This is a genomic window from Streptomyces sp. NPDC017529 (genome assembly GCF_044329785.1).
Taxonomy (GTDB): domain Bacteria; phylum Actinomycetota; class Actinomycetes; order Streptomycetales; family Streptomycetaceae; genus Streptomyces.
On the sequence record NZ_JBIRJY010000006.1, the window covers coordinates 232,076 to 289,746 of the forward strand.

42 protein-coding genes and 1 pseudogene (1 of these 43 cut by a window edge) are annotated in these 57,671 nt (G+C 73.7%); 16 read left to right on the forward strand and 27 right to left on the reverse strand.

The features are described from left to right. Positions 1–275, forward strand: a pseudogene (locus ACH4K4_RS18020) (hypothetical protein); the annotation flags it as partial. Between the two features lie 18 nt (positions 276–293). On the opposite strand, the gene ACH4K4_RS18025 reads toward ACH4K4_RS18020, so the two are convergent. The 3 genes from ACH4K4_RS18025 to ACH4K4_RS18035 are packed head-to-tail and all read right to left on the reverse strand — an operon-like array spanning position 294 to position 12,984. After that, entirely contained in the window at positions 294–1,289 is a 996-nt protein-coding gene (locus ACH4K4_RS18025; RefSeq protein WP_398168301.1) for a hypothetical protein, read from the reverse strand. Positions 1,290–1,324: 35 nt separating this feature from the next. Further along, positions 1,325–4,129 carry a right-handed parallel beta-helix repeat-containing protein gene (locus tag ACH4K4_RS18030; RefSeq protein ID WP_398168302.1) on the reverse strand — a complete coding sequence of 935 codons (2,805 nt, stop codon included), beginning with the start codon at positions 4,127–4,129 and terminating at the stop codon, positions 1,325–1,327. Next, a complete protein-coding gene (locus tag ACH4K4_RS18035) occupies positions 4,126–12,984 on the reverse strand; it encodes a putative T7SS-secreted protein (RefSeq protein ID WP_398168304.1) in 8,859 nt (2,952 codons plus the stop codon). Before ACH4K4_RS18035 ends, ACH4K4_RS18030 begins: the two co-directional genes overlap by 4 nt. Before the next feature lie 234 nt (positions 12,985–13,218). Here ACH4K4_RS18035 and ACH4K4_RS18040 point away from each other — a divergent pair, with 234 nt between their 5' ends. Both ACH4K4_RS18040 and ACH4K4_RS18045 read left to right on the forward strand, forming a co-directional pair. Continuing rightward, positions 13,219–14,226 carry a hypothetical protein gene (locus tag ACH4K4_RS18040; protein WP_398168305.1) on the forward strand — a complete coding sequence of 336 codons (1,008 nt, stop codon included), beginning with the start codon at positions 13,219–13,221 and terminating at the stop codon, positions 14,224–14,226. 82 nt (positions 14,227–14,308) lie between these two features. Continuing rightward, positions 14,309–14,617, forward strand: coding sequence for a hypothetical protein (locus ACH4K4_RS18045; RefSeq protein WP_360134435.1), 309 nt, complete (start codon positions 14,309–14,311; stop codon positions 14,615–14,617). Between the two features lie 80 nt (positions 14,618–14,697). Here ACH4K4_RS18045 and ACH4K4_RS18050 read toward each other — a convergent pair whose 3' ends face one another. From ACH4K4_RS18050 to ACH4K4_RS18080, 7 genes are all read right to left on the reverse strand, one after another. Next, the gene (locus ACH4K4_RS18050) at positions 14,698–19,329 is read right to left on the reverse strand and encodes an FtsK/SpoIIIE domain-containing protein (RefSeq protein WP_398168698.1); all 4,632 of its coding nucleotides are present in this window, start codon (positions 19,327–19,329) and stop codon (positions 14,698–14,700) included. 89 nt (positions 19,330–19,418) lie between these two features. Continuing rightward, a complete protein-coding gene (locus ACH4K4_RS18055) occupies positions 19,419–21,071 on the reverse strand; it encodes a hypothetical protein (protein ID WP_398168306.1) in 1,653 nt (550 codons plus the stop codon). Next, positions 21,068–21,685, reverse strand: a complete 618-nt coding sequence (locus tag ACH4K4_RS18060) for a sigma-70 family RNA polymerase sigma factor (RefSeq protein ID WP_398168307.1) — start codon at positions 21,683–21,685, stop codon at positions 21,068–21,070. The genes ACH4K4_RS18055 and ACH4K4_RS18060 overlap by 4 nt, the downstream gene beginning before the upstream one ends. 242 nt (positions 21,686–21,927) lie before the next feature. Then, a complete protein-coding gene (locus ACH4K4_RS18065) occupies positions 21,928–22,623 on the reverse strand; it encodes an alpha/beta fold hydrolase (RefSeq protein ID WP_398168308.1) in 696 nt (231 codons plus the stop codon). A 96-nt stretch (positions 22,624–22,719) separates the two neighbouring features. Continuing rightward, positions 22,720–23,481, reverse strand: coding sequence for an MBL fold metallo-hydrolase (locus ACH4K4_RS18070; protein WP_398168310.1), 762 nt, complete (start codon positions 23,479–23,481; stop codon positions 22,720–22,722). A 91-nt stretch (positions 23,482–23,572) separates the two neighbouring features. Next, a complete protein-coding gene (locus ACH4K4_RS18075) occupies positions 23,573–24,694 on the reverse strand; it encodes a hypothetical protein (RefSeq protein ID WP_398168311.1) in 1,122 nt (373 codons plus the stop codon). 7 nt (positions 24,695–24,701) lie between these two features. Continuing rightward, positions 24,702–24,962 carry a hypothetical protein gene (locus tag ACH4K4_RS18080; protein WP_398168313.1) on the reverse strand — a complete coding sequence of 87 codons (261 nt, stop codon included), beginning with the start codon at positions 24,960–24,962 and terminating at the stop codon, positions 24,702–24,704. A 143-nt stretch (positions 24,963–25,105) separates the two neighbouring features. Here ACH4K4_RS18080 and ACH4K4_RS18085 point away from each other — a divergent pair, with 143 nt between their 5' ends. Beyond that, positions 25,106–25,573 (forward strand): PPOX class F420-dependent oxidoreductase, encoded by a 468-nt coding sequence (locus ACH4K4_RS18085; protein ID WP_398168314.1) that lies wholly within the window; start codon positions 25,106–25,108, stop codon positions 25,571–25,573. Between the two features lie 22 nt (positions 25,574–25,595). On the opposite strand, the gene ACH4K4_RS18090 is transcribed toward ACH4K4_RS18085, so the two are convergent. Beyond that, entirely contained in the window at positions 25,596–26,324 is a 729-nt protein-coding gene (locus tag ACH4K4_RS18090) for an SDR family NAD(P)-dependent oxidoreductase (protein WP_398168315.1), read from the reverse strand. A gap of 69 nt (positions 26,325–26,393) precedes the next feature. Between ACH4K4_RS18090 and ACH4K4_RS18095 the strand changes: the two genes are divergently transcribed. Both ACH4K4_RS18095 and ACH4K4_RS18100 read left to right on the forward strand, forming a co-directional pair. Then, entirely contained in the window at positions 26,394–26,933 is a 540-nt protein-coding gene (locus ACH4K4_RS18095; RefSeq protein ID WP_398168317.1) for a MarR family winged helix-turn-helix transcriptional regulator, read from the forward strand. Between the two features lie 126 nt (positions 26,934–27,059). Further along, entirely contained in the window at positions 27,060–27,974 is a 915-nt protein-coding gene (locus ACH4K4_RS18100) for a serine hydrolase (RefSeq protein WP_398168319.1), read from the forward strand. Between the two features lie 104 nt (positions 27,975–28,078). Here the strand turns inward: ACH4K4_RS18100 and ACH4K4_RS18105 are convergent, their stop codons facing one another. The 3 genes from ACH4K4_RS18105 to ACH4K4_RS18115 all read right to left on the reverse strand — a co-directional run bounded on the left by ACH4K4_RS18105 (position 28,079) and on the right by ACH4K4_RS18115 (position 35,206). After that, positions 28,079–29,539 carry a glutamate synthase subunit beta gene (locus tag ACH4K4_RS18105; RefSeq protein ID WP_398168321.1) on the reverse strand — a complete coding sequence of 487 codons (1,461 nt, stop codon included), beginning with the start codon at positions 29,537–29,539 and terminating at the stop codon, positions 28,079–28,081. After that, a complete protein-coding gene (gene gltB, locus ACH4K4_RS18110; RefSeq protein ID WP_398168322.1) occupies positions 29,532–34,163 on the reverse strand; it encodes a glutamate synthase large subunit in 4,632 nt (1,543 codons plus the stop codon). The genes ACH4K4_RS18105 and gltB overlap by 8 nt, the downstream gene beginning before the upstream one ends. 311 nt (positions 34,164–34,474) lie before the next feature. Further along, positions 34,475–35,206, reverse strand: coding sequence for a VIT1/CCC1 transporter family protein (locus ACH4K4_RS18115; RefSeq protein WP_398168699.1), 732 nt, complete (start codon positions 35,204–35,206; stop codon positions 34,475–34,477). 296 nt (positions 35,207–35,502) lie between these two features. Here ACH4K4_RS18115 and ACH4K4_RS18120 point away from each other — a divergent pair, with 296 nt between their 5' ends. Genes ACH4K4_RS18120 through ACH4K4_RS18145 form a run of 6 tightly spaced genes read left to right on the forward strand, consistent with a single transcriptional unit; the run spans position 35,503 to position 42,573 of the window. Next, the gene (locus ACH4K4_RS18120) at positions 35,503–36,591 is read left to right on the forward strand and encodes an ADP-ribosylglycohydrolase family protein (RefSeq protein WP_398168323.1); all 1,089 of its coding nucleotides are present in this window, start codon (positions 35,503–35,505) and stop codon (positions 36,589–36,591) included. Beyond that, positions 36,588–37,748, forward strand: a complete 1,161-nt coding sequence (locus ACH4K4_RS18125; RefSeq protein ID WP_398168325.1) for an ADP-ribosylglycohydrolase family protein — start codon at positions 36,588–36,590, stop codon at positions 37,746–37,748. The genes ACH4K4_RS18120 and ACH4K4_RS18125 overlap by 4 nt, the downstream gene beginning before the upstream one ends. A gap of 7 nt (positions 37,749–37,755) precedes the next feature. Beyond that, a complete protein-coding gene (locus ACH4K4_RS18130; protein ID WP_398168327.1) occupies positions 37,756–38,967 on the forward strand; it encodes an ADP-ribosylglycohydrolase family protein in 1,212 nt (403 codons plus the stop codon). Next, positions 38,967–40,409, forward strand: a complete 1,443-nt coding sequence (locus tag ACH4K4_RS18135; RefSeq protein ID WP_398168328.1) for an ADP-ribosylglycohydrolase family protein — start codon at positions 38,967–38,969, stop codon at positions 40,407–40,409. Before ACH4K4_RS18130 ends, ACH4K4_RS18135 begins: the two co-directional genes overlap by 1 nt. After that, positions 40,406–41,695 carry a CaiB/BaiF CoA transferase family protein gene (locus ACH4K4_RS18140; RefSeq protein ID WP_398168329.1) on the forward strand — a complete coding sequence of 430 codons (1,290 nt, stop codon included), beginning with the start codon at positions 40,406–40,408 and terminating at the stop codon, positions 41,693–41,695. Before ACH4K4_RS18135 ends, ACH4K4_RS18140 begins: the two co-directional genes overlap by 4 nt. Continuing rightward, positions 41,692–42,573, forward strand: a complete 882-nt coding sequence (locus ACH4K4_RS18145) for an HpcH/HpaI aldolase/citrate lyase family protein (protein WP_398168330.1) — start codon at positions 41,692–41,694, stop codon at positions 42,571–42,573. Before ACH4K4_RS18140 ends, ACH4K4_RS18145 begins: the two co-directional genes overlap by 4 nt. 78 nt (positions 42,574–42,651) lie before the next feature. On the opposite strand, the gene lgt is transcribed toward ACH4K4_RS18145, so the two are convergent. From lgt to hisI, 11 genes are all read right to left on the reverse strand, one after another. After that, positions 42,652–43,620 (reverse strand): prolipoprotein diacylglyceryl transferase, encoded by a 969-nt coding sequence (lgt, locus tag ACH4K4_RS18150; RefSeq protein ID WP_398168331.1) that lies wholly within the window; start codon positions 43,618–43,620, stop codon positions 42,652–42,654. Positions 43,621–43,690: 70 nt separating this feature from the next. Then, positions 43,691–44,599 carry a thioredoxin domain-containing protein gene (locus ACH4K4_RS18155; RefSeq protein ID WP_398168333.1) on the reverse strand — a complete coding sequence of 303 codons (909 nt, stop codon included), beginning with the start codon at positions 44,597–44,599 and terminating at the stop codon, positions 43,691–43,693. An 80-nt stretch (positions 44,600–44,679) separates the two neighbouring features. After that, positions 44,680–45,498, reverse strand: coding sequence for a tryptophan synthase subunit alpha (gene trpA / locus ACH4K4_RS18160; RefSeq protein WP_398168334.1), 819 nt, complete (start codon positions 45,496–45,498; stop codon positions 44,680–44,682). Further along, positions 45,498–46,802 carry a tryptophan synthase subunit beta gene (trpB, locus tag ACH4K4_RS18165; RefSeq protein ID WP_398168335.1) on the reverse strand — a complete coding sequence of 435 codons (1,305 nt, stop codon included), beginning with the start codon at positions 46,800–46,802 and terminating at the stop codon, positions 45,498–45,500. The genes trpA and trpB overlap by 1 nt, the downstream gene beginning before the upstream one ends. Positions 46,803–46,998: 196 nt before the next feature. Then, a complete protein-coding gene (trpM, locus tag ACH4K4_RS18170; protein ID WP_398168336.1) occupies positions 46,999–47,226 on the reverse strand; it encodes a tryptophan biosynthesis modulator TrpM in 228 nt (75 codons plus the stop codon). Between the two features lie 8 nt (positions 47,227–47,234). Then, entirely contained in the window at positions 47,235–48,044 is an 810-nt protein-coding gene (gene trpC, locus ACH4K4_RS18175; protein ID WP_398168338.1) for an indole-3-glycerol phosphate synthase TrpC, read from the reverse strand. Between the two features lie 162 nt (positions 48,045–48,206). Next, entirely contained in the window at positions 48,207–48,650 is a 444-nt protein-coding gene (locus tag ACH4K4_RS18180; protein ID WP_398168340.1) for a DUF2752 domain-containing protein, read from the reverse strand. Positions 48,651–48,791: 141 nt separating this feature from the next. Continuing rightward, positions 48,792–49,037, reverse strand: a complete 246-nt coding sequence (locus tag ACH4K4_RS18185) for an HGxxPAAW family protein (RefSeq protein ID WP_360134515.1) — start codon at positions 49,035–49,037, stop codon at positions 48,792–48,794. Positions 49,038–49,122: 85 nt separating this feature from the next. Beyond that, positions 49,123–49,767, reverse strand: a complete 645-nt coding sequence (locus ACH4K4_RS18190; RefSeq protein ID WP_398168342.1) for a TIGR02234 family membrane protein — start codon at positions 49,765–49,767, stop codon at positions 49,123–49,125. A 69-nt stretch (positions 49,768–49,836) separates the two neighbouring features. Then, complete coding sequence (locus tag ACH4K4_RS18195; protein WP_398168343.1) at positions 49,837–51,360, reverse strand: anthranilate synthase component I; 1,524 nt, start codon at positions 51,358–51,360, stop codon at positions 49,837–49,839. A gap of 10 nt (positions 51,361–51,370) precedes the next feature. Further along, the gene (gene hisI / locus ACH4K4_RS18200; RefSeq protein WP_398168344.1) at positions 51,371–51,736 is read right to left on the reverse strand and encodes a phosphoribosyl-AMP cyclohydrolase; all 366 of its coding nucleotides are present in this window, start codon (positions 51,734–51,736) and stop codon (positions 51,371–51,373) included. Positions 51,737–51,992: 256 nt separating this feature from the next. Between hisI and ACH4K4_RS18205 the strand changes: the two genes are divergently transcribed. Next, positions 51,993–52,625 carry a TIGR03085 family metal-binding protein gene (locus ACH4K4_RS18205; RefSeq protein ID WP_398168346.1) on the forward strand — a complete coding sequence of 211 codons (633 nt, stop codon included), beginning with the start codon at positions 51,993–51,995 and terminating at the stop codon, positions 52,623–52,625. A gap of 101 nt (positions 52,626–52,726) precedes the next feature. Here ACH4K4_RS18205 and ACH4K4_RS18210 read toward each other — a convergent pair whose 3' ends face one another. Next, positions 52,727–53,629, reverse strand: coding sequence for a LysR family transcriptional regulator (locus ACH4K4_RS18210; protein ID WP_398168348.1), 903 nt, complete (start codon positions 53,627–53,629; stop codon positions 52,727–52,729). Positions 53,630–53,723: 94 nt separating this feature from the next. Between ACH4K4_RS18210 and ACH4K4_RS18215 the strand changes: the two genes are divergently transcribed. The 3 genes from ACH4K4_RS18215 to ACH4K4_RS18225 are packed head-to-tail and all read left to right on the forward strand — an operon-like array spanning position 53,724 to position 57,122. Continuing rightward, positions 53,724–54,428: a succinate dehydrogenase cytochrome b subunit gene (locus ACH4K4_RS18215; RefSeq protein WP_398168350.1), complete on the forward strand. Its 705-nt coding sequence runs from the start codon at positions 53,724–53,726 to the stop codon at positions 54,426–54,428. 1 nt (position 54,429) lies between these two features. Next, positions 54,430–56,379 (forward strand): fumarate reductase/succinate dehydrogenase flavoprotein subunit, encoded by a 1,950-nt coding sequence (locus tag ACH4K4_RS18220; protein WP_398168352.1) that lies wholly within the window; start codon positions 54,430–54,432, stop codon positions 56,377–56,379. Further along, positions 56,376–57,122, forward strand: coding sequence for a succinate dehydrogenase/fumarate reductase iron-sulfur subunit (locus ACH4K4_RS18225; protein ID WP_398168353.1), 747 nt, complete (start codon positions 56,376–56,378; stop codon positions 57,120–57,122). Before ACH4K4_RS18220 ends, ACH4K4_RS18225 begins: the two co-directional genes overlap by 4 nt. A 16-nt stretch (positions 57,123–57,138) precedes the next feature. Here the strand turns inward: ACH4K4_RS18225 and ACH4K4_RS18230 are convergent, their stop codons facing one another. Beyond that, positions 57,139–57,671: the 3' portion of a peptidoglycan DD-metalloendopeptidase family protein gene (locus ACH4K4_RS18230; RefSeq protein WP_398168700.1), read on the reverse strand. The gene runs 235 nt beyond the window's last position; the window shows 533 of its 768 coding nt (coding positions 236–768); its start codon lies beyond the right edge, outside the window; the stop codon is at positions 57,139–57,141.

Genomic DNA, 57,671 nt, shown 5'->3' on the forward strand with positions numbered 1-57,671 from the left:
CGCCCGGGGGGTCGGGGGGGCGCCCCGCGCGCCGGGGGGCGGGGGGGCCCCCCCCCCCCCGCACCGCCTGGGCCGGGCGCCCCCCCCCGCCCCGGGGGCGCCCCGCCCGGCCCGGGGGCCCCGGGCCGGCCGGCGGCTACGCCTTCGAAGGGCACGCGCCGCTGCGGGTGTCCTTCCCCTGCCCGACGTGCCACCAGCGCATCCGCGTCCCGGTACGCGGCAGGCTGCGGGCCCGCTGCGCGCTGTGCCGTTCGGAACTGGACTGCGACACGTAGCGGGCCCGCGGCGGGCGGTCAGCCGTGGCAGGTGACCTTGATCGCGCCAGCCGCGTGGTGGGCGCGGTCCCGGCCGGGCGAGTGGTTGTCACCGCGGTCCAGCAGCTTCACGCCGATCTTGTTCTGGCGGACCTCGAAGGTGCCGGCCGGCTGCCAGCTGCCGCGGTGCCCGACCTGGTCGATGGTGAAGCTCGCGTACTTCGAGTCACGGTTGAAGGGGTCGGTCAGGACGTGGTACGTGGTCGGCGCGCCGGCCACGTCGGGGTCGCTCGGGCCCTTGGGCACGTAGACCGAGATCTGGCAGCTGCGCGACTCCGGGCCCGGCTCCCACCACCACATCACGCGGCTCTGGGCGTCCTTGTTCTTGTCGCCGGACATCGGTACGGACGTGAACTGGCCGCTGCACCCGCCGTCGCGGGTGCTGCCGCCGGTGAGCCCGTACCAGCCCTTGCCGCCGTCGTTGTAGGCACCCTGCTCCTTGAAGCCGCCGCGCGGCGGGGTCGGGCAGCCGGGGCCCGCGATGCCCTCGTACGTCACCTTGGCGTTGGCGCCGGCGACGCGCGGCTGGTCGGAGGGCTTCTTGGCCTCGGGAGCCGGGCTGTTCTTCTTCTCCGGCGTGGGCACACCGGGGCCGGGTGCGCCCGCCCCGTTGCCCGGCGAGGGCGCGCCGCCGGGCTTCTGGCCGGCCGGCGTCTCACCGGCGGGCTTTTCGGGCTTGGCCGACGGCGCGGGCGAGCCGGTCTTGGCCTGCTGCGGCTGCTTGGCGGCGACGACCTGTTCCTTGCCGTCGTCGAAGCGCACCTGGGACGCGCCGAGGGTGGTGAGCGCCACCGCGCCGACGGCGACGCCGGCCAGGACGGGCAGCCCCAGCGCCGTCTTCCACACGCGGCGGCCGGGCGCCATGCCGCGCAGCGGCGATCGCGCTCCCTTGGAGAAGGTCTCCGCGAAACCGGACCGGGCGGGGTCGGTTGCGCCGGAGCGGTCCGGTCCGGCGCTCTTGTTCGGCTGTGACAACGGGGGTTCCTCCTGAGAGTGACTGCGGGGGCCGGTCAGGCCGGGTGGACGGCTGCGCCGGCGCCGGGCGGTTGCGGTTGCGGTACGGCGGTGCCGGGCGGGTCCGCTGCCGGTACGTCCAGTTCCGGTACGTCCAGTTCGGACAGGGTCCGCAGGTCCGCCTCGGAGGGCGCGTCGTTCTCCGCGACGCGGTACGCCTGCCGTTCGGTCATCGCCTGGAACGCCTGCCGGGCCGAGCGCCCGTTGCCGAACCGGCCGTCGCGCGGGACGTGGTCGAAGTAGCCGACGAGGGTGTCGCGTGCCGCGTCGGTCAGTTCGTACTGGTGGGCCGCCGCGTGCTGTTCCACGATCTGCACCAGGTCCTCGGTGCCGTAGTCCTCGAACAGCAGCGTGCGGTTGAAACGGGAGGCGAGTCCCGGGTTGGAGTCGATGAAGTGCTCCATCTCCGCCGGGTAGCCGGCGACGATGACCACGACGGCGTCGCGGTGGTCCTCCATCAGCTTCACGAGGGTGGCGATGGCCTCCTGCGCGAAGTCGTTGCCGCCCGTGGCGTGGGCGGGCGCCAGCGAGTACGCCTCGTCGATGAACAGCACGCCGCCCATCGCCTCCATGAAGACCCGCTGGGTCTTCGGGCCGGTGTGGCCGACGTACTCGCCGACCAGCGCGGAGCGGTCCGCCTCGACGAGGTGGCCCTTCTCCAGCAGTCCGACGGCGGCCAGGATGCGCCCGTAGAGCCGGGCGACCGTGGTCTTGCCGGTGCCGGGGTTGCCCGCGAAGACCAGGTGGCGGCTGAGCGGCGGCGCGGCCAGTCCGGCCGCCTCCCGGCGCTGCACCATGCGCATCAGCTTGACGAGCGAGGCGACGTCCTGCTTGACCCGCTCCAGGCCGATCAGCTCGTGCAGCTCGCCGAGGAGTTCGTCGAGGTCGGCCTCGGTGGGCGGGACCGTCGTCGCGGTGCCGCCGCCGGCCGCGGGGGCGCCCGCCGACTGCGTGGCGGTGGCGGTGGCCGCCGTCGTGGCGGGGGCGCAGGGCGCGGGCCAGTGCGCGTCCTTGACCTGCCAGGAGACGCAGTCGCGCACCCGCGGCTCGGCGCCCTCCTCGGTGCTCAGGTCGGCGTCGGCGTCCCGGACGCGGACGCGGGTCAGTACGGGGGCGGCCGCCGCGCCCAGGTGGACGGCGGGGAAGCCGGGCCCGGTGATCTCGCAGTCCTCGTAGCTGCCGCCGCCCTTGGCGTCGACGATCAGGCCGTTCTTGCCGGGGCGGACGATCCGTACGTCCCGGACGTCCGGTGCGGCGCCCGCCGCCACCACCATCCCGGACCCGGCCGCGTCGGTGATCTCCACGTGCGCGACCCGTACGGTGGCGCCGTCCTGGCACACCAGCCCGGCGGTGCCGGCGCGCAGCACCCGGCCGCCGTCCAGTTCCGCTTCGCCGCCGCCGAAGGTGAACCCGGCGCGCTCCGCGTCGGCGACCGTGCACCCGGCCAGCCGCACCGCGCCGCCTGAACCGGCGACGACGCCGTTGCGGCAGCGCGCGACGGACAGTTCGGTGGCTTCGGCGGCCGCCGTGCCGGACAGGTCGAGGCCGGACATGCCGCAGTCGGTGAGGCGCACCTCGGCGAGGGTGAGGCGGCTGTCGGCGACGGCGTGCAGCCCGTGTTCGGGGGTGGTGCCCGCGCGCAGCCGGGTCAGCGTCAGCTCGGCGCCGCCGCCCGCGTGCACGGCGCTGTACCGGCAGTCCGTCACCTCGCCGTCGGTCAGCCGGACGGTGGCGGAGCCGGTGGCCAGCAGGCCGTTGGCCGACGAGCCGTGTACGGTCGTGCCGCGCGCGTCCAGCCGGGCCGTGCCGTGTGCCGTCAGGGCCGCGGCCGCGGTCCGTACGATCCGGGTGTCGGCCAGCCGTACGCGGGCCCGCTCGCCGGCGGCGGCACCGGAGCCGCCGGCGTCCCGCAGGACGCAGCCGACGAGTACGGCGTCGCCGCCCCCGGCGACGTGCAGCGCGTCGGCGCCCGAGCCGGTCAGCTCGCAGCCGTACAGCAGCAGTCCGCCACGGGCCGCTTCCGGCGTGCCGGCGTCCGGTGTGCCGTACGGGTCGCCGTCTTCCGGCACGGGCGAGGTGTCCAGCACCCGCACCGCCTCGCCGCCGCAGTCCCGCACCCGGCAGTCCACGAGCAGCGCCGCCGCCCGGTCCTCGAACAGCAGCCCGCTGCGGCCTGCGCCGTCGATGAGGCAGTCGCGCAGCACGATGCGCGCGTCCTCGCGGACCCGCACTCCCGAGCCGGTGGCGCCCTTGATCCGGGTGCCGGTCAGTTCCAGCCGGGAGTCGCCGCCCACCACCACGCCGGTGCCCTGGGCGCCGTCGAGGACGCAGTCCGTGAGCCGGACCGCGCCGGTGGTACGGATCAGCGCCCCGGCCAGGGCGGCGCCCGTCAGGCGGGCCTCGGTCATCGTGAGCGCGGCCTCGCGCAGTACCTCCAGGCGCCCGCGGTCGGTGCCGCCGCCGCGCCAGTGGGTGACGCCGCCGGACAGCAGGACGGCGGGCCGGTCGGCGGCGCCGCCGCGTACGGTCAGCCCGTCCAGCGTCAGCCGGGCGCCGGGCAGGACTTCGAGCGCGGGCGCGCCGCCGCCGGACGCGGCCAGGGTGACCCCGCCGCCGTCCGCGGCCCGCAGGGTCACGTCCCGGTCGACGCGCAGGCTCTCCTCGTACGTCCCGGCCGCGACGCGGACCTCGTCGCCTGGCGCGGCGGCGTGCAGCGCCGCGGCGAGGGTGGTGTGGGCGCCGGGGCGGCCGGGGGCCACGTGGTGGACGCCGGCGCCCGTAGCCGCCTGGTCGGTGGTCATCGGGCGTCTCCCATGAGCGTGTCCTCGCCGCCGGGCGCGTCGGCCCGGCTCTTGCCCTTGCGGGGGCGCTTGTGGCCGCCGGGGTCGCCGCCCGGTCCGTCCGCGCTGCCGTGCCCGCGCTTGCCGCCGGCGGCCGGGTGCGGCCCGTTGTCGACCACGCTCCAGTGGCCGCCGTCCGGATAGTGCACGACGTCGTCACTGGCCGTCCAGACGATCTCCACCGGAGGCGGCAGCCGCTTGACCTTCTTCGGGAGGTTGTCGGGGGCGACGACGACCGGGGTGCCGTCGGCGAAGGTGATGTGCAGTTCGCGGCCGAGGGCGTTGGCGTAGCGCTGGAGGGCGAGGTCCTCCGCCGTGGTCCTGACGCGCCGGTCGGCGGAGCCCGCCAGGCCGTCGGGGAAGAAGTTCTCGCGGCGCAGCCGGCCGGTGGTCAGGGCGATGGACAGCTCCCGCCCGCTGGTCCCGCGCGCGATCGCCTCGTCGATCGCGGCGTCGATCCGGGTCCTGGTGTTGCCGCGGAATTCCAGCTGGTCGCGCACGCCGCGCAGGAGTTCCCCCGGCGAGGGCAGGCCCAGCCGGCCGGGCGCGTTCTCGAAGGCGTGGAAGATCGAGGTGGGCGGCGGCCGGTGCGAGGGGTGCACGATGGCGTAGTCGAGATGGTTCAGGAACCGCGACGCCTGGGAGTTGTGGGCGTAGGCGTGGGTGACGAACCGGATGTCCTCCTGGCGGATGCCGGCCCGTACCGACGGGTCGCTGGGCAGCGGGGCGGAGACCTGCGGCCCCAGCGGGTTGGCGTCCGATCCCATCGCGTCGCTCAGCCGCGCGGCCACCTCGCGGGGCGTTTCCTGGCCCGGCGTCTCGACGGGCCGGAACGGGTTGAGGTGGTCCGCCGCCTCCGGGGACAGTCTGAAGCGGTGGTCGCGGATGTCCGCCAGCTCCAGCCCGGACTTGGCGTCCTTGTTCTCGACCAGGCGCTCCAGCTGTGACAGCCCGGCGTGGTCCTGGAGCAGTTTCTTGTCCTTGCCGAAGAGCCCGGCCATGATCCGGGACAGGTCGGTGGGGATGGCCGCGTTCACGTACTCGGTGACGAAGGCCGTGCCGCGGTCGGGCAGGGTGTGGTTGCCGGCCGCGATGTCGCGCTGCGCGTCGCGGTCGGTGATGCCGTCGTCCACCCGCTTGAGCCAGTCGTCCCGGCTCTCGCCCTCCAGCCGGGGGAAGTCGGACTCGGTGAGCCGCGGCAGGGTGGTGTCCAGCTCCCAGGCGTTGAAGGTGTTGAGCGCGCGGCTCATCTGGTGGAACTCGGCGCCGCGGGGGCCGAAGCGCAGCGGCGTCCAGTTCTTGACCGGCACGGCGTCCACCAGCGTCGCCGAGGCGTCCACGAACAGGTTGGGCTCGGGCGCGTACGGCAGCATCGGGTGGCCGCCGGCGATGCCGACGCGGGCGAGCGTGTCCGCGTCGACCCGGTTGACGAGGACCCTCCGGTCGTCCTGCGTGACCCGCAGCTCGCCCGGCCGGCGCGGCGGCGGCTCCACCGCCTTGGCCTTGCCCTTCCCCTTGCCTTTGGAGCCGCCCGGGTCGGCGGCGGACGACGGACCGGCGTCGTTCCCCGGCAGGTCGTTCGTGGCCCCGGCCGCCTTGGCCTCGGCGGCCGCCTTCGCCTCGGCCTTGGCCAGGTGTTCGTCGGTCTTGACCAGGAGCGGGTCGGGCAGGCCGCCGGCCGGCGGCTCGGGCACCCGGTAGCCGCCGGTCATCATCAGCGGGCGCAGCGGCGGTGCGGACGCGGGCTCCCCCGCCCGTTCGACGCCGCGCATCTCGAACTTCTTCTCGAAGTAGTCGAAGATGTGCCGGCCGCTGGGCACGGTGTGCTCGAACGTGTCGAAGTCCATGAAGGCGAGGTACGGATGGGTCGCGCCCGTGCCGTCGGCGCCGCCGGTCATCATGGTGTGGATCATCGACCGGCTGGCCGGGCTGGTCATGACGCTGTTGCGGACGGTGCCGAAGGGGAACTTGCTGCCGCTCCAGCCGACGCCGACGACGGCGAGCGGGAAGTCCGTGTGCACGCCGTCCAGGACCTGGCGCACCGCGGCGTTGACGCGGTCGATCTCCGCCACGGGCCCGTTGACGCCGATGACCACGCCGAACCGTTTGCCGAAGCTGTCCGGCATGTTGGTGCGGACCGCCCGCAGGAAGTCCTCCAGCTGGCCGGCGCCGAACTCGTCGTACCTGACGACGGCGTTGACGACATAGGAGATCGGGCGCCGCTCGTCGAGGCTCTGCCGCAGGTTGGCCAGGTACTCCGTCTCGGACAGCGGCCGCTGGCTGTGCCCGTGGAGGTCCCGGAACGCGCCGTTGACCCGGATGTCGCCGGTGGTGGTCCCACGGCTGAGGTCACGGTCCCATTGCAGCCCGGGGGGCAGGGCGTGGTTGCCGCCGGGGGCCGACGTTCCCGGTACCGCGTCGGTCATCTCGACGTCGTGCGAACCGTGCGGACCGCCGGAGTGCGGGGCCGGGGCGCCGCCGAGCGGCCCGACGTACTCGCCGCGCTGCGCTCGGTCGACGGCGATGGCGTGGTTGGCGTCGTCGATCTGCTGCCGGATGGCGTCCGGGTCCATGCCCAGCTCGTCCAGCCGGGCCTCGGCCGCGGTGAACTCGGCGCGCTTGGCCCCCAGGTCGTCCAGCGCCTCGACGGCCGCGGCGGACGGCTTCGACGGGCCGGGCTGCCCCGCCGCGGGCACCAGCCCGTCCGCCTTGTCCTGGGCCTTCGCCAGGTCGAACGACGCACGCTCGTACTGCTCCCAGGCACCGAGCCGCAGTTCGGCCTGCGGCCCGCCCGCGCCACCGGTGACGATCTCGTGCCGGGCCGCGGCACGGTCGCCGATCCCGGAACCGGGCCCGAACCCGATCCGCGTGGGCGGCGGCGGGGCCACGTCGCCCACCTCCCAGTGTCCGGAGTGCGGGCCGCCGTGGTCCGGAACCCAGGTCACGTACAGCGACGGCCCCGGCTTACGGGCGTCGACGTCGACCCGGTGGGTGGCGCCGTCCGCGCCCCGGATCTCCAGGGGCCGGTTGAGCGCCCTGGCGTAGCGGTCCAGCACGATCCGCTCGATCGGCCCGATGTCCGACACGTCCGGGCCCAGGCGCCCGGTGACCAGGCCGACGGTCAGCGCGCGGCCGTCGAGGCCCCGCGTGTAGGCGTCATTGATCATGTTCTCGACGCCGTTCTTGCCCATCTGCCGCTGTACCTGCGTCAGCAGCGCCGCGGCGTCCGGGATGACGCCCGGCTTCATCCCGGGCCCCTTCGCGCCGAAGCCGCCCGCGGGCGGTTCGGGGAGGGCGCGCAGCAGCGAGTCGTGCGGCAGGCCGCCCTGGGGCAGTACCTCGGCGATCACGTAGTTCTGCAGCCGCTTGTACGCCGCCTCCTCGGGGGCGGTGGCCACCGCGTGGCTGAGGAACCGCTTGTCCGCCGGCACGACGCCGACCACGAGCCCGTCCGGCTTGCCCGGCACGCGGATCGAGATGTTCAGGCCGAGGGTGTTGCCGTCGCCGCCCAGCCCGACGCCCAACCGGTCGAGGGTGGCCCGGGGGTGCTCGTTGAACTCGGGGCGCCGGCCGTCGACGCCGATGGGCTTCAGCGGGTCGTCCTTGAAGCCCTGCTCCGGGGACTTCCCCTTCAGCAGGTCGTCGCGGACGTCCTTGATCTTCGTGTCGTCCTTGGCGCGCGACAGGTTCGGGTCCAGCTCGAAGTTGTCCCGGGCGAAGATGTGCTCGACCACGTTCTTCGGCGTCAGGTGCTCCTGCGGCATGTTGCCGACGCCGCCGGCCTTGCCGTGCTTGTAGTAGCCGGACATCAGGCGGGAGAGGTCGGTCGGTACCGCGCCGTCGACGAAGTCGGCCAGGAACGCGGTGCCGCGGTCGGGCAGCACGGAGTTGGCGGCGGCGATCTCGCGCGCCACCGCGTTGCCCGGGACGTCCGGCAGGGTCTGGTCCAGCTCCCAGGCGTTGAAGTGGTTCAGCCGCTCCCGCAGCCCCTTGTACTCACCGGTGCCGCCGCCGAACCGGACCGGCCGCCAGGTGCCCGCGCCCAGCGTCACGTCGTCCACCATGGTGGCGGCGGCGTCCACGAAGAGGTTCGGCTCGGGCCCGTACGGCACCAGCCCGTGGAAGCCGGCCATCTTGGCGCGGATACGCATGTCGGAGTCGACGACGGACGCGAACTTCTCCACGTCCTGCTGGGTGAAGACCATGCCTTCGGGGGTGTCGTCGCGGGTCTTGGTCGCCCTGATCAGGTCCTCGACCGAGCGGTCCACCGCGACACCGTCGACGAGCACCGTCTCGCCGGTCTTGCCCGGCACCCGGTAGCCGCCGGTCATGACCAGCGGGCGCAGCGGCTTGGTGTCGGGGATGTCCGGCACCGCCACGGAGTCGTCGGCCGCCTTCGCCGGGGCTCCGGGGTCGTCGGGGAGCCGCTTGGCCCAGTCGTCCACGGCGCCGCCCTCGCCGAGGTTCAGCTCCCGGTCGAAGTGGTCGAAGACGTGCCGGCCGCTGGGGACGGTGTGCTCGTACACGTCGAAGTCCATGAAGGCCCAGTACGGGTGGCTGGGCGCGCCCGCTCCGCCGCCGTGCATCATCGAGTGCGCCATCGACCGGGCCGCCGGGCTGGTCATGGTGAGGTTGCGGATGGTGCCGTACGGGAAGTTGTCGCCGTAGAAGGTGGTGGCCACCATCGCCAGCGGGTGGTCGAAGTGCGTCGAGGCGAGGGCGTCGTCCATCGCGCGGTGGATGGCGGCCAGGTCCTCCAGCTTGCCGTTGACGCCGATCACCACGCCGAGGCGGCCGTCGTAGCCCTCCAGGCCGCGGGTGATCGAGTCGAGGAAGTCCTGGAGCTTGCCGCCCCCGATCTCGCTGTACGAGACGATGGTGTTGACCACGTAGGACAGTGGCCGGCCCTCCCCCGTGCTCGCCCGCATCCAGCTCAGGTAGTCACCCGCCGTGAGCGGCTGGTGGCCCGCGTACGTCAGGTCGCGGAAGGACTGGTTGACCATGGTGCGGCCCGCCCCGTGGGTGCCCGGCTCGGGCCACAGGGCGTGCGGCGCCTGCGGGTCGGGGGACCAGTCGTGCGGCCCGACGGGCAGCGGGTCGCCGGAGTGCGGGGCCGGGGCGCCGCCGAGCGGCCCGACGTACTCGCCGCGCTGCGCTCGGTCGACGGCGATGGCGTGGTTGGCGTCGTCGATCTGCTGCCGGATGGCGTCCGGGTCCATGCCCAGCTCGTCCAGCCGGGCCTCGGCCGCGGTGAACTCGGCGCGCTTGGCCCCCAGGTCGTCCAGCGCCTCGACGGCCGCGGCGGACGGCTTCGACGGGCCGGGCTGCCCCGCCGCGGGCACCAGCCCGTCCGCCTTGTCCTGGGCCTTCGCCAGGTCGAACGACGCACGCTCGTACTGCTCCCAGGCACCGAGCCGCAGTTCGGCCTGCGGCCCGCCCGCGCCACCGGTGACGATCTCGTGCCGGGCCGCGGCACGGTCGCCCCGCCCGGTGCCGGGGCCGAAGCCGAGCCGGTCCTGCGGCTCCGGGCGGGCCGGTACGGGCTCGGGGTCCACGGCAGGGGCCTTGCCCTTGCCCTTGTCGACGGCCGGCATCGCCTGCGGCTCCGGCTGCGGGTGCGGCTTCGGGCCGCCGGCGGGGCCGTGTTCGCCGAAGATGCCGCCGGTGAGGGCGTTGATCTGCTTACGGGTACGCGAGGCGTCGATACCCAGTTCGTCGAGCTTGGCCTCGGCCTTGGCGACCTCTACGCGCTTGACGCCCAGGTCGTCCAGGGCCTCGGCCAGGGCGGGCGAGGGCTCGCCCGCGGTCACGCCGGGCGGCGGCGCCAACTCGTCCACCTGGCGCTCCGCCTTGCCGAGCTGCGACAGCGCGTGCTCGTACCCGGCCCACGCGTTGAGCTTGGCCCCGGCCTCCGGGCCGACCGAGCCGCCCAGGATCAGGTCGTTGCGGACGCGTAGGCGCTGGTTCATGGCCGCGGCGCCGGAGAAACCGCCGAAACGGTTGCCCGGGGGCGCGGTGACGGGGCCGGAGCCCTTCGGTCCGGGCGCGGGGTCGTGCGGGACGTCGGCCTTCGGCGCGGGTACGGGCGTGGGCGCGGGCTCGGCGGCCCGCACGGCGGCCGGTACGCCGGCCGCGGCCTCGTCCGCCGCCTTCGCCGGGCCGCCCGGGTGGGCGATCAGGTCGAGGACGCTGTTGTCCGCGGGGCCGGTGGCGCCGCGGGCGCCCGCACCGTCCAGGTCGGGGAGGGCCGACACCCCGGAGGGGCTGTCGGAGACGGCACTGCGGCCGGTGGCCGGGAGCGGCTTGCGGTCACCGGTGTCGAGCAGGCTCATGGCCATGTCGTGCTCGTTGACGACGGGGCGGGGCGCCGCCTTGGGGGCGGCGCCGGTGCCGGGGGCCGCGGCGGGCTTGGTTTCCGGGGTCGTCAGCCGCAGCGCGTCGTGCGCGCCGGCGGTTGCCGGGAGGTCGGCGGGGGCCTTGGCGAGGTTGCGGGGCGGGGGCACGGCACCCTGGACGGCGGGCGCATCGCCGTGCGTGCCCGTCAGGTTGCGTGTGGCCAACGGGTTCTGCGTTCCCGTCAGTCCCTGCGTGCCCGGCGTGTCCACGCGTACGGGAGTGCCGGGCGCCGTGCTCGCCAGGTGGTCGGCGGTGATCGTGCGCGGGGCCGCGTCCCCGATGCGGAAGCTGATGCCGTCCGCGTGGAAGGCGGTCACCGCGACGTCGCCGTTGGCCAGCGCGGTCAGCTCGGGGAAGGTCATGTCCTCCAGTGCCTCGCCGTGCCCGATCGCGCCGCGGGCCATGGAGTGGCCGTCGCCGATGCCGTGGACGAAGCCGCTGTCGAACGAGGTCTCGGGGACGCGGACGCTGGTGTGCTCCGGCACGTGCCCGAGCACGGACGACGACCCGTGGGCGTCCTTGAGGAGGTCGATGGCGGTGTCGGCGGACAGCAGCAGGTTGTTGTCCATGCGGACCTGGCCGGCCGCGAAGTCCGTCTGCTGGATGAGCCGGGTGGCGCCGGCGCCGTGCACGTCCGGGACGCTCAGGCCGTTGTCGAGCGTGGTCGTCCCCGGCAGGTGCAGGTCGGGGGTGGCGATCAGCGCGGGCTGGTCGAAGTGGGCGCCCGTGTGCGTGAGGGAGCCGCCGGGCACGGTGATGCCGTGCGGCGTGTTCACACCGGTGTGCGGCACGTTGACGCCGGCGTGTGGCACGTTGACGCCGGCGTGTGTGACGGTCCCCAGGCCCTTGGTGCCGAGGTTGCCGAGGTTGCCGGGAATGTTGAGGTTCAGGCCGCCGTGGCCGAACGAGCCCAGGCCGTTGGGTACCAGGTTGCCGACGCCGGTGAAGTTGAACGACCCCGGCCCGGCCGGCCGGAACGCCCCGATCCCGTCCAGGGAGAGTCCGCCGATCCCGTTGGGCACGACGGCGCCCGGGAACTTGGTGAGCCCGCCGGGCGACACGGAGGGAATGTGCACTCCGGGGAAGGACGTGCCGCGGAAGCCGCCGGGGACCAAGTGCAGGGCCGAGAGGTCCACGAAGCTGCCCGGCACGAAGTGCGTGCCGGCAGCGCCGACGGGCCGGAACGGCACCAGCGCGCTGAAGTTGCCGGTGTGGACGCCCTTGGCCAGCGCCGCGTCCGTACGCCCCGCGTTGGCCAGCAGGTTCCGCAGGTCGTTCTGCGGGATGCCCAGCACCCGTTCGGCGAAGGCGAGCCGCGCGGCGCCGCCGAAGCCCAGGACGCCCATCTCGGTGAAGTCCAGCGGGAGGACGGTGGCGATGCCCGCCCGGCCGAGCCGCTCGAAGTTGACCTTCGCGTACGCGCCGAGCTTGTTCCAGTCCCCGGTGATGCCCTTGGTGGCGTTCACCCAGTCCTTGGAGACGGTCTTGACCAGCGACTCCCAGCCGCCCTTGCCGAGATTGCCCAGCCCCTTCACGCCGTTGACGACGTTGAAGGCGGGAGCCGCGTGGAGGCCGAGCACGATCGGCGCCACCACGATCTTCGGCATGTTGTGCAGCGAGGAGAAGTGGCCGATCTCCTTGATGATGTTCTTGCCGGCGCCCGCGATGCCCTCGACACCGCCCTTGAGGACGCTGCCCAGGCCCTTGAGGATGGAGCCGACCGGCAGTGCCTTGGTGGTGGGGAAGAGCACGCCGAGGAAGGCGAGGCCGAGCTCCAGGCCGCCGGCCTTGCCCTGGCTGAAGTCGACGATGGTCTTGATCAGCAGGACCGCGTTCATGCCCCAGGCGAGGATCGCGAGCACGCCGCCGGTGAAGATGGCGATGACCGACAGGATGATGGTCAGCCACTGGAAGGCTTCCCAGAACAGGTCGCAGTCGCTGACCGGCTGGACCATCAGCGACCCGGCCGAGGTCAGCGCCTTGTCCAGGGTGCTCGCCGCGGTGCTGAGGGTGCTTCGCGCGTCGTCGGCCCGGTCCTTGTACGTCTGGAGCTGCGGGTCGTCCTTGTCCAGCCCCTGGGCCGCGGTCAGTGCCGCGTCGGCGTCGGCCTGCGCGTCGGTGACGGCGGTGGCGTACTTGCGCAGCGCCGTCTCGGCCTGGTTGAAGGAGTCCGCGACGTGGCCGACGAAGTTGTGGAGGTGGTCGTCGACCATGTCGCGCAGCTGGTCGGCGGTCTTGCCGATGAAGCGCTGGCCGTCGCCCGCGGTCTGCTGGAGCGCCTTGAGGCCGTTGTTGATGGTGCCCGCGTGCGTGGCGAGGTCGCGCATCGCGTCGGCGATGGTGGTGATGGCGGAGGCGTCGCCCGGGGTCGGGTCGCCGTCGAGGCCGAGGGCCCCCCAGTCACCGGGACGCGTAGCCAAGCCTCTCCCCTTCGCGCAGCAGACCGTTCACATGTGTCACGACCGGCGCTTTCCGCGCACCCGGATCATGGGACACCACACCTACGTTTACGTATCTGCGGAGCGATCGGTTCACTGTGTGAACGACATCACTTCGCGCCGCTTCTGCCGTTCAGGGGTGAACCGTTCCGCTTCGTGTTGCGTTTGACCTTGTGAGACGTGAAGTGATCTCCAGACCGCGGGAGGGGTGTGACCGTGTCCGACATAGCCGTCGACTACGAGCTGCTCAACGATGTCGCGCAGAAGTCCGGCAAGCTGAAGGACGAGGTCAAGCAGGCCCGCGAGAGCAAGCAGGAGTACTCGGTCGACGAGGTCGGATCCCGGGTGGCCGTCGCCGCGATCCGCAAGTACTACGCGACGTGGAAGGGCTCCTTCAAACGCTCCGAGGAGAAGCTGGAAAAGCTGAAGAACCTCTACGAGGGCGTGGCGAAGAAGTGGGCCGACTGGGACTTCGACCTGGCCAACAAGGCGGCCAAGCAGAGCGCCCAGATCTCCTCCGACCTGTGGAAGGCCCGCGACAAGGAGTGGAACGCGTGGCACGAGGCGGTCGAGAAGGCCAAGAAGGAGCACCCGGACCTCGATCCGTCGCTCCTGCCGAAGGAGCCCGAGAAGCCCGGTGAGCGTCCCCACGAGTGGACCACCGACGACGGGCACGGCAACAAGACCACGACGACGTACGAGTACGGCCCGGACGGCGAGCCGACGAAGGTCACCACGACCATGGAGACCAAGACCGGCCTGAAGGCGACCGACACCACGAACTACCACGACGACGGCACGTACGACTCGAAGTCGACGGACGTCTTCGGCAACGTCACGAACACCACCGGCACCTCCACGAAGACCGAGACGCCGGAGCACAAGACCACCACGGACGACTTCAAGAGCAAGACGAAGGACACCGACGGCAACGAGAGCACGACGACCGGCACCACCGTCTCGGTCACCGACAACAAGACCGGTCACCGCGACACGAAGACCACCTACACCACCGTCGGTCCCGACGAGGACGGCAACGAAGAGACGGTGAACGGCACGACCCACTCCTCCGTCGACCTCAACGGCCACGAGGTGACCACCACCATCGAGGTCAAGAAGGACGGCAGCGGCACCAAGACCGTGGTGACCGACGGCAAGACGGAGGAGTGGACGAGCGACGACGCCAAGGGGGACACGGGCTGGAAGGTCAAGAAGTCCGACTGACCGCCCGCCCCGCGGCCCGGCGCACCCCGGACCCCCGTCCGGAGCCCCACCCATCCCCACACCGATCCAGGGAGACAGCACCATGCCCGCAGGCAACATCAACCTCGACTACAACGAGATCCAGCGCGTCTCCGGCGTGATGAACCAGGCCGTCAACGACATCAACCCGCTGCTGCTGAGCACCAAGTCCTCCGTCGAGGGCCTGCTCGACAACGGCATGTTCATGCAGCAGAGCAGCCCGGCGCTGAAGGAGTCGTACACCAACCTCACCGCGTCGCTGCAGAAGGCCGTGGAGAGCATCAACTCCTTCGCCAACCAGTTCAACCAGATCAAGAACAACGTCGAGAAGATGGACGCGGACATCGCGGCCGGCACCAAGAAGGCCGGCTGACCGGCCGCACGACGCGACGGTGCCCCGCCGCCGGACCCGAGGTCCGGTGGCGGGGCACCGTCGTAAGGGCGCCCGGCCGGTCAGCCGGTGTCCCCCTCGCGCAGCACGGTCTCCGGCACCAGCACCGACACCAGCGCGCCCGAGACCGGGTCGACGGTCAGCCCCCGGCCGGGGGTCGGGCGGCCGCGCAGCAGGTCGTACGGCACCCGTACGCCGAGGATGTCGCCCTCGCCCGGTGACTGCGGCGAGAGCAGCACGCCCTTGCGCACCCGCCGTACGAGGCCGAGCCAGCCGATGCCCACCGAGGTGAGCGTCTCGGCGGTGGCCGCGGCGACCAGCCCGATGCCGCGGTCGCGTCCCGTGGTGGCGACCTCGCGCAGCGCCGCGTCGGCGGCGGGCAGCTGGGAGAGCAGGTCGGCGTCGTCCACCAGGACCACGGCGGGCCCCGGTTCGGCGGTCAGCGCCGCGGTGACCTCGTCGGCCAGCGGGTCGGGGTCCTGGATGACCACGGCACGCGGGTGCCGGGCCAGGCCGCGCAGCGGCGACTCGCGCGGAGTGAGCGCGACCACCCGGGTGCCGCCGGCCAGCAGGGACACCGCGAGCGTGGTGAGGGCGGTGGACCGGCCGCTGCCGGGCGGGCCGCTGACGAGGAAGGACGGCGCGTCGGCCGCGAAGTCCACGCCGATGGGGCCGAGTTCGTCGCCGCCGACGCCGAGCAGGCCCCACAAGGGGCGCCGGTCGGCGGCCGGGACCTTCTCGTACGCGTCGGTGAAGGAGACCTGGCGGGGCAGGCTCAGGACGCGTGCGGGGCGGCGCGCGGCGGGCACGTCCCGGTCGCGCTGTTCGGCCCGCTCGCCGATCCGCTTGAGCGCCTCGGCCTGGTCGCGTCCGGTGACCGGTGCCCCCTGTCCCTGGGCGGCCTGCTCGCCGAGCAGCGCGACCTGCACCTCGGTGGCGCTGCCGCCGCGCCAGCCGCGGCCCTGCGGGACGACGGCCGGCACCTGCTTGGGCGGCACGCCCGCCAGGCTGTACTCGTTGCGGTCGGTCAGCCTGAGCAGCAGCCGCTCGTCGTTGAGCGAGGCGATCTTGCCGGTCATCAGCGCGCGTTCGGACGTGGCGATGACGTGCAGGCCCATCGGCGCGCCCTCGCGGATCAGCGCGGTCAGCTCCTGGACCGGACGGCCGCCGTCGTGGTCGCCGAGCAGGGCGGCCAGCGAGTCCCAGCCGTCGATCAGGACGACCACGTGGGCGGGGCGCTCGGCGGGCGGCAGGAAGGCGCGCAGTTCGGTGAGGTTGGCCGCGCCGTGCGAGGTGAGCAGTTCCTGGCGGGCGCTCATCTCGGCGGTCAGGCGGGTCAGCAGCCGGCCGAGCCGTTCCAGGTCGGCGCGCGGTACGACGGCGCCGCAGTGCGGCAGCGCGGACAGCGGGGCCAGCGCGCCGCCGGCCGCGTCGATGCCGTACAGGTGCACGTCGGCGCTGGAGTGCCGGCGGGCCAGGGCGCCGCCGATGGTGCGCAGGACCTGGGAGCGTCCGGAGCGCGGGGTGCCCAGGACGTACAGGTGCCCGAAGCGGGTGAGGTCCAGTTCCAGGGGCTCCTGGCGCTGGGCGCCCGGCAGGTCGGCCAGGCCCCAGACGACCGGCGCGAGGCGCCCGTCGGCGGGGTCGGGCCGCTCGGGGAGTTCGGCCAGGGTCACCGTGTGCGGCAGCGCGGGCAGCCAGGGGCTGGGCTGCCGCTCGATCTCCAGGTCGGCGGCGGCCTGCTGGACCGCGTCGACCAGGGCCGTCAGGTCGGTGGGCGCGTCGCGGTCGTCCATCGCCTCCTGGATGGCGTCGAAGAGGTCCGCGGTCTCCTCGGCGGGTTCGGCGGCCGTACGGCCCAGCAGCGACCAGGTCAGTTCGCTGGTCCACACGTCGGCCTCGGGCTGCGGCCGGGCGCCCTGCCCCGTGTCCCCGGCGTCCGGGGGCGTGGCCTGCGCGGCGTCGCGTACGGCGCCGACGAAGGCGGTCTGGAACGGCAGCACCGAGCGGTGCCCGATGCGGGCCAGGGCGCGGCCCGGGGTGTCGCTGGAGATGCTGACCGCGTCGTTGACCTCCAGGACGTCCTGGCTGTCGAGGGCGTCGGTGACGCGCAGCGAGATCCGCAGGTTGGTGTTGGCGCGGATGTCGGCGGTGACCACACCGGCCGGGCGCTGGGTGGCGAGCAGCAGGTGCAGGCCGAGCGAGCGGCCGCGCTGGGCGATGCCGACCAGGCCCGGCACGAACTCGGGCACGTCGCGGGCGAGGGTGGCGAACTCGTCGATGATGAGCAGCAGCCTCGGCAGCGGCGCCATCGCGGGGTCGCGGCGGCGCATCGCCCGGTACTCGGTGTGGTCCTTGGCGCCCGCGTCGGCCAGGATGCGTTCGCGGCGGGTCAGTTCGGCGGTCAGCGAGGTCAGGGCCCGCTCGACGAGGTGGCTGTCCAGGTCGGTGACCATGCCCAGCACGTGCGGCAGCCGCTCGCAGCCCGCGAAGGCGCTGCCGCCCTTGTAGTCGACGAGCACGAACGTCATCTCGTCCGGCCGGTTGACCGCCGCCAGGGACGCCACCAGCGTCTGGAGGAGTTCGGACTTGCCGGCGCCGGTGGTGCCCGCGATCAGGCCGTGCGGGCCGTCTTTGACCAGGTCGAAGGTGACCGGACCGGTGTAGCCGGCGCCGAGCAGGACGCCGGTGGAGGCCGGGCGCTTGGTCCAGCGGGCGGCCAGTTCGGCGGCCTGCGGGGGTTCCAGGTTCAGCAGGTCCAGCAGCTTGACGCGGTCCGGCAGGCCGTCGGAGCCGTCGGGGGTGACGTCGCGTACGGGGGCCAGGGCGCGGGCGATCCGCTCGCACCAGCCGGTGTCCACCAGGTCGGGGCGGATGCCGGTGAGGTCGGCGCTGCCGGTACGGCGCAGCGTCACCTCGCGGGCGCCGACCGCGCAGACGGTGACGCACTCCTCGGGGAGCATCCGCTCCTCCTGGTCGAGGCAGATCAGGAAGACCCGTACGGCCGGGCCCTCCTTGAGGACCTGCACCACGCCGGGCACGTCACGCAGCCGCCGCGCGCCGTCCAGGACGACGACGAGGTCGGGCTCGGCGAGCAGCGCGCCGCCCATCGCGGACTCGCGCGTGCGGGCCCGGGAGCGGATCGCGGAGACCAGTTCGGACACCCGGTTGGCGACCGTCTCCGGGTCGTTGCCGACGGTCACGGTGGGCCCGCCGGTGGGCGGCGCGGCGACGCCGCCCGCACCGGGGCGGGCGTGCGGCAGCCAGCGCACCCACTCCCAGGCGGGCGCGCCCGCCGCGTCGGTGAGCACGGTGATCCGTACGTCGCGCGGGCTGTGCAGGATCGCGGCCTGCGCCACCGTCCAGCGGGCCAGGGCGCGGGCCGCGTCCGTCTCGCCCGAGATGCCGACGACGCCGTCGCCGCACAGGTCCACGCCGATCGGCATGTCGGGGATCTGCCAGTTCACCGTGCGGTGGTTGTCCTCGCGGGAGCTGTCCTCGATCGTCAGCAGCGACGCCTGGCGCACGGTGCCGACGCGCAGCAGCAGGTGGTCGGGGTGGCCGCGGCGGCGCTCCCACAGCCGGGCGCCGGGGCCGACGGCCCACATGCCGGCGGCGGCCGGGTCGGGTCCCGCGGCGACCCGCAGGCCGCGTTCGCGCGCGACCATGCCCTTGACGTCGCCCTCCAGCGAGGCGCGCCGGGCGCGGTAGTTGGCGACCGAGGTCAGGAAGTCGCGCCAGCCGCTGCGCCGGGAGCTGATCAGGTTGCCGATGGCGAGCACCGGGCTGAAGAACGCGAACATCAGGTAGAAGTACGAGTGCAGGAAGACGACCATGCCGATGCCCATGAACATCGGCGCGATCACCACCAGCAGCGGGATGGAGCGCCGGGCGGGCGGCACGGGCGGCGAGGGCAGCGTGAACCGCTCCGGCACCAGCGGCGGGACGATCCGCGGCGGCCGGTTGAAGTCCAGGTGCGCGCCGTCCTCGGAGGCCGTCACGGCGGCGTCCGCCTCGGTGGGCTCGGCCACCCGCAGCAGGTACTCGCCCATCCGCAGCTCGCCGCCGAGCGGCCACTCCACCCAGCCGTCGGGCACCGGCGCGTGGGTGTCGGCATACGGGTCGGGCAGTTCCGGCGGCGGCGCGGGCGGCAGCGGGGCGGCGTCGGCGCGGGGCCGGTCGGGCGGCGGCTCGGGCAGGGACAGGTGGACGTCGGTGCGGTGGCCCGTCGCCGGTCCGGCGTCCAGCAGCACCGTGCCGTCCGGGCGGACGGTGATCCGGATGCCGGCGGTGGGCACGTCGCGGCCCTGGAGGCGTACCGAACTGCCCTCGGCGGGGCCGACGGTGTGCGTGCCGAGGTCCAGCGGCCAGACCCGTCCGGCGCCGCGCCCGCCGACGAGCTGGAGCTCCACGCGGGGAGCGCGCGGCAGCCGCTCACCGTCGGCGGAGCGGGACGGCGGGGGCAGTTCGGTGCGGTCGGGGCCGTAGCCGCCGTCGGGCTGGGGCGGCACGGGGCCGCCGAGGCCGAGCGTGGCGCCGTCGCGGATGCCGGTGGCGGACAGCGGCAGGTCGGCGGGGAGTTCGCGGTCGCCGAGGTAGAGGGCGGGGGCCGCGCCGTCCGCGGTGGCGTGCTCACCGGCGAGGCGTGCGGCCAGGGCGCCGACGGTGGTGCCGCCCGGGGTGTGCAGGACCAGGTCGCGCCGCTCGGGGGCGGTGTGCGGGGAGCCGGGCCGGGCCGGAGCGGAGGCTTCCGGGGCGGCCGGCGCGAGGGTGACGAAGAGTCTCACGGGTTACGAGGAGTCCGTTCCTGGGGGTCGCCGGGGTCGGCGGGGTCGGAGTCGGCGTCGGAGCGGTTCGAGGCGGCGGACACCCCGGCGAGGCCGGGTGCGGCGGCGGGCCGGGGCTCGGCGAGGTCCGGTTCCGCGAAGTCGGCACCGGCCGGGGAGCCGGCTTCGGCGGTACGGCCGGTGCCGTCCTCGGCCTGCGCCGGGCGCTCCCCGGTGTGCGCGGCGAACGTGTGCTCGGGCGCGTCGGTGCGCTGCGCCGGAGTGGGCACGGACGCGGTCGCGGCGGGGGCCGCCGGGGCCGGTGTGCCCGGCTCGGGCTCGGCGAAGTCGGCGTCGAAGCCGGTGTCGAAGCCGGCTTCGCGGGCGACGGCGGGCGGCTCGGGCCGGGAGACGGCCGCTGCCGGTCCGGGCGCCGGCGCACCGCGGTCCGGGACGGGCGCGGGCTCGGGCTCGGGCGCGGGCCTGGGTTCGGGCTCGGGCTTGCGGAACTCCGGCTTCTGCGGGGCGGTTTCCCGTACGGGCCCGGCCGGGACGCCGGGGCCGTCATCCGTGCCCGTTCCCGTGCCGGCGTCCGGCAGCACGGAGTACGGCGCGGGGAGCCCCCGCCGTACCGCGCGGGCCACGGAGCGGCCGAGTGCGGGCGACTCCACGTCCACCTGCGGCCCGGGGCCGAGCAGCCTGCCGTCCGTCTCGGCGTGCAGGACCCAGCAGGCGCCGGGCAGCCGGCCGCCGGCCAGCACGCGGGCCTGTCCCCTGGCGCACAGCTCCGCGAGCCGCGCCGCCTGTGCGGGGGTGGGCGCCCAGCAGACGATCACCGGCACCGCCTCGGCCGCGGCCTCCGGTCCCGCCGCCGCCAGCTCCGCGAGGACGTCGTCCAGCGGACGCCCGGGGAAGCGCGGATGCACACCGGACGCGACCACGACGGGCGGCCCGTCCGGCATCCGGTCCACCTGAGCGGCCAGCGCCTGGAGCACGCTGCGGGACACCCGCGCGTCTCCCTCGACGGCGAGCGCGGCGGGGCCGCGCAGCCAGTCCACGACGACGACGCCCGGCGCCTTGCGGTCCACGCCCAGGACGAGCGGCAGCCGTACGGGACGGCCGGGACCCGTGCGGTCCCGCACCGCGCCGGCCGGCGCCGCCCAGGTCCACTCACCCGGCTCGTCCGCCGCGTCCGCCCAGGGCAGGACCGGGCCGGCGGAACCGGCCGGGTCGCGGCCCGCGACGACGACACGGACGCGGTCCCCCGCCTGCGTCAGCTGGGCCGCCGGCGCGTGGCAGCCGTCGCCCGCTGCCGCGTCCGCGCGGTCCAGGGCCGTCCGCAGGAGATCGTGGGCGGCCGGGTCGGCGAAGTACGCGGCCAGGATGCGGGCACAGCGGCGGTGCCGCAGGTAGGCACGCAGCGGCGCGGTGAACGCCCGTGCCGTCATCCGGGTCTCCCACGCGATGCGGCGGCAGGTACGGCGGAAGCCGCCCAGCTTGCGCACGGTCCGGGCGAGCAGCCAGACGAGCAGGACGAGGGCGGCGAGGAAGCCGGCGAGGATCAGCCAGGAGTTGCGGTCCGGCATGCCGAGGGCCAGCGGCACCGGGGACTGCGCCGGTGCCGCCACGGCCGCCGTCCCCCACGGTGCGGCGTGGCCGGTGGCGCTCACGCACACTCCCGCGCGGCGAGCGCGGCGGCCCGCCGCAGGTGGTGCATCGCATGGTGCAGCCGGGACTTCACCGTGCCGGGCGGGATGCCCAGGGCGTGCGCCGTATCGGGGCCGGAACAGCCGAGCAGGTATGTGTACACCAGAACCTCTCGATGGGGACGGGACAGTTGGGCGAGCAGCTCGACGACGTGCGTCCGCTCCACGACGCGCGCGACCTCGTCCGCCGGGCCGGCCGTCTCCGGTGGCAGCCCGGTCGGCACCGCCGGCCGGGAGCTGTCGCGCCGGCTCCAGTCGATCACGACGTTGCGGGCGACCCGGAACAGCCAGGGCAGGCCCGGCTCCCACCCCGCCTCGCGCCGGGCCCCGCGGACGTGGGAGACGTCGCTTTCCAGCCAGGCGCGCAACAGCGTTTCCTGGACGACGTCCTCCGCGCGCTGCGGGTCGGCGGGCAGCAGGCCGGTGACGTACCGTAACAGCGGTTGACGGTACGTCAGGACCAGGGCGGTGATGCGCTCCTCGGCGAACGGGCGGGCGGGCGGCGGGGGGACCGGCGCGGGGCACCCAGGACCGGCGGCGGCGGCAAAGCCCCGGGCCGATATCGCCGGTTCGCTCATCGATGTGCTGCCTCAGGGGATTTCGGGGGGTACCGGTCCGTGCGCCGACCGGGACGGGTGGTTGGCACAACCACGCACCACACCCTAATCAGCGGCCGCCGAACGCGGCAAAAGCCCCCGGGGGAAACCGGCACCCCACCGCCACATCCGGCCACCCCACGGTGGTGCAACTTTGAACATTCAGCGGCAATTCCGGCAGTCGACGAAAAGAACGGCAGGCGACGGACCCGTCCGGCGGCCGGCTACAGCCACCCCTCCAGCGACTTCATGAAGCCGTCGAAGTCGTCCCGGTGAATGGTGTGCCCGGCACCCTCCACCGTGCGGACCTCGAAACCGCGCGCCGCCACCCGCTCCTTGTCCGCCTCCGTGAACAAGAACCCCTCCCCCGCCACCTGCACCAGGGACGGGACGACCGGGCGCTCCGGTATGCGCTCCTTGAGGTCCTTGCCGGAGAGGGCCAGCGCGGTGTCCGGATCCCACTCCTGAATCGTCGCCATTTCCAGGTCTATGTCGGCTTCCTCCCAGCGCGGGTTGAAACCCCTGATCATCTGCCGGGTCACGCGCTTGAACTCGACGAACAGCGCGGGGTCCATCGGCCGCCCGGCGTTGCCGAGGGTCCACGCCGGGTCCGAGTAGACGGCGCGCCGCGGGCGCAGCCGCTCCGCCGCCAAGGACAGCGCCATCGCGCCCAGCGAGTGCCCCAGCGCCAGTTCCACGTCCGCCGGCAGGGTCTCCACCAGGTCGTCGGCGAAGACCGTGTCCCGGTACGGGCCGCGCGGGCTCGCCCCGTGGCCGCGCAGGTCGACGGCGATCACGCGGTAGCCGCGCTCGGCCAGCGCCGGGCCCACCCGGCGCCAGGTGCGGTGGTCCGACATGATCCCGTGGACCAGGACCGCGACCCGGTCGCCGGTCCCCCACTCGTGGGTGTGCAGCTGCATGGCGAAGCCTTTCTGTTCCGTTCCGCGCCGGACTCGGGCACCGGACCGGACCCCATTGTCGCCACATGGACGAACGGCCCGGTCGCCCCTGGCGCTTCACAGCCAGTCGGCCTCCGGCGTGGCCGCCGCCAGGGCCCGTGCCGCGCCCGTACGGACCGGCGCGCCGTGCGGCACGCACAGCGTGTCCACGTCCGGCAGCGCGGCCAGCCGCCGGAAGGAGGCGATGGCCACGGCCCGGTCGACGTTGAAGGGGCCGAGGACGATCCGGCCGTCCGGCCCCGCACCGATGTTGTCGCCGGGGAACAGCACGCCGTTGGCGGGCAGGTGCAGGGCGATGCTGCCCGGGGTGTGGCCGGGGACGTGGAGCACGCGTGCGGGACCTGGCCAGTCGTCGAGGATGTCGCCCTCGTGGAGTTCGGTGTCCACCTCCACGTGCCGCAACGGCGGGGTGCCCGCCTCCGCTATGCCCGCCATGACCCGCTCGTACAGGGCCTGTTCGGCAGGGGTGGGCACCGGCCGCGGCTCCGGCGCGCTGCCGCGGATGTACGGGGCGTCGGCGGCGCCCGCCAGGACGCGGGCACCGGTGGCGGCCACCAGGTCGGCGGCCGAGCCCATGTGGTCGATGTGCGAGTGCGTCAGCACGATCTGCCGCAGCGCGCCGGGACCGCCGCCGAGCCGTGCCAGCGCGTCCAGGATCACGGGCGCCGAGCCCGGGAGGCCGGTGTCGACGGCCGCGTAGCCGCCGCCGGACAGGCCGACAAGGTAGACGTGCCCCACCGGGAACGGCAGGTGCCAGACGTCGGCAGCGATCGGTACGGGTCCGGAGTGCGCCTGTCCGGCGGCAGAGGAATCGTTCATGCCACGGACGCTAGCGGGCGGCCACCGTCAGGCCATCCGCTTTGCGCCCGGGGCGGATTGAGCGGACGGCGAACGCCCGGCCGCCTTCGCGCTACCCCTCCCCCTGTCTCTGCTCCTGCCCCTGGAAGGCCGGCAGTGCGAAGACGCGTTCCTTGGCGGGCTCGTCCATGAGTTCCACCAGCGGCAGTACCGCGTCCCACAGGTCCTGCTTCTCGACCTCCAGCACCATCGCGTCCAGGTCAGCGTCCGGCAGCGCGCCGGCCGCGTCCGCCACGGCCTCGCGCGACTCCGGCGGCAACGCGTCCACCAGCGGCAGGAATTCCGCCCACAGCCCGGTCGCCACGACCGCCCGTACGACGTCGCCGAGCACCCGCGCGTCCCGCAGCGACGGCAGGGCGGCGACCGCGCGCCGGTCCTCCTCGGAGAGCAGGGCCACCAGCGGCAGCAGCGCCTCCCACAGCTCCTGTTCGTGCGCGGTGCGCACCAGTTCGTCCAGCCGCCGCGGGTCCTGGCGGGCGGCGAGGGCGGCGATTTCCGCCCGCCGTCCGGGGCCGGCCAGCGCGGCCACGGCCAGCGCCTCGGGCCACAGGCCGTCCCCGGCCGCGGCCACCACCGAGGTGAGCCGTTCCTCGCCCATCAGCCCCAGGATGGCGTCGAGGCGCTCCGGCAGGTCGATGAAGAACCCGACGCGCAGCACCACGCGGTCGTCGACGAGCTGCAGGATCCGTTCCAGGGCCCGGTCGCGCAGGTGGCCGACGAAGCGGCCCATCGTGAGGTGGTCGCCGCGTTCGGCGAGGGCGACGGCGATGCGGACGACGAGGTCCTCGTCCAGCCGGTCGACGACACCGGCGATACGGCGCGGGTCCAGGTGGCCGCAGGACTCGGCCGTGAAGGCGACGGGCAGCTTCTCGATGATGTCGGCGGCGCGCCCGGCCTCCAGCCGCCCGGCCACGGAGGCCGCAAGCCGCGGCCCGAGCGCCTTCTGCGAGATGGCGGCGGCGACTCCGGCCGGTACCAGCTTGGTGGCGGCGGCGATGCGGTCCAGCATGTCCGGCGCGTGGTCGAAGAGCGCGTCCACGGTGCGGGCGCGCAGTTGCCGTACGCCCTCCGCCGGGAGCGCGTGCAGGAACTCCAGCCGCTCCGGCGGCACGTCGAGCAGCTGCGCGATCTTCTGTGCTTCGGCCCGGTTGCCGAGCGCTTTCACGGTGATCACCGTCCCGTCAGCGGAAGAGGATGCGGCGGACGGGGCCGCGGGCGAGGGCGGGCACCAGCTTGAGGGCCTCTTCGGCCGCGTCGTTCAGGCCTGCGGCCTCGCTCTCCCGGCGGCCGCGCACCGCGTTCGCCAGGAAGGCGAGGTCGTCGGGCGAGGCGGCGGCGAGGCCGGGCGGCGCCGGGGTGCCGAGCGCCTGCGCCAGCTCTGCCAGGGCGGCGGAGGTGCCGCCCGCTCCGGTCCGTGCGTCTGTACCTGAACCTGTACCCACCAGTCCTCCCGGGGTGCGGCTACGACGGCTGCCCAGCAGCGTCGTTCTGCTTTGACTTTTAGTCAATAGCGCGGACCGCCCGGAACGTTCCCCCTCGGAACGTCACCTGCCGGGAGCGCGCTCCACCGCCTAGGCTCAGCCGCATGAGCCCTTCCGTCGCCTCCCGCACCCGCGTGGAACTGCCCGGCCTGCTGGAGTTCGTACGTCCCCGGCACCGCGCCGTCCTACTCACCCGCCGCTCCGACGGCACCCCGCAGGCCTCGCCGCTGACCTGCGGCGTCGACAGCGAGGGGCGCCTGGTGATGTCGACCTACCCGGAGCGCGCCAAGGTGCGCAACGCCCGCCGGGCGCCGTCGGTGAGCGTGCTCGTGCTGTCCGACGAGTGGGACGGCCCCTGGGTGCAGATCGACGGCGAGGCCGAGATCCTGGACGCGCCGGACTCGGTCGAGCCGCTCGTCGAGTACTACCGCGTCATCGCGGGCGAGCACCCGGACTGGGACGAGTACCGCGCCGCGATGCTCAAGCAGGGCAAGTCGCTGATCCGGGTCTCGCCGCTGCGCTGGGGACCGATCGCCACGGGCGGCTTCCCCGCCCGCCTCGTCGAGGACTGAGGCCGCCCGGCACGGTGCCCGCTCAACGCGTCTTGTACGCGCCTCCGTTGACCTCCAGCACCTGCCCGGTGATGTGCCGCGCGCCCTCGGACGCCAGGAACACCACCGCCGCCGCGATGTCGTCCGGCCGCCCCGCCCGCCCCGTGGCGGTGGCGTCCACCAGCCCCGCGCGCCGCTCGTCGGAGAGCCGGTCACGGAAGAACTCGGTGTCCTCGACGTAGCCGGGCGAGACGACGTTGGCGGTGATGCCGCGCGGGCCGAGCACGTCGGCCAGGTCGAGGTTCCAGGTGCCGAGCCCGGCCTTGGCGGCGCCGTAGGCGCCCAGCGAGCCCGCGCCCCTGGCCGCGGCGATCGAGCCGATGTGCACGACGGCGCCGCCCGGGGCGAGCCGGTCCTCGACGGCCTTGGTGGTGAGGGCCGCGGTGAGCAGGTTGGCGTCGAGGTTGGCCCGGAAGGCGGCCGCGTACGAGGCGAGGCCGCCGTCGGGCGCGGCGTCCAGGTCGGTGTTGCCGCCGGCGTTGTTGACCAGGACGTCGACCGAGGCGGGCAGTTCGGCCAGCAGGCGGTCCAGCGCGGCGGGGTCGGTGTGGTCGCAGACGACCGCGCGGGCGCCGGTCTCCTCGGCGGCCTTCTCCAGGGGCGCGGGGCGGCGGCCGGTGACGGTGACCGCGTCGCCCTGTGCGGCGAAGCGGCGGGCGACGGCCAGGCCGATACCGGTGGCGCCGCCGGTGACCAGGATGGTGCGTGACATAAGGTAGCTCCCGACGTCAGTCGTTCAGGCCTAAATTTAGGCCTGAACATAACATTCGCAGGAGGGCCCATGGCAAGGGCGGACGCCCCGTACCCCGTCCAGGAGATCGCCGACGCCTGGGAGCGCGAGCGCCCCGGCACCCCGGTCTCCTCCATCGGGATCGTCACGCCCCTCTGGCAGCTGGCCAAGCTGCTGGGCGACGACCGGCGCCGGGTGCTGGCCCGCGCCGGGGTGGACACCGCCACCCTCGACCTGCTGAGCGTGCTGCGCCGCGCCGGGGACCCGTACACCCTCAGCACCCGCGAACTGGCGGCCCGCTCCATGGTGACGGCCGGCGCGATCTCGCAGCGCGTCGCACGCGCCGAGCGGGAGGGCCTGGTCGCACGCCGCACGGGCCGGGGCCGCCCCCGCACGGTGTGGGTGGAGCTGACCCCGGCCGGCCACGCGCTGGTCGAGGAGACCGTGGACCAGGTGCTGAACCGGGAAGCGGAACTGGTCGGCGGCCTGACGCCGGACCAGCAGGAACAGCTCGCGGGCCTGTTGAAGGTCCTGCTCCAGGACGTACAGTCGCGACTCGGCGACGACCGGATCACGCAGGTGGGCGAGTAGGACCTGAACCTCACCGGGCGGGTTCCGGCTTGCCGGCGATCACGACGATCACGATCTGAGAGGCAGAGAATCACCTTGCGCCCACACATACTCATGTCAGGTCCCGGTCAGCGGCGTCTCTCGGTGGTGACGGTTGCCACCGCCGCGCTGTCCTCGCTCCTCGCGGCCGCGGCTCCGGCGGCCACCGCGTCGCAAGCGCCCCGGACGGCTCCCCAGGTGACCTGCACGTCCGCCGACGACGGGCTCGCCGACCGGCTTGCCGAAGATCTCGGCAAGGTGGTGAAGTCGCACGCTTCCGCTGGGCGCGTGTCGTTCGCCCTGTACGACCGGAAGAGCAAAACCGGCTGCGCGTACGACGCGAAGCGGCAATACGATTCGGCGAGTGTCGTCAAGGTCGTGGTGCTGGGCGCGCTCCTGCGGCAGGCCCAGGACGAGGACCGGCAGCTGACCGAGGACGAGAAGAAGCTCGCGGCAGCAATGATCACGGAGTCGGACAACGGCGCCACCACCACCCTGTGGAAGCGGATCGGCCTCGCGAGGATAAACGTTTTTCTTCAGCTCGCCGGAATGCACGACACCGTGCCCGACACGGAGGGTTACTGGGGACTGACCCAGATCAACGCCGCCGACCAGCTCACCCTGCTGGGGCTCCTCACCTCCGAGAACCCCGTGCTCGGCGGCGCCTCCCGCGCCTACGCCGTGGACCTCATGAGCCGGGTGGTGCCCGAGCAGCGCTGGGGCGTGCCCGCCGGCGCACCGGCAGGGGCGCAGGTGCAGGTGAAGAACGGATGGCTGCAACGGACGGGCGGCGGCTGGCGGGTGCACAGCGTCGGCGCGTTCACCGGCGGGGGCCACGACTACGCGCTCGCCGTCCTGACCGCGGATCACCCGACCATGGACGCGGGCGTCGGAGCGATCGAGGACCTGGCCCGCACCGTGCACAGGGACCTCAACGGGACGGCGCGCCCGGTCCGGGAGGCACGCGCCAGGGCTCTCCCCCACACCTCGGACGGCTCGCTGGTCCCCGGGGCCGGGCGGTGATCCGGTACGCATAGGTTGCGGCGCCTGCCCTCCGGTCGGGGAGGGAGGCAGGCGCCGCTGGTGTTCCGCACGTCGTTGTGCGGGACATCTGTGAGCCGGGGCCGCTACACGGTCAGTGCGCGGTCCGTCGGCTTGATGGGCGCGGGCAGCGCGCTGGCGCCCGCGAGGTAGCGGTCCACACCACGTGCTGCGGAGCGGCCCTCGGCGATGGCCCACACGATCAGCGACTGGCCGCGGCCCGCGTCACCCGCAACGTACACGCCCGGGACGTTGGTCGCGAAGTCGGCGTCGCGGGCGATGTTGCCGCGCGCGTCCAGCTCCAGTCCGAACTGTGAGACGAGGCCGTTGTCCTGGTCGGTGCCGGTGAAGCCCATGGCCAGGGTGACCAGCTGCGCGGGGATCCTGCGCTCGGTGCCCGGCTTCGGCTCCGGCCTGCCGTCCTTGAACTCCACCTCGACCAGGTGCAGCCACTGGACGTTGCCGTCCTCGTCGCCCTCGAAGTGGGTGGTGGAGACGGAGTACAGCCGCTCGCCGCCCTCCTCGTGCGCGGAGGTGACCTTGTAGAGCATCGGGAAGGTCGGCCACGGCTGGTCCGGGTTCCGCTCGTCACCGGGCTTGCCCATGATCTCCAGCTGGGTGACGGACTTCGCGCCCTGGCGGTGCGCCGTGCCGACGCAGTCGGCGCCGGTGTCGCCGCCGCCGATGACCACGACGTGCTTGCCCTCGGCGGTGATCGGGGCGACGGTCAGGTCGCCCTCCTGCACCTTGTTGGCGAGCGGCAGGTACTCCATCGCGAAGTGGACGCCGTTCAGCTCGCGCCCGGGGACCTTCAGGTCGCGGGAGGTGGTGGCGCCGGCGGCGATCACGACGGCGTCGTAGCGCTTGCGCAGCTTGGCGGCGTCGATGTCCCGGCCGATCTCCACCTCCGTACGGAACTTGGTGCCTTCCGCTCGCATCTGCTCGATACGGCGGTTGATGTGGCGCTTTTCCATTTTGAACTCGGGGATGCCGTAGCGGAGCAGTCCCCCGATACGGTCGGCGCGCTCGTAGACGGCGACGGTGTGGCCCGCCCGGGTCAGCTGCTGGGCGGCGGCCAGGCCGGCCGGGCCCGAGCCGATGACGGCGACGGTCTTGCCGGACAGGCGCTCCGGGGGCTGCGGGGTGACGTCCCCGCTGTCCCACGCCTTGTCGATGATGGTGACCTCGACGTTCTTGATGGTCACCGGCGGCTGGTTGATGCCCAGCACGCACGCCGACTCGCACGGCGCGGGACACAGGCGACCGGTGAACTCCGGGAAGTTGTTGGTCGCGTGCAGCCGCTCGCTGGCGGCCGTCCAGTCCTCGCGGTACGCGTAGTCGTTCCACTCGGGGATGAGGTTGCCCAGCGGACAGCCGTTGTGACAGAAGGGGATGCCGCAGTCCATGCAGCGCCCGGCCTGCTTGCTGATGATCGGCAGCAGCGAGCCGGGGACGTAGACCTCGTTCCAGTCCCGGACGCGCTCCTCGACGGGGCGGGTCTTCGCGACCTCGCGGCCGGTGGTCAGGAAGCCCTTGGGGTCAGCCATTGATCGCCGCCTCCATCATCTTCTCGTGGGTCTCGGACTCGGAGAGCCCGGCTCGCTCGGCGGCGTCCTTGGCGGCGAGCACTGCCTGGTAGGTGGCCGGAATGACCTTGCTGAAGCGGGCCAGCGCGGCGTCCCAGTCGGCGAGCAGCTTCGCGGCGACGGTGGAGCCGGTCTCCTCCTGGTGGCGGCGCACGACGTCGTGCAGCCACTGCCGGTCGGTGGCGTCCAGCTCGGTGGACACGGCGGCGGTCAGCTCACCGTTGACGTTGGCCGGGTCCAGGTCGATCACGTACGCGATGCCGCCGGACATGCCGGCCGCGAAGTTGCGCCCGGTCTCGCCCAGGACGACGGCGTGGCCGCCGGTCATGTACTCGCAGCCGTGGTCGCCGACGCCCTCGGACACCACCGTGGCGCCGGAGTTGCGGACGCAGAACCGCTCGCCGACGCGGCCGCGCAGGAACAGTTCGCCACCGGTGGCGCCGTAGGCGAGGGTGTTGCCCGCGATGGTCGAGTACTCGGCCAGGTGGTCGGCGCCGCGGTCCGGGCGGACCACGATCCGGCCGCCCGACAGGCCCTTGCCGACGTAGTCGTTGGCGTCGCCCTCCAGGCGCAGCGTGACGCCGCGCGGCAGGAACGCGCCGAAGGACTGGCCGGCCGACCCGGTGAAGGTGATGTCGATGGTGTCGTCGGGCAGGCCCGCGCCGCCGAACTTCTTGGTCACCTCGTGGCCGAGCATGGTGCCGACGGTCCGGTTGATGTTCCGGATCGCGACCTGCGCCCGTACGGGCTGCGCGGCCTCGGCGGTGTCCGCGGACAGCGCGTCGGCGGACAGCCTGATCAGCTCGTTGTCGAGCGCCTTCTCCAGGCCGTGGTCCTGGACGGTGACCTGGTGGCGTACCGCGCCCTCGGGCAGCTCGGGCACGTGCAGCAGCGGGGCCAGGTCCAGGCCCTGCGCCTTCCAGTGCTTGACGGCCTTGGAGGTGTCGAGCAGACCGGCGTGGCCGATCGCCTCGTCCAGCGAGCGGAAGCCCAGCTCGGCGAGGATCTCGCGGACCTCCTCCGCGATGAACTGGAAGAAGTTGACGACGTATTCGGCCTTGCCGCTGAACCGTTCGCGCAGGGTCGGGTTCTGGGTGGCGATGCCGACCGGGCAGGTGTCCAGGTGGCACACGCGCATCATGACGCATCCGGAGACCACCAGCGGCGCGGTCGCGAAGCCGTACTCCTCGGCACCCAGGAGGGCGGCGATGACCACGTCGCGGCCGGTCTTGAGCTGGCCGTCGGTCTGCACGACGATCCGGTCGCGCAGGCCGTTGAGCAGCAGCGTCTGCTGCGTCTCGGCCAGGCCCAGCTCCCAGGGGCCGCCCGCGTGCTTCAGGGACGTCAGCGGGGAGGCGCCCGTACCGCCGTCGTGGCCGGAGATGAGGACCACGTCCGCGTGCGCCTTGGAGACGCCCGCGGCGACCGTGCCGACGCCGACCTCGGAGACCAGCTTCACGTGGATGCGGGCCTGCGGGTTGGCGTTCTTCAGGTCGTGGATGAGCTGGGCGAGGTCCTCGATGGAGTAGATGTCGTGGTGCGGCGGCGGGGAGATCAGGCCGACGCCGGGCGTCGAGTGCCGGGTCTGGGCGACCCACGGGTAGACCTTGTGGCCGGGCAGCTGGCCGCCCTCGCCGGGCTTGGCGCCCTGCGCCATCTTGATCTGGATGTCGTCGGAGTTGACCAGGTATTCGCTGGTCACGCCGAAGCGGCCGGAGGCCACCTGCTTGATGGCCGAGCGGCGCGCCGGGTCGTACAGGCGCTCCGGGTCCTCGCCGCCCTCACCGGTGTTGGACTTGCCGCCCAGCTGGTTCATGGCGATGGCGAGGGTCTCGTGCGCCTCCTGGGAGATGGAGCCGTACGACATCGCGCCGGTGGAGAAGCGCTTGACGATCTCGGAGGCGGGCTCGACCTCCTCCAGCGGCACCGAGGGGCGGTCCGACTTGAAGGAGAACAGGCCGCGCAGCGTCATCAGGCGCTCGGACTGCTCGTTCACCCGCTCCGTGTACTGCTTGAAGATGTCGTAGCGGCGCGAGCGGGTGGAGTGCTGGAGGCGGAAGACCGTGTCCGGGTCGAACAGGTGCGGCTCGCCCTCGCGGCGCCACTGGTACTCGCCGCCGATGTCCAGCGCGCGGTGGGTGGCGGCGATGCCGGTGGCCGGGTACGCCTTGGCGTGCCGGGCGGCGACCTCCTTGGCGATCACGTCGAGGCCGGCGCCGCCGATCTTCGTGGTGGTGCCGTGGAAGTACGCGTCCACGAAGGACTGGTCCAGGCCGACGGCCTCGAAGACCTGCGCGCCCCGGTACGAGGCGACGGTGGAGATGCCCATCTTGGACATCACCTTCAGGACGCCCTTGCCGAGCGCCTTGATCAGGTTCCTGATCGCGGCCTCGGGGTCGGTGTCCTTCGGCAGGAACGTGCCTGCCCGGACCAGGTCCTCGACGGACTCCATCGCCAGGTACGGGTTGACGGCGGCGGCACCGTACCCGATGAGCAGCGCGACGTGGTGCACCTCGCGCACGTCACCGGCCTCGACGAGCAGGCCGACCTGGGTGCGCTGCTTGGTGCCGATGAGGTGGTGGTGCACCGCGGCGGTCAGCAGCAGGGACGGGATCGGCGCGTGCTCGGCGTCCGAGTGCCGGTCGGAGAGCACGATCAGGCGGGCGCCGTCCTCGATGGCGGCGTCGGCCTCGGCGCAGATGTCCGCGATCCGGGCGGCCAGCGCGTCGCCGCCCCCGGAGACCCGGTACAGGCCGGAGAGGGTGACGGCCTTCATGCCCGGCATGTCGCCGTCGGCGTTGATGTGGACGAGCTTGGCCAGCTCGTCGTTGTCGATCACCGGGAAGGGCAGCATGACACTGCGGCAGGACGCCGCGGTCGGCTCCAGCAGGTTGCCCTGCGGGCCGAGCGAGGAGATCAGCGAAGTGACCAGTTCCTCGCGGATGGCGTCCAGCGGCGGGTTGGTGACCTGCGCGAACAGCTGGGTGAAGTAGTCGAACAGCAGCCGCGGGCGCTCGGAGAGGGCGGCGATCGGCGAGTCGGTGCCCATCGAGCCGATGGGTTCGGCGCCTGCCTTGGCCATCGGCGCCAGGATGACGCGCAGTTCCTCCTCGGTGTAGCCGAAGGTCTGCTGGCGGCGGGTGACCGAGGCGTGGGTGTGCACGATGTGCTCCCGCTCGGGCAGGTCGGCCAGCTCGATCAGGCCCGCGTCCAGCCACTCCTGGTACGGGTGCTCGGCGGCGAGCTGCGCCTTGATCTCGTCGTCCTCGATGATGCGGTGCTCGGCGGTGTCCACCAGGAACATCCGGCCGGGCTGCAGGCGGCCCTTGCGCACGACCTTGGCCGGGTCGATGTCCAGGACGCCGACCTCGGAGGAGAGCACCACCAGGCCGTCGTCGGTGACCCAGTAGCGCCCGGGGCGCAGGCCGTTGCGGTCCAGGACCGCGCCGACCTGGGTGCCGTCGGTGAAGGTGACACAGGCCGGGCCGTCCCAGGGCTCCATCATCGTGGAGTGGTACGCGTAGAACGCCCGCCGCGCCGGGTCCATGGAGGTGCTGTTCTCCCACGCCTCCGGGACCATCATCAGCACCGAGTGCGGCAGCGACCGGCCGCCGAGGTGCAGCAGTTCCAGGACCTCGTCGAAGGAGGCGGAGTCGGAGGCGTCCGGCGTGCAGACCGGGAACAGGCGCTCCAGGTTCTCGCTGTTGCCGGTGGCGTCCGCGAAGAGCTTGCTGGCGAGCTGCGACTCGCGGGCCCGCATCCAGTTCCGGTTGCCCTGGACGGTGTTGATCTCACCGTTGTGGGCGACGAAGCGGTACGGGTGGGCCAGCGGCCAGCTCGGGAAGGTGTTCGTGGAAAAACGTGAATGGACGAGCGCGATGGCGGTGGCGAAACGGCGGTCGGAAAGGTCCGGGAAGAACGGCTCCAGCTGCCCGGTCGTGAGCATGCCCTTGTAGACGATGGTGCGCGCCGACAGCGAGGGGAAGTAGACCCCCGCCTCGCGCTCGGCGCGCTTGCGCAGCACGAACGCCTTGCGGTCCAGGGCGAGGCCGGTGTCCTTGCCGTGCTTGTCGGCCACGAACAGCTGGGAGAAGGCGGGCATGGTGGCGCGGGCGCCGTTGCCGAGCAGCTGCGGGGCGACGGGGACGACCCGCCAGCCGAGGACGTCCAGGCCCTCTTCGGACGCGATCGTCTCGATCCGCGAGACGGCGGCCGCGGCGTCCTCGGCCACGGACGGCAGGAAGGCGATGCCGACGGCGTACGCGCCGGCCTCGGGCAGGCCGAAGGTGACGCTCTCGCGGAGGAAGGCGTCCGGGACCTGGAGGAGGATGCCGGCGCCGTCGCCGGAGTCCGGCTCGGAGCCGGTCGCGCCGCGGTGCTCAAGGTTGCGCAGGACGGTGAGGGCCCGCTCGACCAGCGCGTGGTCGGCCTCGCCGGTGAGGGTCGCCACGAAGCCGACGCCGCAGGCGTCGTGCTCGTTGCGGGGGTCGTACATCCCCTGCCGGGCGGGGCGCCCGTCCATGGGCGACCAGGGGGCGGCGCTGGCGCTGCCGGTGGTCGCGGAGTGCGTGGACGCGGAACGCATCGGCTCTCCCAACGTCGTCGTGGCATGTGGTGTGCCGAGGGACGACGTTGGCCCTCCGCGAAATTTCGTGCAGGTTACAGGATGGCTCGCTTCTCGAAAAGCGGATAGAGCCTTCCAGCATGCGGACACCACTCGTGGCGGCGGACCGGGGACGCGGGCGGACGGATCGACCTCCACCGGCGTCGTGTGCGTCGTTTTCGAGCAGGCGACATTGCCCGCAACGCTTGGGGCTTATGCCCGGGTCCCGGCGAAACGAAACCGCCAAGTAACACTTTAGTTATGCGACGGCCCGCATAGCGCTGCACGAGGCGTCACCCTACGGCCGTACCGAACAATGCGCCCAGGACGTACGTCACACCCGCCGCCGCGCCACCGAGAGCCAGCTGCCGCACACCGCTGTACCACCAGGACCGCGCCGTCACACGGGCCACGACGGCCCCGCACCCGAACAGCCCCACCAGCGCCAGCAGCACCGCGGGCCACAGCTGGGAGGCGCCCAAGAGATACGGCAGCACCGGCAGCAGGGCGCCCATCGCGAAGGAGCCGAAGGACGAGACGGCGGCGACCATGGGCGACGGCAGATCGGACGGGTCGATGCCCAGCTCCTCGCGGGCGTGGATCTCCAACGCCTGCTCGGGGTCCTTCGACAGCTGCCTGGCCACCTCACGGGCCAGCTCCGGCTCCACCCCGCGCGACTCGTAGAGCGCGGCCAGCTCCGCCAGCTCGTCCTTGGGGTGTTTGCGCAGCTCACGGCGCTCGACATCCAGCTCCGCGAGGACCAGCTCACGCTGCGAGGCCACCGAGGTGTACTCCCCCGCCGCCATCGAGAAGGCGCCTGCGGCCAGGCCCGCGAGGCCGGTGATGACGATGGTCTGCTGCGAGACCGCACCGCCCGCGACACCGGTCATCAGGGCGAGGTTGGACACCAGCCCGTCCATCGCGCCGAAGACGGCGGGGCGCAGCCAGCCGCCGTTCACGTCGCGGTGCGTGTGGTTGTCCCGGTGGGCGATGTGCGTGGGCGCCGACGCGTCCATGACTTCCATGACGGACATGAGATGACCCGTTCCCTTCTCGCGAGGTGTGGGCCGGTACCGGCGCTTCCCCCTCCAACGCTTCGAAGCTATGCGCCACTTGCCCCGCCGCGCTAGCAAGGAAGGCCGAACTTACCTCTCTGACCTGCGGTTTTGTGGGCGGGGTGGGCGGTGGTGAGGCGGGGATCACAGGGGGCGGACTCCGGCGGGCCGTGCGCCTGCTCGCGGAAAACCCCCGCCGCCCGAGGGATGGGGGAGCCGAATTTCGGTAAACGTTTTCAGTAGCCGATGGGCAAGGGGGCGGCGGGATGGGAGCGGTACGGGGCGGGGCGGGGGACGCGCGGCCCGCGGCGGCGCCCGCCGTGGAGACCGTCACGGCACGGGCCGACCGCCGCGGCGCCCTGCGGGAGCGGGCCCGCGGCGCGCTGCTCGGGCTCGCCGTCGGCGACGCGCTCGGCGCCCCCGCCGAGAACATGAAGCCCTCGCAGATCCGCCAACGCTGGGGCCGTATCGAGGGTTTCGTCACCGACGACCCGGTCGGCACGGACGACACCGAGTACGCCGTCTTCTCCGGGCTGCTGCTGGCCCGGCACGGCTCGTCGCTCACCGTGGCGCACGTCGAGGCGGCCTGGCACCGGTGGATCGCCGACCTCGACGAAGGCCCGTTCCGCGGCGCGGGGTTCAGCGAGCGCGGCACCCTGGAGAACCTGCGCCGGGGCCTGGCCGCCCCCATCTCGGCCCAGCACCGCCACGCCTGGAGCGACGGCCTCGCCATGCGCGCCGCCCCCTTCGGCGTGTTCGCCGCCGGCCGCCCCGCCGAGGCCGCCCGCCTGGTCGCCGTGGACGGCACGGTCAGCCACGACGGCGAGGGCATCCACGGGGGCCGGGCCGTGGCCGCCGGGGTCGCCGCCGCCATGGTGGCCGGGACGGTGGACGCCGTCGTCGCGGCCGCGCTGTCCGTGGTCCCCGAAGACTCCTGGACCGCCCGTTCACTGCGCCGGGCGGTCGCCGCCGCCCAGCGCTCCCGCCTCACCCCGGGCAGCACCCGGCTCGGTACGGAACGCGCGGTCCGCTCCGCCGTCGTCATCGGCGGGTACCCGTGGACCGACCTCGCCCCCGAGGCCGTCGGCCTGGCCTTCGGCGCGTTCGCGGCGTCCCGCGGCGACTTCGCCGCCTCGGTGCTGACCGCGGTCAACATGGGCCGGGACGCGGACACGACGGCGGCGGTCGCCGGCGCGCTGGCCGGGGCGCTGGGCGGCGCCACCGCCATCCCCGGCGACTGGTCCCGGGCCATCGGCCCGGTCCGCGGCAGCTGCCTGCCCTCCATGGCGGGCTACCACGTCCTGGACATCGCCGAGTTGCTCACCCCCGCCCCCGACGCGGCGACGGCGCCGTGACCGGCGGACCACCGCCCACCGCAGGGACACGCCGCATCGAGGGACTGCTGCTCGGGCTGGCCGCCGGCGATGCCGCCGGGTGGCCGGCGGCCCGGCACCGGGCGGCGCGGATGCCGGAGTGGACCCGGCGGCTGACCCGGGAACTGGACACGTTCGCGGAGCAGAACGCGACGACCACCCTGCCCGTGCCCATCGCCCTCAACCAGCCGCCCGAGCCGCTGCGCCTGGGCCCCTCGGACGACGCCGAGTGGGCCGCCTTCACCGCGCGGGCCGTGCTCGGCGCCGCGGGCGCGACGCTCAGCGGGCCCGGCCGGGGCCGCCGGACGCGCGCCTCCATCGACCTGGCGTGGCACGCGCTGGCCGACGAGATCGCCGCGGCCGCCGAGCGGGCGCCCGAAGTGGAGTCGGCGGTGCTGCCGCTGCGCGCCCGGATCTCGGTACGCGCCGGGCTCGGCAACCTCGCCGCCGGGCTGCGCCCGCCCGCCACCGGCCACGACAACCCGCACTTCTTCGACGACGCCGCCTGCGTACGGGCGTGTGTGCTGGCCGTCGCGCACCCCGGCGACCCGCTCGCCGCCGCGGAGCTGGCGGAGTTCGACGCCCGGTACACCCAGGACGGCGACGGGGTGCACGGCGCCCGCGCCATGGCCGCGGCGGTCGCGGCGGCGCTCGGCGGAGCCACCGCGGACGCCTGCGCCGACGCGGCGCTGGCCCAGCTGCCGGACGGTACGGAGATCCGCCGCAACGCCCTGCACGCCGTACGGCTCGCCCGTGCGCCGGCCGCCGGCCGCTCCGGCACCGCGTTCGTCCTGGTCCCCACCCTGGAGCACGAGATCGTCGACCACGTCTACAGCTACGGCATCGCCGCGGCCGAGACGGTGCCCGTGGCCCTCGCCCTGGGCATCGCGGCCGACGGCCGGCTGGCCGAGGCCGTGCCGGCCGCCGCCTGCCTCTCCCGCGTCGCCGACTCGGCGCCCGCCCTGACCGGCGCGCTGACCGGCGCGATCGGTGGCGCGGCCGGCGTGCCCGGCTCCTGGCGCTCCGCGTGCCGCACCCTCTCCGGGTGCGCGCTGCCCCGGCTGGCGGGCACCGACCTCGTCGAACTGGCCGCACTGCTCGCCCGTACGGAACCGACCTCCCCGGAACGGAAGGACTGACCCGGCCATGACGCACCCCGCATCCCCCGCACCGCGACCGGAACCGAAGCCGGCACCGGAGCCGGCACCGGCGTCCCCCTGCCCGTCCCTGGCGGACCGCGCGACCGGCTGCCTGGTCGGCGCCGCGGTCGGTGACGCCCTCGGCGGGCCCGTCGAAGGGTGCACACCGGAGCAGATCGTGGCGCGGCACGGCGGCCGCGTCACCGGCATCGTCGGCCCCTTCCACGACGATTGGCGCACCGCGCGCCCCATCGCGCCGTACCACAAGGGCGACGGGCACGTCACCGACGACACCCTCATGACCCACGCGCTGGTGCGGGTCTACGAGAAGGTCCGCGACCACCTGGACGCGTACGCCGTCGCCGAGCACCTGGTGCCCGACCTGATGGGCACCCCCCGCTGGATCCCCGAGCTGGAGGCCGAGGCGCTGCCGCTGCACCGCCTCTTCCTCGCCGAGAAGTGGCTCGTGACCCGGCTGCACTACGCGCACGCCGATCCGCGCGAGGCAGGCGTCGGCAACATCGTCAACTGCGGCGCCGCGATGTACATGGCGCCGGTCGGCATCGTCAACGCCGGTCACCCCGAGGGGGCTTACGCGGAGGCGGTGGACATCGCCGGTGCCCACCAGTCCTCGTACGGGCGGGAGGCGGCGGGCGTCTTCGCCGCCGCCGTGGCCGCCGCCTGCAAACCCGGGGCCACGCCCGCTTCCGTGGTCGGGGACGTGCTGCGGCTCGCGAAGGACGGGACGCGCGCCGCCGTGGAGGCCGTCTGCGCGGTGGCCGGACGGCACACGGACTGCGAGTCCGCGTTGAAGCCCCTGCGTGCGGCCGTCGCGCCCTTCGACACCGTCGGCCCCGCCTACCGGGAGCCCTCCCTCGGGGCGCGCCGCCCGTCCCGGCTGCACTCCGTCGAGGAACTGCCCGTCGCCCTGGGCATGTTGCTCGTCGGCGCCGGCGACTTCCGCCGTACGGTCCTGGGCTCGGTCAACTACGGACGCGACTGCGACTCCATCGCCACCATGAGCGGCGCGCTCGCGGGCGCCCTGCACGGCGAGCACGCGATCCCGCGGGACTGGGGCGCGGACGTCGCCCGTGCGAGCCGGCTCGACCTGCGGGCCCCGGGCGTGGCGCTGGCCGGGGTCGCCCGCGAGGTCTTCGCCAAGGACCGGCGGCGACGGCTCGCCCACGAGCGCGCCTTCGCCGCGATCGCGGGTGCGTGATGGCCCGCCGGCAGCCGGGCGGGCCCACCGGCCCGCGCCCCGGGGCGTTGCGGCTGACCTGGGTGCAGCCCGAGGACCTGATCGGGCACGAACTGCGGCAGGCGGCCGAGGACGGGCGGGACGCCTCGGCCGTCGAACACCGGTGGTACACGGCGGGCGGCCGCCCCGCCCCCGAGCGGTCCGGCGCCTCCCCCGGACCCGCGGACCCGCGCCTGCGCACCCTGGCCGACCGGCTGCTCGCCGCACTCGCCGCACTGCCCTCCCCGTTGGCCGCCGACGAACCCACCGGCCTGCCCGCGATCAAGGCCGCTTGCCCTTCCTGGCCGGCCGCGCCCCCCGGCGCACCCGGCCCGCCCCACGCGCTGCGCCCCCGCCTGGAAGCCGCCTGGCTGGGGCGGGCGGCCGGGTGCCTGCTCGGCAAGCCGGTCGAGAAGCTGCCGCTCGCCGGCATCCGGGCGCTCGCCCGCGCCACCGGCAACTGGCCGCTGCGCAGCTGGTTCACCGCCGTCGGCCTGGACCCCGCGCTCGCCGCCCGCTACCCGTGGAACAGGAGCAGCCGCGCCACCTCGCTCGCCGAGAACATCGACGGCATGCCCGAGGACGACGACCTCGACTACCCGGTGCTCGGGCTCCTGCTCCTCCAGCGCCACGGCCACGGCTTCCGCACCTCGGACGTGGCCCGGCTCTGGCTCGGCGAACTGCCCGCCGGGCGGACGTTCACCGCCGAGCGCGTGGCGTACCGCAACCTCCTGGACGGCATCGAACCGCCGCACACCGCGACCCACCGCAACCCCTTCCGGGAGTGGATCGGCGCGCTGATCAGGGCGGACGTCTTCGGCTGGACCCACCCCCGCGACCCGGCCGGCGCGGCGGAGGCAGCCTGGCGGGACGCGACGCTCACCCACACCGCCAACGGCGTGTACGGCGCGATGTTCGCGGCGGCCGCCATCGCCGAGGCGGCGGGCGGGCCTACGGACGTGCACGGCTGCCTGCGGGCCGGGCTCGCCGTCGTACCCGAACGGTCCCGGCTGGCCGGGGCCGTACGGTTCGGCATCGAGACGGCGCGCGCCGAGCCCACCGGGACCGACGCCGGTTTCGCGGCCGTCGTCGACCGGCTCCACCTCGCGTACGGACACCACCACTGGGTGCACGTCGTACCGAACGCGGCCCTGCTCGCCGCCGCCCTCACCCACGCCGGCGGCGACTTCACCGGCTCCGTCTGCCGGGTGGTGTCCGGCGGTTGGGACACCGACTCCAACGGCGCCACGGCCGGTTCGATCGCCGGTCTCCTCGCGGGGGCACCGGACGCACTGCCCGCCCGCTGGACGGCGCCGCTCCGCAACCGCCTCGCCACCACCGTCGGCGACCTGGACGGCATCGGCTTCGACACCCTCGCGGACCGCACGGCGGCACTGGCCGCCGTACGGCCCGCCGCGCCATGAGCACCCCACTCCCCCGCCGCGAGAATGCGAGGCACCCCGTGCACCAGCCCCCCGGAAGCCGGCCGACCGCCCACCCCGCACCGCCGGCCGCCGCCTCTCCCGGCCCCCTGGCCGGGTTGCGCGTCCTCGACCTGGCCACGCTGTTCGCCGGGCCCCTGGCCGCCACGCTGCTCGGTGACTTCGGCGCCGAGGTCATCAAGGTCGAGCACCCCCGGCGCCCCGACCCGTCCCGCGGGCACGGCCCCGCCAAGGACGGCGTCGGGCTGTGGTGGAAGCTGCTCGGCCGCAACAAGCAGACGGTCACCCTCGACCTCGCCACCCCGGGCGGCCGGGACGTCCTGCTGCGCCTGGCCGCCACCGCGGACGTCGTGGTCGAGAACTTCCGGCCCGGCACCCTGGAGAAGTGGGGCCTCGGCCCCGAGGAGCTGGCCGCCGCCCAGCCGGGGCTGGTGCTCGCCAGGGTCACCGGGTTCGGCCAGTTCGGGCCGTACGCCCGCCGCCCCGGCTTCGGCACCCTCGCCGAGGCGATGAGCGGGTTCGCCGCGCTCACCGGCGAGCCGGACGGCCCCCCGACGCTGCCGCCCTTCGGCCTCGCCGACTCCGTCGCCGCGCTGACCACCGCGTACGCCGTGCTGGCGGCGCTGCGCGGACGGGAGAGCACCGGCCGGGGCCAGGTCGTGGACCTCGCCATCATCGAGCCGATGCTGACGGTCCTGGGCCCGCAGCCCCTCTGGTACGACCAGCTCGGCCACGTCCAGGCGCGTACCGGCAACCGCTCCGCCAACAGCGCCCCGCGCAACACCTACCGCACCGCCGACGGCGCCTGGCTGGCCGTCTCCGCTTCCACCCGGTCCGTGGCGGAGCGGGTGCTGCGCCTGGTCGGCCACCCGGAGTTCGCCGCCGAGGAGTGGTTCGAGACCGGCTCGGGGCGGGCCCGGCACGCCGACGAGCTGGACGCGGCGGTCGGCGGGTGGATAGCGCGGCACGGCACGGACGAGGTGGTCGCCGCGTTCGAACGGGCCGAGGCGGCGGTCGCGCCGGTCTGCGACATCCGCGGGGTGATGGCGAACGAGCAGTACCGGGCGCTCGGTTCGATCACCGAGGTCCCGGACGGCGAACTGGGCACGGTCCGGATGCAGAACGTCCTCTTCCGGCTCTCCGCGACGCCGGGCGCCATCCGGTGGGCGGGCCGCCCGCACGGCGCGGACACGGACGCGGTGCTGACCGGTCTGCTCGGCCTCCCGGCGGCGCGCGTCGCCGCCCTGCGCGCGGAAGGGGCCGTATGACCGCCTCCGCGGCACCGGCCGTCGTCCCGCCGCTGACCTGGCTGTACGTGCCGGGCGACCGCCCCGGTACGGTCGCCAAGGCGCTGGCTTCCGGGGCCGACGCGGTCGTGATCGACCTGGAGGACGCGGTCGCCACCGACCGCAAGTCCTACGCCCTGCGGGCCACCGCCGAGCTGCTCGCCGAGCCCCGGCCCGCGGGCTCCACACCCGCGCTGCACGTCCGTGTCAATGCGCTCACCGGCCCGCGCGCCGCGACGGAGGTCCGGCTGCTCGCGGCCCTTCCCGCGCTGGCCGGGCTGCGGCTGCCCAAGGTGGGCACGGCCGCCGACGTCGGCCGCGCCGCGGCCTGGGCGGCCGCGGCCTGCCCCGGGCGCGCGGAGGGGGTGCCCCCGCTGTACGCACTGCTCGAAACCGCGCTCGGCGTGGAGAACGCCTACGCCGTCGCCACCGCGCACCCGGCGCTGTGCGGCATCTCCCTCGGCGAGGCCGACCTCCGGGCCGAGCTGGGCGTACGGGACGAGGACGGGCTCGGCTGGGTCCGCGGCCGTACGGTGGTCGCCGCCCGCGCGGCCGGGCTGCCGCCCCCGCCGCAGTCGGTCTTCACCGATGTGCGCGACACCGAGGCGCTGGCGCTCTCGTGCGCGCGCGGCCGGGCCATGGGGTTCCTCGGCCGGGCCGCGCTGCACCCCCGCCAGCTGCCGGTGATCGAACGGGCCTTCCTGCCGACCGCCGAGGAGGTCGAGAGGGCCGTGGAGGTGGTGAAGGCGGCGACCGCCCGTGCCGGTGCCTGCGCCCTGCCGGACGGCCGCTTCGTCGATGCTGCCGTGGTCGCCGCGGCGCGCCGGGTCCTCGCGCTGGCGACCCGCCGGCCCCGGTGAGCCCGCCGGAAACGGCGGAGGCCGTCCCGGCCCCACGGGGTCGGGACGGCCTCCGGCCGAGCGGTGCGGTGCCGTGCGTCAGGACTCCTTGCCGCTTTTGGCCCCGGTGTCCTTCGTCAGCTTCGCGGCGGTCCTGACGGTCTTGACCGCCTTGGCGTCCTTGGCGTCCTTGCCGGTCTTGGAGTCCCGCGTGCCTTCGGCGTCCCCGCCGTCCGGGTCCGCGTCCTGCGCCCCCGGCTCGACGACCTCCTCGCGGCCCGGGATCTTCTTCGCGGAGATCACCAGGTAGGCGAGGGAGACGACCAGGCCGATGAGCGCGGTCCACACGTTCAGGCGCAGGCCCAGGATGTGGTGGGCCTCGTCCACCCGCATGTACTCGATCCAGGCGCGGCCCGCGCAGTACGACGCCACGTACAGCGCGAACGCCCGCCCGTGCCCCAGCTTGAAGCGCTTGTCGGCCCAGATCACCAGCAGCGCGACACCGACGCACCACAGCGACTCGTAGAGGAACGTCGGGTGGTAGGTGCCGCCGACCCGGCCGATGGACGGATCGTCGGCGATCTTCAGCGCCCACGGGACGTCGGTTGCGCGGCCGTACAGCTCCTGGTTGAACCAGTTGCCCCAGCGGCCGATCGCCTGGCCCAGCGCGAGGCCCGGCGCCAGCGCGTCCATGTACGCGGGCAGCGGGATGCCGCGGCGGCGGCAGCCGATCCAGGCGCCCAGCGCGCCGAGCGCGACGGCGCCCCAGATGCCGAGGCCGCCTTCCCAGACCTTGAAGGCGTCGAGGGGGTGGCCGCCCTTGCCGAAGTACGGCTCGTACGTCGTGATGACGTGGTAGAGGCGGCCGCCGACGAGCCCGAAAGGCACGGCCCACACGGCGATGTCCGCGACGGTCCCGGAGCGGCCGCCGCGCTGGATCCAGCGCTTGTTGCCGAGCCAGACACCGATGAAGACGCCGATGATGATGCAGAAAGCGTAGCCGCGCAGCGGAATCGGGCCGAGGTAGACGACACCGGTCGAGGGGCTGGGAATGAATGCGAGGTCCATGGCAGGGACGACGCTACCGCGCCAGGTGGGCACGGCGACAACCCACCCGGCTACGGCTGTGTAACGACCCTTACGGCGCCGGCACCCGGCTCGCCGCCCCGCCCGGGTGCTCCGCACCGGCCCCGGCGCCGTGCCCCGTACCGGCTCCGTGGCCCGCGCCCGTGCCCTGGTCCTTGCCCTTGTCCTTGCCCTTGCTCTGGTCCTTGCTCTTGTCCTTGGCGGCGTCCCGCACCCGCTGCTTGAGCTGGTCGGGGGTGAGGTTCTTCTCGTCCGCCAGGTTCTTGCCGTTCAGCAGGACCGTCGGCGTCCCGCGGTACCCGGTGTTGGTGAAGGCGCTGTTGGACTTGTGCACGAAGTCGGTGTACTTGCCGTCGTTGACGCACTGCGTGAAGGCGTCACCGGCCAGTCCGGGGACCTTCCCGGCCAGTTCGATCAGGTACTTCTTGTCGGCGAACCGGTCCTGCTGCTCGGGCGGCTGGTTGTCGTACAGCACGTCGTGGTACTCGCGGAAGCGGCCCGCGTCCTGGGCGCACATCGCGGCGTTGGCGGCGGTGACCGACCCCTTGCCGCCCATGCCGGCGTCGATGATCGTCGCCAGGTGGTAGTCGCTCTTGAGCTGCCCGGCGTCCTCCAGCTCGTGGATGGCGCCGCGGAAGCCCTTCTCGAACTGGGCGCAGGCGGGGCACCGGAAGTCCTCCCACACGGTGAGCGTGGACGGGGCCTCCTTCTTGCCGACCGGCACCGCGGGCTTGTCGCTGTCCTGCGCCCCCTTGGGCACGGCTACCGCGCCGGTGCCGCCGGAGTCGTCGCCGGAGGAGGCCGCCCAGACGCCGATACCGCCGGCCACGGCCAGCACGGCCAGCACGGCCCCGCCGACCTTCCACTGCCGGCTGCGCCGCTCGCGTGCCTTCTCCTTCACCCGCTGGGCCTGCAGCCGCTCACGGGCGCTGTTCTTTTTGTCTTGATTGTTCTGGCTCACGCCCCTGAACAACGAAGCGGAGGGGCGCCCTCGCACCCCTCCGCCGCGTTCTTCGTCCTAACGAGGGACACCGGCGCGCGTCAGCCCCGCTTGCGCACCCCGGCCGCCAGTTCGCCCGCCAGCTCGCGGACGCCCGCGAGGCCGGCCTCCAGGTCGTCCCCCGCGTCCAGCAGCCGCTTGACGAAGGCCGACCCGACGATGACGCCGTCCGCGAACTGCGCGACCTCGGCGGCCTGTTCGGCGTTCGAGACGCCGAGGCCGACGCAGACCGGCAGGTCGGTGGTGGCCCGGGTACGCCCGACCAGATCCTGCGCCTCGCGGCCGACCGACTCCCGGGTGCCGGTGACCCCCATCAGCGAGGCCGCGTACACAAAGCCGCTGCCCGCCTCGGTGATCTTCGCGAGGCGTTCGTCCCGGCTGCTCGGCGCCACCACGAACACCGTGGCCAGGCCGTGCCGCGCGGCCGCCGCTCGCCATGCCCCGGACTCCTCGACCGGCAGATCGGGCAGGATGCACCCGGCCCCGCCCGCGGCGGCGAGGTCGGCGGCGAACCGCTCGACGCCGTACGCGTCCACGGGATTCCAGTACGTCATGCACAGCACCGGCGCGCCGGTCGCCGCGTGCACCTCGCCGACCGTGCGGATGACGTCCTTGATCTTCACGCCGCCGCGCAGCGCGATGTCGTCGGCGGTCTGGATGACCGGGCCGTCCAGGACCGGGTCGCTGTGCGGCAGCCCGATCTCGACGACGTCGCAGCCGCCCTCGATCATCGCCGTGACGGCCCGTACCCCGCCGTCCACGGTCGGGAAGCCGGCCGGCAGATAGCCGACCAGCGCGGCCCGGTTCTCCTCCTTGGCCGCGGCCAGGGTGCTGCCGAGCAGTCGGACGTTGCCCGCCATCACTTGCCCCCTTCGTCGTGCGCGCCGAGCGCGGTGTCCGTGGCGTCGGTGTCGTCCGCCTCGACCGTGCCGTCGGCGGGCGCCCCGTACAGCCCGAAGTAGCGGGCCGCGGTGTCCATGTCCTTGTCGCCGCGCCCGGACAGGTTGACCAGGATCAGCCCGTCCTCGCCCAGTTCGCGGCCGATCTCCAGCGCGCCCGCCAGCGCGTGCGCGCTCTCGATGGCCGGGATGATGCCCTCGGTCCGCGACAGCAGCCGCAGCGCCCGCATCGCCGCGTCGTCGGTGACGGCCCGGTACTCGCCGCGGCCGGTGTCCTTGAGGTAGGAGTGCTCGGGGCCGATGCCCGGGTAGTCCAGTCCGGCGGAGATCGAGTACGGCTCGGTGATCTGGCCGTCCTCGTCCTGCAGGACGTAGGAGCGGGAACCGTGCAGGATGCCGGGGGTGCCCTCGGTGAGCGTGGCGGCGTGCTCGCCGGTCTCGACGCCGTGCCCGCCGGGCTCGCAGCCGACGAGCCGTACGGAGGCGTCCCGGAGGAACGCGTGGAACAGGCCGATGGCGTTGGAGCCGCCGCCGACGCAGGCCACCGCGGCGTCGGGCAGGCGCCCGGCACGCTCCAGGATCTGGCGGCGCGCCTCGACGCCGATGACCCGGTGGAAGTCGCGGACCAGGGCCGGGAAGGGGTGCGGTCCGGCGACCGTGCCGAAGAGGTAGTGGGTGCGGTCGACGTTGGCGACCCAGTCCCGGAACGCCTCGTTGATGGCGTCCTTGAGGGTGCGGCTGCCGGACTTCACGGCGATGACCTCGGCGCCGAGCATCCGCATGCGGGCGACGTTCAGCGCCTGCCGCTCGGTGTCGATCTCGCCCATGTAGATGGTGCATTCGAGGCCGAAGAGGGCGCAGGCGGTGGCGGTGGCCACGCCGTGCTGGCCGGCGCCGGTCTCGGCGATGACGCGGGTCTTGCCCATGCGCCTGGTCAGCAGCGCTTGGCCCAGCACGTTGTTGATCTTGTGTGAGCCGGTGTGGTTCAGGTCCTCGCGCTTGAGGAAGATCCGGGCGCCGCCGGCGTGTCCGGCGAACCGCGGCACCTCGGTCAGGGCGCTGGGGCGGCCGGTGTAGTTGACCATCAGGTCGTTCAGTTCGGCCGCGAAGGCCGGGTCCGCCTTGGCCTTCTCGTACTCGGCGGCCACCTCGTCGACCGCGGCGACCAGCGCCTCGGGGATGAACTTGCCGCCGAAGGCGCCGAAGTACCCACCGGCGTCCGGGACCTGGCCCTCCGGGTCCGGGATGAAGAAATCAGAAGACATCCGACGTACTCCTCGATCGGGGCACAAGCCCCGGAAGTATGGATATGCGGGCATCACAGCATGCGGTACGCCTCAACTCCCCGCGTGTCTCCCGTACAGCGCGGGAACGGCGGGGCGGGGCGTGCCGGAGCGCTGCACGCGCGGGCAGCGGGGCGCGGCTCCCGGCAGGGAGCCCTCCGCGCCCGGCGACGGGCGGTTACAGCGCGCCGTTACGGCGCCATCGCCTGCCGTTGATCTGGCCCGGCTCCGCGCCGATGTGATACCTGACCCGCCGCCCGCGCACCCGGCGCGCCGGCGCCCGGCAGCCACGCGGCCGGCACCCGCGCCCCAGCGCCGCGTGCGGGTCGCGCGCGGCACCGGCCGCGGCGAGCACGCCGGACGGGCCCGGGAGCGGGCCGGGGCGGTGGAGGCGGGCGGTGGTCATGGGAGGGGTCAGCCCCGCCCGTGCCGGATGGCGGGGTGCGAACCGGCCGCGACCAGGTCGGCGACGGCGGTCTTCGGGTCCTTGCCGGTCACCAGCGACTCGCCGACCAGCACGGCGTCGGCCCCGTCGTTGGCGTAGGCGATCAGGTCGTGCGGCCCGCGCACGCCGGACTCGGCGATCTTGACGATGTGGTCCGGGATCTCCGGCGCGATCCGCGCGAAGTTCCCGCGGTCCACCTCAAGGGTCTTCAGGTTGCGGGCGTTGACCCCGATGATCCGCGCGCCGGCGTCCACGGCCCGCTGGACCTCTTCCTCGTCGTGCACCTCGACCAGCGGCGTCAGCCCGATCGACTCGGCCCGCTCGATCAGCGAGACCAGCGCCTCCTGCTCCAGCGCGGAGACGATCAGCAGCGCCAGGTCGGCGCCGTACGCACGGGCCTCCCACAGCTGGTAGGCGGTGACGATGAAGTCCTTGCGCAGAACGGGGATGTCGACCTTGGCCCGGACGGCCTCCAGGTCGGCCAGCGAGCCGCCGAACTTGCGCTGCTCCGTCAGTACGGAGATGACCGCCGCGCCGCCCGCCTCGTAGTCGGCGGCCAGGCCGGCCGGGTCGGCGATGGCGGCGAGCGCGCCCTTGGAGGGGCTGGAGCGCTTGACCTCGCAGATCACCGTGACGCTGTCGCCCTTGAGGGCCGCGGCCCCGTCCTTGGCCGGGCGCGCCTTGAGGGCCCGCTCCTTGAGCTCGTCGAGGCCGACCCGCGCCTGCCGCTCGGCAAGGTCTGCGCGGACTCCCTCGATGATCTCGTCGAGCACACTCACGCGAGCGGCCTCCTTCTTGAGCGGTGGAGGGGACAGTCGCCCTCGGGGCGAGTGTCGCCCCGTCAGGCTCTCCGATGGTATCCGGCGAGGGCCGAAGGTCTCGCATCCGGTTGACGGCGGTCCCACCACCTGGACAGATAAGGGGCGGATAAAGAACGGTCGCTACGGGTTCAGCCACGCCCCGAACGGAAGATTGCGCACGACCGTGAACACGAGCAGCAGCCCGCCCAGCGCCCACCAGTGAACCGCCTTGGGCCGCGGCCCCGCCGTGGGGAGGCCGCGCGCGGCCCGTACGGCCCACACCGCCCAGAAGAGCGCGCACACCGCGTAACCGGCGACCGCGAGCACATTGGCGCCGGCCGCCGTGCCCAGGTCACCGTGCGCGACGGCGTGCGCGCTGCGCAGCCCGCCGCAGGCAGGGCAGTGGATACCGGTGAGGTGGAGGAGCGGGCAGACCGGGTAGTGGCCGGGCTCGTTCGGGTCGACGATGCCCACCACGGCGAAGGACGCGGCGGCGGCCGCCAGCGCTCCGAGCGGCGCCGCCAGCCGCCGGACCGGGCCGGACACGGCTGCCGGGCCACGGACCGGGGCCACGGGTTCGCTCACGGTGCCGATGATGGTGCCGGACGGACAACGGCGCGACTTCCCGGCCGCCGTACGGGTGGTGCCGCCGGGCACCTCGTCCGTGCGGGCCGGAAAGCCGCGCCGCCAAAAGGATCTGCTGCCGGGCCGGGGCCCGGCCCTGCCTCAGCCCTCCTGGGGCCGGGCCTTGGCCTGGCCGTGGGCCGTCGCGCCCTTCTTGCCGCTCTGGCCCATGCCGATCGCGCGCATCACGCCGCCGACCACGGCACCGAGGCCGATCAGGACCATGCCCGCCCAGAACCCGGGCACGTTCGCCAGCACGATGAAGGCGCCGGCGACGCAGAAGCCGATGAACGAGATGATGACGCCGGTCCAGGCGGCGGGAGTGTGTCCGTGGCCACTGCTCGACATGAGTGCTCCTCGTAGCTTTTTCGCGCCTGAGTCGGGCGCGGTGATCCCTCGCCGTCCATTGTCCCCGATGGCCGGGGCCCGGCCACTACCGGGTCGGGTCCTCGCCCCGGTCCAGGGACTTCCACATCTCTTCCGGGCGGTCCGGGTCGGCGGGGGCGGCGCGGCGCGGGCCGCGGGGAGCCGCGCCGGCGCGCTCGTAGCGCCCCGACATCGCGGGCCAGTACCGCCCGTACAGCAGTGCCAGCACCCCGGCGACCAGCAGCAGGACACCGCCCGCGACCGCCGTCCAAGGCCAGAAGGTGTGCGAGACGTCCTGCACGCCCGCGTCGGACAGGCCGGTCGCGGTGGCCGCCTTCTCCCGGAGCGCGGCGGTGTCGGAAATGCCCAGGTAGGCGCCGACGACCGTGCCCAGGCCGCTGAGCGTGAGCAGCGCGGCGACCGCCGTCCGGCTCGCCCCGCGCACCGCGAAGAGGGCGACCAGGGCGGCCAGGCCGACGATGGCGAGCGCGCCCGGCACGCCCGTGACGTCCTGGCCCGACGCGGTCTGCGGCAGCTGTCCCTGGGCGACGACGGCGGTGGCCCTGGCCCAGGTGCGGCCGGAGGCCAGCAGCACGACGGCTGCCCCGGCCGCGCCGGAGATCAGCGCGAGCGCCAGGCTCTTCCCGCTGCGCGCGGGCTTGGCCGACGGGGTCGCGATCACGTCGGCGCGGGGGTGGTCTACGGCAGTCACGCCTACCACTGTACGGAGGCCGCGCCCGTGCCTGCCGGGCGCGGTGCCTCCGTGCCGCGAAGGCCCTGCTCAGGCCCCCAGGCCGTTGGCCGTGTGCACGGCACGCAGCACGGCGGCCGCCTTGTTGCGGCACTCCGTGTCCTCCGCCACCGGGTCGGAGTCCGCGACGACGCCCGCGCCCGCCTGGACGTACGCCCTGCCGTCCCGCAGCAGCGCGGTGCGGATCGCGATGGCGGTGTCGGAGTCGCCGGCGAAGTCCAGGTAGCCGACGCAGCCGCCGTACAGGCCGCGCCGGGTCGGCTCCAACTCCTCGATGATCTGCATCGCGCGCGGCTTGGGCGCGCCGGAGAGGGTGCCGGCGGGGAAGCAGGCGGTGAGCACGTCGAAGGCGCTGCGGCCCGGTGCGAGCCGCCCGGTCACCGTGGAGACGATGTGCATGACGTGGCTGTAGCGCTCGACGGACATGAAGTCGACGACCTCGACGCTGCCGGGCTCGCAGACCCGGCCCAGGTCGTTGCGGCCGAGGTCGACGAGCATCAGGTGCTCGGCGCGCTCCTTGGGGTCGGCCATCAGCTCCTCGGCGAGGGCCTGGTCCTCCGGGACGGTGGCGCCGCGCGGCCGGGTGCCGGCGATGGGGTGCAGGGTGGCCTGCCCGTTCTCGACCTTGACCAGCGCCTCGGGGCTGGACCCGACGATGTCGACGCCGTCCTCGAAGCGGAGCAGGTACATGTACGGGCTGGGGTTGGTGGCCCGCAGCACCCGGTAGACGTCCAGCGCCGAGGCGGTGCACTCGGTCTCGAAGCGCTGCGAGGGCACGACCTGGAAGGCGTCGCCCGCGCGGATGCGCTCCTTCACGTCCTCGACCGCCTCCTGGTAGGCGGGCCCGCCCCACTTGGCGGTGTACGGGGGCAGTTCGGAGGGCGGCAGGGCCGCGGCGCTCGCGGGGGCCGGGCGGGCCAGGTCGTAGGCCATGGCGTCCAGGCGGGCCACGGCGTCCGCGTACGCCTCGTCCACGCCGGTTTCCAGGTCGTTGTGGTTGATGGCGTTGGCGATCAGCAGGACCGTGCCGTTCCAGTGGTCCAGTACGGCCAGGTCGGAGGTGAGCAGCATGGTCAGCTCGGGCAGCCCGAGGTCGTCGGCGGTGCTGTCGCCGATCTTCTCCAGCCGGCGCACGATGTCGTAGCCGAGGTAGCCGACCATGCCGCCGGTGAAGGGCGGCAGGCCCTGGCCCTCGATCAGGTCCCTGGGGGTGTGCAGGGCCTCGACGGTGGCGCGCAGCGCGGCGAGCGGGTCGCCTCCGGTGGGCACGCCGACCGGCGGGGTGCCCAGCCAGTGGGCCTGCCCGTCGCGCACGGTCAGGGTGGCGGCGCTGCGTACGCCGACGAAGGAGTACCGGGACCAGGTGCGGCCGTTCTCGGCGGATTCCAGCAGGAAGGTGCCCGGCCGTTCGGCGGCCAGCTTGCGGTAGAGGCCCACCGGGGTGTCGCCGTCGGCGAGCAGACGCCGGGTCACGGGGATGACCCGGCGGTCCTTCGCGAGCGTACGGAAGTTCTCCAGGTCCGGTGTGGCGGTGCCGGTGGTTCCCGAGGTCATGGCGCGGAGCCTACTGCCCTTCGGTGAGCACATCCTCATCGAAGCAGGTGCGGGCGCCGGTGTGGCAGGCGGCGCCGACCTGGTCGACCTTGACCAGGACCGTGTCCGCGTCACAGTCCAGGGCGACGGACTTCACGTGCTGGACGTGCCCGGACGTGTCGCCCTTGACCCAGTACTCCCGGCGGCTGCGGCTCCAGTACGTGCAGCGGCCGGTGGTGAGCGTGCGGTGCAGCGCCTCGTCGTCCATCCAGCCGAGCATCAGCACCTCGCCGGTGTCGTACTGCTGGGCGATGGCGGGGACCAGGCCGTCGGCGTCGCGCTTGAGGCGGGCGGCGACGGCGGGGTCGAGCTGGGAATCCAGGACGCGGCTGCTCATGGCTCCATTGTGCCGTGCGCGGAGCGTGCCGTGCGCGGGACCGCTGGTGCGCCGGGTGCGGCCGGCGTACGGCATGCTGCACCCATGACCCGCCAGCCGCCGCCCCCGGACGCCGACCGCACGGCGAAGGTCGCGTCGGTGGTGCTGCTCGCGATCTTCGCCGCGGGGCTGCTGGTCGCCGCGGTACTGCTGCTGCGCGGCTGACGGGCCGCGCGGCGCCGTGGCACCCGCCGCGCGCCGGTCGTAGGCTGGACGCATGTCGACCCATGCGAAGCGTGAACGGCTGCTCCTTGCCGACCTGTTGGAGGGCGCCGGGCCCGACGCACCGACGCTGTGCGGGGACTGGACCACCCGGGACCTCGCCGCACACGTGGTGGTGCGCGAGCGGCGCGCGGACGCCGCCGGGGGCCTGGTGCTCAAGCCGCTGGCGGGCCGCCTGGAGCGGGTGCAGCGGGAGTTCGCCGCGAAGCCGTACGACGAGCTGCTGCGGCTCGTGCGTACCGGCCCGCCCCGCTTCTCGCCGTACGCCCTCAAGCAGATCGACGAGGCCGCCAACACCGTCGAGTTCTTCGTCCACTCCGAGGACGTGCGGCGGGCCGGCACCGACTGGGCGCCGCGCGAGCCGGACCCGGTCTTCTCGGACGTGCTGTGGTCGCGCCTGGAGAAGATGGCGCGGCTGCTGGGGCGCAAGTCGCCGGTGGGGCTGGTGCTGCGCCGCCCGGACGGCCGGACGGCGGTCGCACACCGCGGTACGCCGGTCGTCACGGTCACCGGCGAGCCGGGTGAGCTGCTCCTGTTCGCCTTCGGGCGGCAGACGGTGGCCGACGTGCAGTTGGACGGGGACAAGGACGCGGTGGCCAAGGCGCTGGAGGCCAAGCTCGGCCTGTAGGCCCGCGGGCCCGGGGGCGGCTCGCCGGTCCCGGGCCGCCCGGACGGCCTCGATCAGGGCGATCGGGGTGCCGCCCGTGCTGATGGTGACGTCGACGACCGTCACCCTCCCGGCCGCTCCGGACCCAGGCGCGCCAGCAGGATGCGCCGGAGCTCGCGGGCGGCCCGCGGCGGCGAGACGTCGCCCCGGTGGGCCACCGAGATCACCCGGTGCATGTCCGGGGTGGCGAAGCGGGTGACGCGCAGCCCCGAGCGTTCGGCGACCATGCTGGGCACCACCGCGACGCCCAGCCCGGCCCGTACGAATCCCAGGACCGCGTCCATCTCGCCGCCCTCGACGGTGAAGACCGGCTCGAACCCGGCCGCCCGGCACGCCGCCGTGGTGAACTCCCGCAGGTCGTAGCCGCGCCGGAACATCGCCAGCGGACGGCCCCGCAGGTCCTCGACGCGCATCAGCCGGCCGCCCCGCACCGGGCCCGGCCGGTCCGGCGCGGAGACCACGACCAGTTCCTCCCGCAGCAGTTCGGCGGTGGCCAGGGCCGGGGCCTGCTCAGGGAGCGGTGTGATGATGAGCGCGAGGTCCAGCTCGCCGTCCGCCAGGGTGCGTACGAGATCCTGCGAACCGTTCTCGTGGACGACCAGCTCCACGCCCGGGTAGGCGGAGTGGAAGACGCGCAGTACGTCCGGGACCAGGCTCGCGCACAGGCTGGGCGGAGCGCCGAGCCGCAGCCGGCCGCGCCGCAGCTGGGCGACCTCCTGCACCTCGCGCCGCGCGGTCTCGGCGTCGGCCAGGATGCGGCGGGCCAGCGGCAGCAGCGTCTCCCCCGCGTCGGTGAGGGTGATGTGGCCGCGCGCCCGGTGGAAGAGGTCGGCGCCCAGCTCCCGTTCCAGGGCTTTGATCTGCTGCGACAGCGAGGGCTGTGCGACGTGCTCGCGCTCGGCGGCGCGGGTGAAGTGGCGGGTGTCGGCGACCGCCGTGAAATAGCGGAGCTGCTGGAGCTGCATGGCCCGATGATAGGGGTCAATAGGCAGAGTCTATGGAGATGAGCCGCACCATGTCTTGGACTGATGGGCCGGACGGTCCCTACCGTCGGGACCCATGGCACTGGACACCCGGACGGATCGGCGGCCGTCCTTCGCGGGCCTGCTGTGGCACTCGACCGTCGGCAAGAAAACCGCGATGGCGGTCAGCGGCGTGGTGATGCTGCTGTACCTGGTCGCGCACATGCTGGGCAACCTCAAGATCTTCTTCGGCTCCGACGAGTTCAACGGCTACGCGCACTGGCTGCGCACCGTCGGCGAGCCCTTCCTGCACCACGAGTGGTTCCTGTGGATCGCACGGGTGGTACTGCTGGCCGCCGTCCTCACCCACGGCGTGGCCGCCTTCCAGCTCAGCCGCCGCGACATCAAGGCGCGGCCGAGCAAGTACGTGCACAAGAAGCAGCGCACGAGCTACGCCACCCGCACCATGCGCTGGGGCGGCGTGATCCTCGCCCTCTTCATCGTCTGGCACATCCTGGACCTGACCACACTGACGGTGAACCCGCGGGCCGAGGCCGGACAGCCGTACCAGAACCTGATCGCCTCCTTCGACCGCTGGCCCGTCACCGCCCTGTACATCGTGGCGATGCTCGCCCTCGGCCTGCACGTGCGGCACGGGTTCTGGAGCGCCGCGCAGACGCTGGGCGTCGGCAGCGCCGCCCGTGACCGGGTGCTCAAGACCGTCGCCAACCTCCTCGCCCTGGTGCTGACGGCGGGCTTCGTCGCCGTACCGGTGGCCGTCGTGACCGGAGCAGTGAGCTGACATGACCTCCTACACCGAGTACGCGACCGGGGAGCCGGTCGCCGACACCAAGGCGCCCGGGGGCCCGGTCGCCGACCGCTGGGACACCCGCCGCTTCCAGGCCAAGCTGGTCAACCCGGCCAACCGCCGCAAGCACACCGTCATCGTCGTCGGCACCGGCCTGGCCGGCGGCTCGGCCGGCGCCACGCTCGCCGAACAGGGCTACCACGTGGTCCAGTTCTGCTACCAGGACTCGCCGCGCCGCGCCCACTCGATCGCCGCGCAGGGCGGCATCAACGCCGCGAAGAACTACCGCAACGACGGCGACTCCGTGCACCGCCTGTTCTACGACACCGTCAAGGGCGGCGACTTCCGGGCGCGCGAGTCCAATGTGCACCGCCTGGCGCAGATCTCCGTCGAGATCATCGACCAGTGCGTGGCCCAGGGCGTGCCCTTCGCCCGCGAGTACGGCGGCCTGCTCGACACCCGTTCCTTCGGCGGCGTCCAGGTCTCCCGTACCTTCTACGCGCGGGGCCAGACCGGGCAGCAACTGCTGCTCGGCGCCTACCAGGCACTCTCCCGCCAGATCGCCGCCGGCAACGTCGAGATGCGCCCGCGTACGGAGATGCTGGACCTGATCGTCGTGGACGGCCGGGCCCGCGGCATCGTCGCCCGCGACCTGGTCACCGGCCGGATCGACACGTACTTCGCGGACGCCGTGGTCCTCGCCTCCGGCGGCTACGGCAACGTCTTCTACCTGTCGACCAACGCCATGAACTCCAACGCCACCGCGATCTGGCGCGCCCACCGGCGCGGCGCGTACTTCGCCAACCCCTGCTTCACCCAGATCCACCCCACCTGCATCCCGCGCACCGGCGACCACCAGTCCAAGCTGACGCTGATGAGCGAGTCGCTGCGCAACGACGGCCGCATCTGGGTCCCGAAGGCCAAGGGCGACACGCGGCCGCCCGCCGAGATCCCCGAGGACGAGCGCGACTACTACCTGGAGCGGATCTACCCCTCCTTCGGCAACCTCGTCCCCCGCGACATCGCCTCCCGCGCCGCCAAGAACGTGTGCGACGAGGGGCGCGGCGTCGGCCCCGGCGGCCAGGGCGTCTACCTGGACTTCGCGGACGCCATCGCCCGGATGGGCCGCAAGGCCGTCGAGGAGAAGTACGGCAACCTCTTCGAGATGTACGAGCGGATCACCGCGGAGAACCCGTACGAGGTGCCGATGCGGATCTACCCCGCCGTGCACTACACGATGGGCGGCCTCTGGGTCGACTACGACCTCCAGACGACTGTTCCCGGCCTGTTCGCGATCGGTGAGGCCAACTTCTCCGACCACGGCGCCAACCGGCTCGGCGCGTCCGCCCTCATGCAGGGCCTCGCCGACGGCTACTTCGTCCTGCCGTCCACGATCAACGACTACCTGGCCCGCCACCCCCACCACGACGAGATCACCGCGGCCCACCCCGCCGTCCAGGAAGCCCTGGCCGAGACCGAGGACCAGCTCAACCTCCTCCTGTCCGTCGACGGCGACCGCACCCCCGACTCCTTCCACCGCGAACTCGGCGAGCTGATGTGGGAACTGTGCGGCATGGCCCGTACGGAAACCGGCCTGCGCAAGGCGCTCGACCGCATCCCGCAGATCCGCGAGGAGTTCTGGCGCCGCATCAAGGTGCCCGGCACCGGCGAGGAGTTCAACCAGTCGCTGGAGAAGGCCAACCGCATCGTCGACTACCTGGAACTGGCCGAGCTGATGTGCCTCGACGCGCTGCACCGCGCCGAGTCCTGCGGCGGCCACTTCCGCGAGGAGTCGCAGACCCCCGACGGCGAGGCCGAACGCCGCGACGAGGCGTTCTCCTACGCCGCCGCCTGGGAGTTCACCGGCACCGGCGCCGCGCCCGTCCTGCACAAGGAAGACCTGGTCTTCGAGTACGTCCACCCCACCCAGCGGAGCTACGCATGAAGCTCACCCTGCGCGTCTGGCGGCAGAAGAACACCGACGCCGACGGCGGCATGTCCACCTACGACGTGGACGGCATCTCCCCCGACATGTCCTTCCTGGAGATGCTCGACACCCTCAACGAGGAACTCATCCTCAAGGGCGACGACCCGGTCGCCTTCGACCACGACTGCCGCGAAGGCATCTGCGGCGCGTGCAGCCTCGTCATCAACGGCGACGCGCACGGCCCGGAGCGCACCACCAGCTGCCAGCTGCACATGCGGTCCTTCAAGGACGGCGACACCATCGACGTCGAACCGTGGCGCGCCGCGGCCTTCCCCGTCGTACGGGACCTGGTCGTCGACCGCTCCGCCTTCGACCGGATCATCCAGTCCGGCGGCTACGTCACCGCACCGACCGGCGCCGCACCCGAGGCACACGCCACGCCCGTACCGAAGCCGGACGCCGACTTCGCGTTCGAGCACGCCGAGTGCATCGGCTGCGGCGCGTGCGTGGCGGCCTGCCCGAACGGCTCGGCGATGCTGTTCACCTCGGCGAAGGTCAACCACCTCAATGTGCTGCCGCAGGGCGCCCCCGAGCGCGAGACCCGGGTCCTGGACATGGTGGCCACCATGGACGACGAGGGCTTCGGCGGCTGCACCCTCGCCGGCGAGTGCGCCACCGCCTGCCCGAAGGGCATCCCGCTGTTCAGCATCACCAAGATGAACCGGGAGTACGTACGGGCGGCCCGCAAAGGCAGGCGGTGACGCGAGAGGCCACCGCCTAATCGAACGCGCCGTGCCGGCGCAGCCAGGCCATCGGGTCGACCGCCGATCCGTAGTTCGGCGTGGCCCGGACCTCGAAGTGCAGATGCGGACCGGTGACGTTGCCGGTCGCGCCGGACCGCCCGATGCGCTCACCGGCGCCGACGGTGCTCCCCACGCCCACCCGGATCTGCGAGAGGTGCGCGTACTGCGTGTACGAGCCGCCGTGGTGGCGTACGACGACCTCGTACCCGTACGCGCCGCCCCAGCCGGCCTTCACGACGGTCCCGCCCCGGGCGGCGCGTACGGCGGTGCCGACGGGTACGGCGAAGTCCTGCCCGGTGTGCCCGTGCGCCCAGTGGCCGCCGCCGGCCCCGAAGCCGGCGGTGAGCGTGCCACCGCGCACGGGCCGCACGGCGTCACCGGCCGCGGCACGCACGGAGGGCCGGGCGGCGGAGCGCGAGACGTGCCGCTGTGGGGTGGCGGCCGTACCGCTCAGCTTCAGTTTCGTACCGACCTTGATCAGGTCAGGATTGCCCCCGACCGCTGCGC

Excerpts from the sequence above, each read along its gene's own strand:
- ACH4K4_RS18030 (WP_398168302.1), bottom strand. The coding sequence starts at position 4,129 with ATGACCACCGACCAGGCGGCTACGGGCGCCGGCGTCCACCACGTGGCC.
- ACH4K4_RS18045 (WP_360134435.1), top strand. The coding sequence starts at position 14,309 with ATGCCCGCAGGCAACATCAACCTCGACTACAACGAGATCCAGCGCGTC.
- ACH4K4_RS18060 (WP_398168307.1), bottom strand. The coding sequence starts at position 21,685 with ATGAGCGAACCGGCGATATCGGCCCGGGGCTTTGCCGCCGCCGCCGGT.
- ACH4K4_RS18065 (WP_398168308.1), bottom strand. The coding sequence starts at position 22,623 with ATGCAGCTGCACACCCACGAGTGGGGGACCGGCGACCGGGTCGCGGTC.
- ACH4K4_RS18070 (WP_398168310.1), bottom strand. The coding sequence starts at position 23,481 with ATGAACGATTCCTCTGCCGCCGGACAGGCGCACTCCGGACCCGTACCG.
- ACH4K4_RS18085 (WP_398168314.1), top strand. The coding sequence starts at position 25,106 with ATGAGCCCTTCCGTCGCCTCCCGCACCCGCGTGGAACTGCCCGGCCTG.
- ACH4K4_RS18090 (WP_398168315.1), bottom strand. The coding sequence starts at position 26,324 with ATGTCACGCACCATCCTGGTCACCGGCGGCGCCACCGGTATCGGCCTG.
- ACH4K4_RS18095 (WP_398168317.1), top strand. The coding sequence starts at position 26,394 with ATGGCAAGGGCGGACGCCCCGTACCCCGTCCAGGAGATCGCCGACGCC.
- ACH4K4_RS18105 (WP_398168321.1), bottom strand. The coding sequence starts at position 29,539 with ATGGCTGACCCCAAGGGCTTCCTGACCACCGGCCGCGAGGTCGCGAAG.
- gltB (WP_398168322.1), bottom strand. The coding sequence starts at position 34,163 with ATGCGTTCCGCGTCCACGCACTCCGCGACCACCGGCAGCGCCAGCGCC.
- ACH4K4_RS18115 (WP_398168699.1), bottom strand. The coding sequence starts at position 35,206 with ATGGAAGTCATGGACGCGTCGGCGCCCACGCACATCGCCCACCGGGAC.
- ACH4K4_RS18120 (WP_398168323.1), top strand. The coding sequence starts at position 35,503 with ATGGGAGCGGTACGGGGCGGGGCGGGGGACGCGCGGCCCGCGGCGGCG.
- ACH4K4_RS18130 (WP_398168327.1), top strand. The coding sequence starts at position 37,756 with ATGACGCACCCCGCATCCCCCGCACCGCGACCGGAACCGAAGCCGGCA.
- ACH4K4_RS18135 (WP_398168328.1), top strand. The coding sequence starts at position 38,967 with ATGGCCCGCCGGCAGCCGGGCGGGCCCACCGGCCCGCGCCCCGGGGCG.
- ACH4K4_RS18140 (WP_398168329.1), top strand. The coding sequence starts at position 40,406 with ATGAGCACCCCACTCCCCCGCCGCGAGAATGCGAGGCACCCCGTGCAC.
- ACH4K4_RS18145 (WP_398168330.1), top strand. The coding sequence starts at position 41,692 with ATGACCGCCTCCGCGGCACCGGCCGTCGTCCCGCCGCTGACCTGGCTG.
- lgt (WP_398168331.1), bottom strand. The coding sequence starts at position 43,620 with ATGGACCTCGCATTCATTCCCAGCCCCTCGACCGGTGTCGTCTACCTC.
- trpA (WP_398168334.1), bottom strand. The coding sequence starts at position 45,498 with ATGGCGGGCAACGTCCGACTGCTCGGCAGCACCCTGGCCGCGGCCAAG.
- trpB (WP_398168335.1), bottom strand. The coding sequence starts at position 46,802 with ATGTCTTCTGATTTCTTCATCCCGGACCCGGAGGGCCAGGTCCCGGAC.
- trpM (WP_398168336.1), bottom strand. The coding sequence starts at position 47,226 with ATGACCACCGCCCGCCTCCACCGCCCCGGCCCGCTCCCGGGCCCGTCC.
- ACH4K4_RS18185 (WP_360134515.1), bottom strand. The coding sequence starts at position 49,037 with ATGTCGAGCAGTGGCCACGGACACACTCCCGCCGCCTGGACCGGCGTC.
- ACH4K4_RS18195 (WP_398168343.1), bottom strand. The coding sequence starts at position 51,360 with ATGACCTCGGGAACCACCGGCACCGCCACACCGGACCTGGAGAACTTC.
- hisI (WP_398168344.1), bottom strand. The coding sequence starts at position 51,736 with ATGAGCAGCCGCGTCCTGGATTCCCAGCTCGACCCCGCCGTCGCCGCC.
- ACH4K4_RS18205 (WP_398168346.1), top strand. The coding sequence starts at position 51,993 with ATGTCGACCCATGCGAAGCGTGAACGGCTGCTCCTTGCCGACCTGTTG.
- ACH4K4_RS18210 (WP_398168348.1), bottom strand. The coding sequence starts at position 53,629 with ATGCAGCTCCAGCAGCTCCGCTATTTCACGGCGGTCGCCGACACCCGC.
- ACH4K4_RS18215 (WP_398168350.1), top strand. The coding sequence starts at position 53,724 with ATGGCACTGGACACCCGGACGGATCGGCGGCCGTCCTTCGCGGGCCTG.
- ACH4K4_RS18220 (WP_398168352.1), top strand. The coding sequence starts at position 54,430 with ATGACCTCCTACACCGAGTACGCGACCGGGGAGCCGGTCGCCGACACC.
- ACH4K4_RS18225 (WP_398168353.1), top strand. The coding sequence starts at position 56,376 with ATGAAGCTCACCCTGCGCGTCTGGCGGCAGAAGAACACCGACGCCGAC.